56 protein-coding genes and 1 pseudogene (2 of these 57 cut by a window edge) are annotated in these 57256 nt (G+C 48.9%); 32 read left to right on the forward strand and 25 right to left on the reverse strand.

Annotated elements, in window-relative coordinates; all coding sequences use genetic code 11:
* Together ATH33_RS10990 and ATH33_RS10995 are read left to right on the forward strand one after the other, a co-directional pair.
* Positions 1–183 carry the final stretch of a heme o synthase gene (locus ATH33_RS10990; protein ID WP_082240728.1) on the forward strand. Its footprint begins 738 nt before the window's first position, so 183 of the gene's 921 nt are visible here — the last part of the coding sequence; its start codon lies off the left edge, out of view; the stop codon is at positions 181–183.
* Between the two features lie 35 nt (positions 184–218).
* Positions 219–1157, forward strand: a complete 939-nt coding sequence (locus tag ATH33_RS10995; protein ID WP_121874411.1) for a COX15/CtaA family protein — start codon at positions 219–221, stop codon at positions 1155–1157.
* A 58-nt stretch (positions 1158–1215) separates the two neighbouring features.
* Here ATH33_RS10995 and ATH33_RS11000 read toward each other — a convergent pair whose 3' ends face one another.
* Entirely contained in the window at positions 1216–1653 is a 438-nt protein-coding gene (locus tag ATH33_RS11000) for a cupin domain-containing protein (protein WP_049720202.1), read from the reverse strand.
* Positions 1654–2355: 702 nt separating this feature from the next.
* On the opposite strand from ATH33_RS11000, the gene ATH33_RS11010 reads away from it, so the two are divergent.
* Both ATH33_RS11010 and ATH33_RS11015 read left to right on the forward strand, forming a co-directional pair.
* Positions 2356–3126, forward strand: a complete 771-nt coding sequence (locus ATH33_RS11010; protein WP_049720177.1) for a class I SAM-dependent methyltransferase — start codon at positions 2356–2358, stop codon at positions 3124–3126.
* Positions 3127–3242: 116 nt separating this feature from the next.
* On the forward strand, positions 3243–4340 hold the full coding sequence (locus ATH33_RS11015; RefSeq protein ID WP_037996806.1) for a TIGR04053 family radical SAM/SPASM domain-containing protein: 1098 nt from the start codon (positions 3243–3245) through the stop codon (positions 4338–4340).
* A 48-nt stretch (positions 4341–4388) separates the two neighbouring features.
* Here the strand turns inward: ATH33_RS11015 and ATH33_RS11020 are convergent, their stop codons facing one another.
* The 4 genes from ATH33_RS11020 to ATH33_RS11035 form a co-directional block, all read right to left on the reverse strand.
* Complete coding sequence (locus ATH33_RS11020; protein WP_052186817.1) at positions 4389–5339, reverse strand: multicopper oxidase domain-containing protein; 951 nt, start codon at positions 5337–5339, stop codon at positions 4389–4391.
* A 184-nt stretch (positions 5340–5523) separates the two neighbouring features.
* The gene (locus ATH33_RS11025; RefSeq protein WP_037996804.1) at positions 5524–5823 is read right to left on the reverse strand and encodes a metal-sulfur cluster assembly factor; all 300 of its coding nucleotides are present in this window, start codon (positions 5821–5823) and stop codon (positions 5524–5526) included.
* On the reverse strand, positions 5814–7082 hold the full coding sequence (locus tag ATH33_RS11030) for a hypothetical protein (protein ID WP_121874412.1): 1269 nt from the start codon (positions 7080–7082) through the stop codon (positions 5814–5816). Before ATH33_RS11030 ends, ATH33_RS11025 begins: the two co-directional genes overlap by 10 nt.
* A gap of 5 nt (positions 7083–7087) precedes the next feature.
* The gene (locus ATH33_RS11035; RefSeq protein WP_037996802.1) at positions 7088–7618 is read right to left on the reverse strand and encodes a DUF2249 domain-containing protein; all 531 of its coding nucleotides are present in this window, start codon (positions 7616–7618) and stop codon (positions 7088–7090) included.
* Positions 7619–7796: 178 nt separating this feature from the next.
* Here ATH33_RS11035 and ATH33_RS11040 point away from each other — a divergent pair, with 178 nt between their 5' ends.
* Positions 7797–8036, forward strand: a complete 240-nt coding sequence (locus tag ATH33_RS11040; protein ID WP_037996800.1) for a DUF2249 domain-containing protein — start codon at positions 7797–7799, stop codon at positions 8034–8036.
* Between the two features lie 67 nt (positions 8037–8103).
* Here the strand turns inward: ATH33_RS11040 and ATH33_RS11045 are convergent, their stop codons facing one another.
* Positions 8104–9393 carry a hypothetical protein gene (locus ATH33_RS11045; RefSeq protein WP_049720171.1) on the reverse strand — a complete coding sequence of 430 codons (1290 nt, stop codon included), beginning with the start codon at positions 9391–9393 and terminating at the stop codon, positions 8104–8106.
* Positions 9394–9566: 173 nt separating this feature from the next.
* Entirely contained in the window at positions 9567–11849 is a 2283-nt protein-coding gene (locus ATH33_RS11050) for a nitric-oxide reductase large subunit (RefSeq protein ID WP_121874413.1), read from the reverse strand.
* Positions 11850–12187: 338 nt separating this feature from the next.
* Here ATH33_RS11050 and hemE point away from each other — a divergent pair, with 338 nt between their 5' ends.
* From hemE to catA, 5 genes and pseudogenes are all read left to right on the forward strand, one after another.
* Positions 12188–13219: a uroporphyrinogen decarboxylase gene (hemE, locus tag ATH33_RS11060; RefSeq protein ID WP_121874415.1), complete on the forward strand. Its 1032-nt coding sequence runs from the start codon at positions 12188–12190 to the stop codon at positions 13217–13219.
* Complete coding sequence (gene hemH / locus ATH33_RS11065) at positions 13219–14154, forward strand: ferrochelatase (RefSeq protein ID WP_037996081.1); 936 nt, start codon at positions 13219–13221, stop codon at positions 14152–14154. Before hemE ends, hemH begins: the two co-directional genes overlap by 1 nt.
* 14 nt (positions 14155–14168) lie before the next feature.
* A complete protein-coding gene (hemY, locus tag ATH33_RS11070; RefSeq protein WP_037996079.1) occupies positions 14169–15575 on the forward strand; it encodes a protoporphyrinogen oxidase in 1407 nt (468 codons plus the stop codon).
* A gap of 21 nt (positions 15576–15596) precedes the next feature.
* The gene (gene hemQ / locus ATH33_RS11075; protein WP_037996078.1) at positions 15597–16355 is read left to right on the forward strand and encodes a hydrogen peroxide-dependent heme synthase; all 759 of its coding nucleotides are present in this window, start codon (positions 15597–15599) and stop codon (positions 16353–16355) included.
* A 200-nt stretch (positions 16356–16555) separates the two neighbouring features.
* A pseudogene (gene catA / locus ATH33_RS11080) lies at positions 16556–17250 on the forward strand (type A chloramphenicol O-acetyltransferase); the annotation flags it as partial.
* Between the two features lie 26 nt (positions 17251–17276).
* Here the strand turns inward: catA and ATH33_RS11085 are convergent.
* Complete coding sequence (locus ATH33_RS11085) at positions 17277–17780, reverse strand: DinB family protein (protein WP_121874417.1); 504 nt, start codon at positions 17778–17780, stop codon at positions 17277–17279.
* Positions 17781–17890: 110 nt separating this feature from the next.
* Here ATH33_RS11085 and ATH33_RS11090 point away from each other — a divergent pair, with 110 nt between their 5' ends.
* The 9 genes from ATH33_RS11090 (at position 17891) to brnQ (ending at position 28217) form a co-directional block, all read left to right on the forward strand.
* Entirely contained in the window at positions 17891–18841 is a 951-nt protein-coding gene (locus ATH33_RS11090; RefSeq protein WP_121874418.1) for a helix-turn-helix transcriptional regulator, read from the forward strand.
* A gap of 136 nt (positions 18842–18977) precedes the next feature.
* Complete coding sequence (asnS, locus tag ATH33_RS11095; RefSeq protein ID WP_037996111.1) at positions 18978–20285, forward strand: asparagine--tRNA ligase; 1308 nt, start codon at positions 18978–18980, stop codon at positions 20283–20285.
* A 110-nt stretch (positions 20286–20395) separates the two neighbouring features.
* Positions 20396–21121 carry a DnaD domain-containing protein gene (locus ATH33_RS11100; protein WP_037996068.1) on the forward strand — a complete coding sequence of 242 codons (726 nt, stop codon included), beginning with the start codon at positions 20396–20398 and terminating at the stop codon, positions 21119–21121.
* 140 nt (positions 21122–21261) lie between these two features.
* Positions 21262–22176: an N-acetylmuramic acid 6-phosphate etherase gene (gene murQ / locus ATH33_RS11105; RefSeq protein WP_037996066.1), complete on the forward strand. Its 915-nt coding sequence runs from the start codon at positions 21262–21264 to the stop codon at positions 22174–22176.
* A gap of 15 nt (positions 22177–22191) precedes the next feature.
* On the forward strand, positions 22192–23043 hold the full coding sequence (locus ATH33_RS11110) for a MurR/RpiR family transcriptional regulator (protein ID WP_049720165.1): 852 nt from the start codon (positions 22192–22194) through the stop codon (positions 23041–23043).
* Between the two features lie 19 nt (positions 23044–23062).
* On the forward strand, positions 23063–24424 hold the full coding sequence (locus tag ATH33_RS11115) for a PTS transporter subunit EIIC (RefSeq protein ID WP_049720164.1): 1362 nt from the start codon (positions 23063–23065) through the stop codon (positions 24422–24424).
* A gap of 123 nt (positions 24425–24547) precedes the next feature.
* On the forward strand, positions 24548–25417 hold the full coding sequence (locus ATH33_RS11120) for a DUF421 domain-containing protein (RefSeq protein WP_037996062.1): 870 nt from the start codon (positions 24548–24550) through the stop codon (positions 25415–25417).
* 74 nt (positions 25418–25491) lie between these two features.
* A complete protein-coding gene (locus ATH33_RS11125) occupies positions 25492–26655 on the forward strand; it encodes an iron-containing alcohol dehydrogenase (protein ID WP_049720163.1) in 1164 nt (387 codons plus the stop codon).
* 254 nt (positions 26656–26909) lie between these two features.
* Complete coding sequence (gene brnQ, locus ATH33_RS11130; protein ID WP_049720162.1) at positions 26910–28217, forward strand: branched-chain amino acid transport system II carrier protein; 1308 nt, start codon at positions 26910–26912, stop codon at positions 28215–28217.
* A gap of 21 nt (positions 28218–28238) precedes the next feature.
* Here brnQ and ATH33_RS11135 read toward each other — a convergent pair whose 3' ends face one another.
* The 3 genes from ATH33_RS11135 to ATH33_RS11145 all read right to left on the reverse strand — a co-directional run bounded on the left by ATH33_RS11135 (position 28239) and on the right by ATH33_RS11145 (position 31973).
* Positions 28239–29624, reverse strand: a complete 1386-nt coding sequence (locus tag ATH33_RS11135) for a UDP-N-acetylmuramoyl-tripeptide--D-alanyl-D-alanine ligase (RefSeq protein ID WP_049720161.1) — start codon at positions 29622–29624, stop codon at positions 28239–28241.
* 175 nt (positions 29625–29799) lie between these two features.
* Positions 29800–31320, reverse strand: coding sequence for an MDR family MFS transporter (locus ATH33_RS11140; RefSeq protein ID WP_037996057.1), 1521 nt, complete (start codon positions 31318–31320; stop codon positions 29800–29802).
* Positions 31321–31643: 323 nt separating this feature from the next.
* Complete coding sequence (locus ATH33_RS11145) at positions 31644–31973, reverse strand: hypothetical protein (RefSeq protein ID WP_037996056.1); 330 nt, start codon at positions 31971–31973, stop codon at positions 31644–31646.
* A gap of 330 nt (positions 31974–32303) precedes the next feature.
* On the opposite strand from ATH33_RS11145, the gene ATH33_RS11150 reads away from it, so the two are divergent.
* The 4 genes from ATH33_RS11150 (at position 32304) to ATH33_RS11165 (ending at position 37269) form a co-directional block, all read left to right on the forward strand.
* Complete coding sequence (locus ATH33_RS11150; protein WP_037996055.1) at positions 32304–33482, forward strand: glycosyl hydrolase family 18 protein; 1179 nt, start codon at positions 32304–32306, stop codon at positions 33480–33482.
* Positions 33483–33702: 220 nt separating this feature from the next.
* Positions 33703–33903 carry a copper ion binding protein gene (locus tag ATH33_RS11155; RefSeq protein ID WP_062843051.1) on the forward strand — a complete coding sequence of 67 codons (201 nt, stop codon included), beginning with the start codon at positions 33703–33705 and terminating at the stop codon, positions 33901–33903.
* A gap of 27 nt (positions 33904–33930) precedes the next feature.
* Positions 33931–36345 (forward strand): heavy metal translocating P-type ATPase, encoded by a 2415-nt coding sequence (locus ATH33_RS11160; protein WP_255359673.1) that lies wholly within the window; start codon positions 33931–33933, stop codon positions 36343–36345.
* A gap of 129 nt (positions 36346–36474) precedes the next feature.
* Complete coding sequence (locus ATH33_RS11165; protein WP_049720159.1) at positions 36475–37269, forward strand: enoyl-CoA hydratase/isomerase family protein; 795 nt, start codon at positions 36475–36477, stop codon at positions 37267–37269.
* 57 nt (positions 37270–37326) lie between these two features.
* On the opposite strand, the gene ATH33_RS11170 is transcribed toward ATH33_RS11165, so the two are convergent.
* From ATH33_RS11170 to ATH33_RS11180, 3 genes are read right to left on the reverse strand one after another with little or no spacing between them, the layout of a single operon-like run.
* A complete protein-coding gene (locus ATH33_RS11170) occupies positions 37327–38202 on the reverse strand; it encodes a diacylglycerol/lipid kinase family protein (RefSeq protein WP_037996051.1) in 876 nt (291 codons plus the stop codon).
* A 14-nt stretch (positions 38203–38216) separates the two neighbouring features.
* Entirely contained in the window at positions 38217–39023 is an 807-nt protein-coding gene (locus tag ATH33_RS11175) for an SDR family NAD(P)-dependent oxidoreductase (RefSeq protein ID WP_121874419.1), read from the reverse strand.
* Positions 39024–39037: 14 nt separating this feature from the next.
* Complete coding sequence (locus ATH33_RS11180) at positions 39038–40126, reverse strand: class II aldolase/adducin family protein (RefSeq protein WP_037996050.1); 1089 nt, start codon at positions 40124–40126, stop codon at positions 39038–39040.
* Positions 40127–40288: 162 nt separating this feature from the next.
* Between ATH33_RS11180 and ATH33_RS11185 the strand changes: the two genes are divergently transcribed.
* On the forward strand, positions 40289–40915 hold the full coding sequence (locus ATH33_RS11185) for a fumarylacetoacetate hydrolase family protein (RefSeq protein WP_121874420.1): 627 nt from the start codon (positions 40289–40291) through the stop codon (positions 40913–40915).
* 47 nt (positions 40916–40962) lie between these two features.
* Here the strand turns inward: ATH33_RS11185 and ATH33_RS11190 are convergent, their stop codons facing one another.
* Together ATH33_RS11190 and cudC are read right to left on the reverse strand one after the other, a co-directional pair.
* Positions 40963–41847 carry an alpha/beta fold hydrolase gene (locus ATH33_RS11190; protein ID WP_121874421.1) on the reverse strand — a complete coding sequence of 295 codons (885 nt, stop codon included), beginning with the start codon at positions 41845–41847 and terminating at the stop codon, positions 40963–40965.
* A 145-nt stretch (positions 41848–41992) separates the two neighbouring features.
* The gene (gene cudC, locus ATH33_RS11195; protein WP_037996046.1) at positions 41993–42532 is read right to left on the reverse strand and encodes a choline uptake/conversion transcriptional regulator CudC; all 540 of its coding nucleotides are present in this window, start codon (positions 42530–42532) and stop codon (positions 41993–41995) included.
* 203 nt (positions 42533–42735) lie between these two features.
* Between cudC and betB the strand changes: the two genes are divergently transcribed.
* Positions 42736–44205: a betaine-aldehyde dehydrogenase gene (betB, locus tag ATH33_RS11200; RefSeq protein ID WP_049720155.1), complete on the forward strand. Its 1470-nt coding sequence runs from the start codon at positions 42736–42738 to the stop codon at positions 44203–44205.
* Between the two features lie 21 nt (positions 44206–44226).
* Entirely contained in the window at positions 44227–45426 is a 1200-nt protein-coding gene (gbsB, locus tag ATH33_RS11205; RefSeq protein WP_121874422.1) for a choline dehydrogenase, read from the forward strand.
* 46 nt (positions 45427–45472) lie between these two features.
* Here the strand turns inward: gbsB and ATH33_RS11210 are convergent, their stop codons facing one another.
* Both ATH33_RS11210 and deoD read right to left on the reverse strand, forming a co-directional pair.
* Positions 45473–45907, reverse strand: coding sequence for a helix-turn-helix domain-containing protein (locus ATH33_RS11210; protein WP_052186744.1), 435 nt, complete (start codon positions 45905–45907; stop codon positions 45473–45475).
* 473 nt (positions 45908–46380) lie between these two features.
* The gene (deoD, locus tag ATH33_RS11215) at positions 46381–47088 is read right to left on the reverse strand and encodes a purine-nucleoside phosphorylase (protein ID WP_037996043.1); all 708 of its coding nucleotides are present in this window, start codon (positions 47086–47088) and stop codon (positions 46381–46383) included.
* Positions 47089–47376: 288 nt separating this feature from the next.
* Here deoD and nfsA point away from each other — a divergent pair, with 288 nt between their 5' ends.
* Entirely contained in the window at positions 47377–48126 is a 750-nt protein-coding gene (gene nfsA, locus ATH33_RS11220; RefSeq protein WP_037996041.1) for an oxygen-insensitive NADPH nitroreductase, read from the forward strand.
* Between the two features lie 38 nt (positions 48127–48164).
* Here the strand turns inward: nfsA and ATH33_RS11225 are convergent, their stop codons facing one another.
* The 4 genes from ATH33_RS11225 to ATH33_RS11240 form a co-directional block, all read right to left on the reverse strand.
* Positions 48165–48656, reverse strand: coding sequence for a GNAT family N-acetyltransferase (locus ATH33_RS11225; protein WP_037996039.1), 492 nt, complete (start codon positions 48654–48656; stop codon positions 48165–48167).
* A 329-nt stretch (positions 48657–48985) separates the two neighbouring features.
* A complete protein-coding gene (locus tag ATH33_RS11230; protein ID WP_121874423.1) occupies positions 48986–49420 on the reverse strand; it encodes a transglutaminase domain-containing protein in 435 nt (144 codons plus the stop codon).
* A 464-nt stretch (positions 49421–49884) separates the two neighbouring features.
* A complete protein-coding gene (locus tag ATH33_RS11235; RefSeq protein ID WP_121874424.1) occupies positions 49885–50196 on the reverse strand; it encodes a hypothetical protein in 312 nt (103 codons plus the stop codon).
* Positions 50136–51032 carry a CPBP family intramembrane glutamic endopeptidase gene (locus tag ATH33_RS11240; protein ID WP_121874425.1) on the reverse strand — a complete coding sequence of 299 codons (897 nt, stop codon included), beginning with the start codon at positions 51030–51032 and terminating at the stop codon, positions 50136–50138. Before ATH33_RS11240 ends, ATH33_RS11235 begins: the two co-directional genes overlap by 61 nt.
* Before the next feature lie 161 nt (positions 51033–51193).
* Here ATH33_RS11240 and ATH33_RS11245 point away from each other — a divergent pair, with 161 nt between their 5' ends.
* A complete protein-coding gene (locus tag ATH33_RS11245) occupies positions 51194–51805 on the forward strand; it encodes a DUF47 domain-containing protein (protein WP_037996035.1) in 612 nt (203 codons plus the stop codon).
* A 40-nt stretch (positions 51806–51845) separates the two neighbouring features.
* Here ATH33_RS11245 and ATH33_RS11250 read toward each other — a convergent pair whose 3' ends face one another.
* Genes ATH33_RS11250 through ATH33_RS11260 form a run of 3 tightly spaced genes read right to left on the reverse strand, consistent with a single transcriptional unit; the run spans position 51846 to position 54220 of the window.
* A complete protein-coding gene (locus tag ATH33_RS11250; protein WP_037996034.1) occupies positions 51846–53243 on the reverse strand; it encodes a nucleoside recognition domain-containing protein in 1398 nt (465 codons plus the stop codon).
* Between the two features lie 19 nt (positions 53244–53262).
* Positions 53263–53976 carry a FeoB small GTPase domain-containing protein gene (locus ATH33_RS11255; RefSeq protein WP_121874426.1) on the reverse strand — a complete coding sequence of 238 codons (714 nt, stop codon included), beginning with the start codon at positions 53974–53976 and terminating at the stop codon, positions 53263–53265.
* Positions 53969–54220 carry a FeoA family protein gene (locus ATH33_RS11260; RefSeq protein WP_037996031.1) on the reverse strand — a complete coding sequence of 84 codons (252 nt, stop codon included), beginning with the start codon at positions 54218–54220 and terminating at the stop codon, positions 53969–53971. The genes ATH33_RS11255 and ATH33_RS11260 overlap by 8 nt, the downstream gene beginning before the upstream one ends.
* A gap of 318 nt (positions 54221–54538) precedes the next feature.
* On the opposite strand from ATH33_RS11260, the gene ATH33_RS11265 reads away from it, so the two are divergent.
* The 4 genes from ATH33_RS11265 to ATH33_RS11280 form a co-directional block, all read left to right on the forward strand.
* Positions 54539–55411 carry a cytochrome c oxidase assembly protein gene (locus tag ATH33_RS11265; protein ID WP_049720148.1) on the forward strand — a complete coding sequence of 291 codons (873 nt, stop codon included), beginning with the start codon at positions 54539–54541 and terminating at the stop codon, positions 55409–55411.
* A gap of 11 nt (positions 55412–55422) precedes the next feature.
* The gene (locus ATH33_RS11270; RefSeq protein WP_121874427.1) at positions 55423–55740 is read left to right on the forward strand and encodes a c-type cytochrome; all 318 of its coding nucleotides are present in this window, start codon (positions 55423–55425) and stop codon (positions 55738–55740) included.
* A gap of 64 nt (positions 55741–55804) precedes the next feature.
* Positions 55805–56743: a hypothetical protein gene (locus ATH33_RS11275; protein ID WP_131470927.1), complete on the forward strand. Its 939-nt coding sequence runs from the start codon at positions 55805–55807 to the stop codon at positions 56741–56743.
* Positions 56740–57256 carry the 5' portion of a glycosyltransferase family 2 protein gene (locus ATH33_RS11280; protein ID WP_037996024.1) on the forward strand. It continues 245 nt past the right edge of the window, so only the first 517 of its 762 coding nucleotides appear in the window; the start codon lies at positions 56740–56742; its stop codon lies off the right edge, out of view. The genes ATH33_RS11275 and ATH33_RS11280 overlap by 4 nt, the downstream gene beginning before the upstream one ends.

Below are 57256 nucleotides of genomic sequence, written 5' to 3' on the forward strand. Positions count from 1 at the left end.
GGAGCGGTTGGCGGTTTTTATCTGGTCGCGGCCGTCCTGGCCGGATTGGCTTTTTTGGCGGTCCAGATTCGGATGTGGCGGGAAGCGGATGATGAGATCCTGTGGGCAAGACGGGCTTTTCGGGCTTCATTGGCTTATTTGACGGTTTTGTTTGCTGCCATGGCCATGGATGTATTGATATAAAATTTCTCCTTTTTTTCTAAGAAGGGAGGGAGAGGATGCAAACGGCAACCATTTTCCGCCATCGGAAAAAACTTTATTCGTTGGCGCTCATCACGCTGATCGGGTTGTTTTTGGTCAATCTCATTGGTTTTGTCGACACCAAGACAGGGTCCACTTTTGGTTGTGGCGAAGAGTGGCCCCTCTGTAACGGGGAATGGATTCCAAGCAAATGGGATAAACATGTTGCCATTGAATACACCCACCGGGTGAGTGTCCTGGTTGACATGATTCTCTTGATCGTGTTGACCGTCCTCTCCTGGACACGATACCGGGACCGGAAAGCGATGCGAATCATTATCGGCATTTGTTTTTCGGGATTTATCGGGGAGTCGGTATTGGGCGCGTTGACGGTTCTTTTTGACAACCCGCCGTGGGTGTTGGCTTTTCATATGGGGATGGCTCTCACTTCGGTGGTGGGATTGTTTTTGTGGACGGGATGGTTGTACCGAAACGAGGTGGACCCGTCACGCCACCAAAAGGAAGCGGATCCGGCCGGGATGAAAAAGCTGGGACAATGGGCCTGGTTCGCGGTGATATATTTCTTCTTCGTGGTGTACTTCGGGGCGTATGTCTCATTTACCGGTTCCGGTTCTTTCTTTCAAGGATGGCCGGTGCCGACGGAACCTTATGAAATCGCCCGGCATGCGCTGGTGATTGACTGGGTTCACCGCCTTTCAGGTTTTGTCCTTCTTTTGATGATCCTCCGGCTGAGCGTGTTGGCTTACCGGATGCGTCAGGAAAGAAAGGATTTGTGGGGCATCTGCCGGGCCATGTTAATCCTGATCGTCTTGCAGTTTTTAAGCGGCGGTTTGTTGATTTACACCGGACTGAGCCTGGCGGCCTTCCTGCTTCATGTTACCTTTCCCAGCCTGATCATTTGCCTGTTGAGTTGGCTGGCTTTTAAAACCGTGCCACAGAGAAGAAACAGACTATGAAAGATTGACAAGAGTAAGGCCACCTTATCATGGTGGCCTGTTTTTTATTTGGGGAAAATTATCTTTCTCTTTCCATCGCATCCCGCTTGGTCCGGTGAACCGTGCCGAACGGATGCTCCGGCGGGGCGTAAATGCTGTAGAGTTTCAAAGGCTGATATCCCGTATTGATAATGTTGTGCCATGTGCCGGCCGGAACCATGATGGCATCATCTTCAAATACGGCTCTTTGGAAATTTAACCGGTCTCTTTGCGGTCCCATTTGCACCCAGCCCTGGCCTTCTTCAATGCGCAAGAACTGGTCTACATTGCGGTGGACTTCCAGGCCGATATCTTCCCCGGGGTTAATGCTCATCAAAGTCACCTGCAAATGATCTCCCGTCCAGATGGCCGTGCGAAACGTTTGGTTTTGTTCAGCCGCTTGTTCGATATTGATGACAAAAGGTTTTTTTCCCTGATCTTCGAACCGGACCCTGTTGGGGTTGGACGGATCAGGCATTTGAGCATAATAAGGATACGGATAAGGAGGATACATGTAGTGATACACATTGCTCATCCCTTTCAAAGGTATTCATGCTTTTTTCAAAGGTGATTTCACATTATACATATGGGGATCCGTGGGCAGATGTTCCGTGTTTTTGAAATCAAAGAGTGAACACAAAAGAAAAAGACCTCGTGATGTGAGGTCTTTTTTGTCAAAATGTTTCAAATTAAATACAAAATGATTAAAATGATAAGCAAAACACTATCCAGGATACTAGCCAAAATATAGGCCGATTTGGGTTCCCAATTCAACTTTTTTCCAAAAGTGATAGCCCCGAATAGGAAGATCGATGACAGTACGGCGTAGATCAAAATTAAATATAGGATTTCTATCTTTATCCCTCCGTTTCTTTTACAGATTGGATCAGCAATGAAACCAGTTCCCAAAGAGTTATTCGTAAAAGGATCGGATTTTTTTGTCAAAATATTTTCTGTTTGGGAAGAAAACCATTTTGTTCATTTTTTTGGGAGGGACTTTCGGGATGTTTATGGTGCATGGTTTACTGACTTGTTTGTTTTTCTTTTGCTAAACTGAAAGTGGCAGAATTTGCGATTGTTCACGGAACAGGGTTGTATTCATTATTTACAAAAAATACGGAATAGGAAAAATGCGGTTCGGCAATAGTCCGATTTAATCACAGGTTTGGGAGGCGGAAAGATGAAAGTGGATTTTGGCCTGACTGCCGGCGATTACCGAAAGTACCGGGCGGGTTATCCGGATGAATTATATGACCGTCTTAAAAAGTACGGAGTGGGTCTCAAGGGACAATCCGTGCTGGATCTCGGGACCGGAACCGGGTATCTCGCCCGGAAATTTGCCAAGCAAGGGGCCCGGGTAACCGGAATAGACATTTCCAAAGAGCTGATCAAAGAAGCCCGGGAGCTGGATGAACAAGAAGGGGTCCATTCCCGATATGTGATCGCCCGGGCAGAGGCGTTGCCCTTTTCGGATTCCGAATTTGATGTGGTGACCGCCGGGCAGTGCTGGCACTGGTTTCAAGCGGATCAAGTGTTAAAAGAAGTGCGCCGTGTTTTGCGCTCGCACGGAAAACTGGCGATCATCCACCTGGATTGGCTGCCGCTGAAAGGAAATATTGTGGAAAAAACGGAAAAGCTCATCTTGTCGTATAATCCGGATTGGCAAGGGGCCGGGGGAACGGGGGTTTATCCGGCGTGGTTCACGCAAGTGGCGATCGGCGGATTTTCCGGTATCGAGTCTTTCACGTTTGATCTTATGATTCCATACAGCCAAGAGGCGTGGCGGGGGCGGATCCGGGCAAGCGCAGGGGTGGGGGCCAGTCTCCCGCCGGATGCAATCGCCAGGTTTGACCATGAGTTCAAAGAGTTCCTGGAAAAGAATTATGAGGAGACGCTTAAGATACCACATCGCGTTTTTTGTTTGGTTTGCACACCGAAGGAGGAACCATGATGGTTTGCATGGGAAGAAGAGCTTTCCTGTGGGGAAGCTCTTTTTTGTTTTGTGATCTTATTCACAAAGAGAAATCGTTTTTTTGGCTAAGATGAAGCTGGAAGGGATGTGATGGGATGAAGGCATGGGCAAAACCAAGGGATTACAACGTGAATCCGTTTATTGTGATATGGGAAGTCACCCGGGCTTGTGCGTTGAAATGTTTGCATTGCCGCGCGGAGGCCCAGTACCGCCGGGATCCGAGAGAGCTCTCGTTTGAAGAGGGAAAACATTTAATTGATGAGATTGCGATGATGGATTCGCCTTTGTTGGTCTTTACGGGCGGCGATCCATTTATGCGCCCGGATTTGTTTGAATTGGCCATATATGCCATTGAAGAAAAGAACTTACCCGTTTCCATCACCCCCAGCGCCACCCCCAGGGTGACCCGCCGGGCGGTGGAAAAAGCCAAAGAAGCCAAATTGTCCCGCTGGGCCTTCAGCCTGGATGGTTCATGTGCCGAGATCCATGATTTTTTCCGGGGAACCAAAGGATCTTATGATTTGACCATGAGAGGAATTCAATATCTGAAAGAATTGGGGATTCCGCTTCAAATCAATACCACTGTTTCCAAATACAATCTGGAAGATTTGCCGGAGATTGCGGACATAGTCAAAGAGATGGAAGCGGTGTTATGGAGTGTCTTCTTCCTGGTCCCCACCGGGAGGGGATTAAAAAAAGACATGATTTCCCCCGAGGAGCATGAATCGGTGATGAAATGGCTGTACGAGCTCAAAAAAACGATGCCTTGTGATATCAAAGTGACGGAAGCGCCGCACCATCGCCGTGTCTTTTTACAGGAGTCCCGGCGACAGCAGGAAACGGGCGTTTCACAAGCAGGCAAACGAAAAGATGTTTTGGGAAGAGCGCCGAAAGCCGTGAATGACGGAGACGGATTTGTGTTTATCAGTCATATCGGCGAAGTGTATCCCAGCGGTTTTTTGCCGGTGGTTTGCGGAAATGTCCGGTGGGAACCGTTGTGGAAAATTTACCGCGAGTCGCCCGTCATGCAAAACTTGCGGGATAAATCGAAGCTGAAAGGTAAATGCGGGGTTTGTGAATTCAAGGAGATTTGCGGAGGGTCCAGGTCACGGGCTTATGCGTTGACCGGGGATTATCTGGAGAGCGATCCCTCCTGCAGTTACATTCCGGCAGCGTTTCGGCCGGAAACATGAAAAAACCAAAGAAAAAGGGACTTCCAAGGTCGGAAGTTCCTTTCTTTTTTACCGGGTTACCCGGATGATTCCTTTGGCGCCTTTGGAAGCTTGCCGGAGCTGATGGCTGATGAAAGGATAGTTTCCTTCTTCCGTGACGGTTAGTTCGATCACGGCGCCCGCGCTCGGCGAAAGTTGCACGGTTTGCAGACCATGTAGCCGGTTGCGGGGATTTCCGTCCAAATAGACAGTATCCAGGGTGGTGCCGATCACATGGAAGGAAGAAACTTCATTCGGCCCGGCGTTGAGCACATACAACCGGATCCGTTCGCCGGCTTTTGCATGGAGCGGTTGTTCTTTCAAAGCATAATCGTTGCCGTTGAACACATTGTATTCCGGCATTCCGTTGGTCATGGCACCAAGGTCATTTTCTTTATACCATTCGCTTTGGACGATGACATATTCGCGGTCGATCGTTGCATCGGTCGGATAGCCGTTTTTGGGTTCAACGATGATCATGCCGAACATTCCGTTGGCAACGTGTTGCAGGACCGGGTCGGTTCCGCAGTGGTACATGAAGACGCCGGGGGTATCGGCGGAATAGGCGAAGGTGTTTTGCTGACGGGGCATCACGTTTGCAAATTTTTTGTCGGGGGCGGCATGGACGGCATGAAAGTCCATCGAATGCGGCAGGTTCGGATCTTTGTTTTTTAAGGTGAAGAAAAGTGTGTCCCCTTCTTTGACCCGGATCACCGGGCCGGGAACCGTGCCGTTAAAAGTCCAGGCGTTGTAATTCACGCCTTTGGAGATCTCGACGTCCGTCACTTGTGCGGTCATTTCAATACGGACTGTTTTCCCGTCCCGGGTGATTTTCGGCGGGATCGGCGATGCGTTCTCCCGTTGCACGGCAGGTTCGGTTTTCTCCGGGGGTGTTTCCGGTTCTTTTTTTGGCGGAATGGAACAACCGGACAGGACAAGCGATGAAATCACAAGAACAGAGAAAAAGTTTATAGTTTTCATTGATGATCACCACGTATTCTTTGGTCGTGTCAAATTCTGCAAATGTGCATTATTTCACAAATAAGTCGTTGAGACTGCCGGGATTCCCGGATTTTTGGCGGGATGTTTCTTTTGGTGCCCCGGGAGGGGCGGGCGGCGTTTGCCGGAAGACAAATGCTGCAGTGATGTGTTGATGAAGGACGGGTCAAAAGCCAAGCCATTCTCTTCCTTCCGGGGAAATTTTCTCCGGTGTCCACGGGGGATCCCAAACCACGTCCACTTCCACGCTTTCCACGGACGGCAATGAACTTAATGCGGCTTTTACCCCGCTGACGATGGTGTCATGAAGCGGGCATCCGGGGGTGGTCAGGGTCATCTCGATGAAAATATGGCCGTTTTTGATGTCCATTCGGTAAATCAGCCCGAGATCCACCACATTGACGCCCAACTCGGGATCATAAACTTCTTTCAGTCTTTCGATGACGGTTTCACGGGTTAAACACATGCTTTTTCCTCCTTTGACCTGAAAGTGAAGACGTTGCCGATGGTGGAGATGGCATACAGGCTGGAAAGCGAAAACAGAAGGAATCCGGCTTGAAAAAGAAAGGTGGATGATGTGACAATCCCGGGCACCGTTCCCAAAAAGGCAAAGCCCACAACATAAAGTGCCCGTTTCAATTTCTTCTCCTGAATCATTTCAGAAAGAAGCGGGACTTTGTTCTTTCCGACCTGGTTGCCGTATTGAAAGGTCCACCATAAAAAAGGCACGATTTTTGACAAATAACCGATGATCGTCAGGTAGACCCATCCCCATAAACCGATCCAGACGGTCAGGATGAAAAAGGACGGTTGGGAAACGAAAAAGGAACCAACGGCAAACCCAAGAAGACAGAGCGCCGTCAATAAATTGACTCTCAAGGTGAAATGAATGCCGGCTCCCGGATTTTTCTTGATCCCGGCTTGGCGGATCTGGTGCAATGCGTAAACGTAAAGGCAAAAAGCCACGGCCAAGAGCATGATGGAAAACCGGCTCCACGGTCCAATCCCCGTCAGGTTGCTTAAAGCCCCGCCGGCCACGGCCAGATTGAAGAGAATGAATGTCCGGTTTTGCCATTGGACCGGATGGTTGTGAGAGATGGAAAACATCGGCAACAGTTTATAACTGAAACCGATAATCAGATTGCCGAACCACCCGGCAACTCCGAGCCAGATATGGGTGTAAAGAAGCTGGTCATGGCTTACACCCAACTTCCCAAGGGTAAAATCAAAACCCATGAACATGCCGCTTGAAGCGGTCAAGATCAGGCAAACCAGCGCACTTCCCGCATGAAGGGTGACCGGATTCCATTGCCCGGCCCGAAGCAGCGTGATGCCGATGTTGAGAACAAAAAGCAATATGGCCAGAAACAGGAGCGTGCCAAAAACGGCAATCCAGCGGGGGTTAAAAAAGAAAAAGCCGAAGATCAAGCCGGTATGGCCGACCAGATAAAATACATAATGGAGTCCCCCCATTCTTTGGCTGAAGAGTGATTGGTTGAGAACCACCGGAACCAGTTGGTACACCGCTCCCATGGCAATCATGGATGCCCACCCCAGGACGAAGAGATGCGTCAATCCCCATCCGTACGGGGAGCGGGGTGCCGTCACATGAATGTCAGACTGGAACAAAACCGCTGTGATGAAAAACGCGGTCATTTCCAAGATCCCCGTAATGATAAAGCACAGCGGGATTTTCAGTGATGACGAATCGGCATGGATCTTCATCCCTTTCACTTCCTGTCCGTCCGGGGCTTGAAAATGGTAACCTCTGCGGAACCATCCTCTTTTTGTTCCACTTCACAGGTGCAGCCGAGCCGGTCCAACTCTTCCAACAGATACACGGGAACCCGGTCGTTGTGAATGATCACTTGATCACCGGGGGCGGCTTTTTCCAATTGATTCAGGGTCCGGACCATCGGTTCCGGAGGTTGAAGTCCCCGGTTGTCCAAGCGGTAAACCTGAGGTTCAATGTTTTCCCCGGTTTTGAACAGAGGTTCCGCCTTTTCCTCGATCGTTTTCCCGTTTTTCTTATAAAAAAGACAAGTCCAGTGATCCGGGGCCAGCTTGGTGGCATCACACCGAAAACCTTTCATTTTTAACATCCGGATTAATGGAACGGGTTTGAAGGTTGTATGCAAAAGCAACTGTTCTTCCTCTTTCAATGAGGCCACAGCGCCCATGATTTTTTGAAAAGGCTCAGTTTTTTTCCTTAAGTCCTCACGGACATCCAATTCCACGACGGGTTGATTCGGTTGTTTCATCAGTGAATCCCTCCTTTGGTTCCCACTATATAGAAGGACGGTCCGGGAGGTTGTGACCAAAATCACATCAAAATCCGGGTTTTGTTTTTCCGGGGAAAAGTGGGAAATATCACAGAAATTCCGGAAGAAGCGGACTAAAATAAATGCGGAATCCGATCAATAAAAGGAGGGTAAAGCATTGGAACATTCCTTTGCGGCAACCGTCGATGCAAGAGAATATGAACCGAAGGACAAGCACCGGATTATTTTTGAAACCTTTGACGGGTTACAGCCCGGACAAGCGATGTTGTTATACAACGACCACGATCCGAAACCACTCTATTATCAGTTTCAAATGGAAAGGCCGGAGACTTTCGGGTGGGAGTATTTGGAGGAAGGCCCGGAGGTCTGGCGTGTGGCGATCAGCAAAAAAGGTTGACATTTCATATTTCCATCCTTCTTGATGATGTGCCAAAGGGGATCACTGCTTGAAGCGTGATCCCCTTTCAAGCGGATGTCACCCCGCTTTTAAAAATAATCACGGCTCCGGTCGCATAAAGAACGAGGATCAGTGCCGTCAACAGCAGTTGAACCGGTACGAGGTTAAATCCGCTGATTTCCACCAAGTAATTAAAAAAATCATACAAGTCGGGCGTGATTTCGATGAAGGCAATGGTATACAAGGCCAGAGCGGCATTTTTGGCAAATTTCTTTTGCGCTTCCTCTTTGCGCTGTTCAGCCCGGCGCATTTCTTCATTGGAGAGAAGTTCAATCCATGAATCGAGTTTTTCGCTCAACGCTTCCAACAATTGATGGATACGGCTTGTCTCGCTTAATCCGTCGACCATGGGTTTAAACCGCTCGGGCAAACGGGATTCGTCCGTATATTGGATGATCAGAGGGATATCATCGATTTCCACTTTTAAATTGATGCATTGATCGATGGACAAATTCAGTTGTTTGAATTCATCTTTTTCAATAGGCAGCCATTGATCCAGGCAATACAAGTAGAACCAGTAATGTTGCAAATTCAATTCAATCAATTCATAAATCTCTTTGTCTGAATCATCAAATTCTCCAAAGATGATGACGGCGGCCCAACTCATAAAAATCATGAGCTGCTTCCGGTCATCGTAGTCCACGGGTGTCGAGTGGATGTTTTCCAGGTATTCCAACACTTTCTCTTTTTTTGCATTCATTTTTGAAAGTTCATTGGAATCATCATAACCGATTAAATCCGGTTTTAAAATGGCGGGAATCCCTTTTTGCAAAAAGCGGGGCAGACGGTCAAAGCGGGAGGTGTCCACATTGCCTTGAAGCGGGCTGAAAAAAACCATGGTCATGACGTAAGAAAGTCCGTTGTATTCCCAACCCGAGGAAGCGCTGGGTCGAAGCTCTTTCTTGTGTTTTCTTACCAACTCCCTCAACTCTTTGGTAATGACATAGATGACGGGAGAAATGTCATGGGTCCAATTGAGAATTTTTTGGTGGGATTTTTTCCTTTTTTCCAGATACCTCGCGGCAAAGGTCATGTTTCCGATGTAAATTTGCGGTTTGGAATAGTATTTAAACAGCCCGATTCCGGTTTGAAAAATATATAAAAATAATTGATCGGTGATTTTGGTGCAGATACATTTTTCATACAAAATCACTTTTTCCCTTTTCGTCAACGGGGATACTTGAAAATTTTTGGACAGATAAGCGCTGATTTCTTCGAATAATTCCGGGGAAAGCCGGGCGCCGAGATCAAACGGGATGTATCGGACCGGTTCTGACAAAATTTGATAGAAAGTCAAGTCCGCTCCCCCTTTCATTTAGTTATAAAAATAAACAAAAATTGCATAATATTACCTTTGTTTATTAATTATAAATAGAATTATATAAAAGATTCAACGGATGATTTTAAAATAAAACAACATGACACAGAAAAATCCCTGCTGCATGTAGAAACAGCAGGGAGACGGGGTGGTTATACATCTTTTGTTTTCTCAGCATAAGGAAGGCGTTTTCCCGTCAGGGACCATCCGGTTTTCAGCCCCAGGACAAACCAGCCGAGGACAAGTGCACCGATGGCAAAGAGGGTGTCTCCGATGGTCCGGAGCCAGACAAAGGTGTGAATGATCCCCTGCGACATGAATTGGGCGGAACGGGCGTACCAGGTTCCGTGTTCGACGCTGGCCCATGTTTGCATCAGGCCGATGGGGAGCAGGCTTAAAAGAACCATGAGCGCCAGTCCAATGTTGATGGTCCAAAACGAGAACGACAACGCTTTGGTCTTCCAAATCGATGGTTGGGTCAAACCGCGCAAACAGAAGAGCATCAATCCGATCCCGAGCATGCCGTACACACCGAACAAAGCGGTATGCCCGTGTACGGAGGTGGTGTTCAAACCTTGCATGTAATAAAGGGCGATCGGGGGATTGATAAAAAACCCGAACAATCCGGCACCGGTCAGGTTCCAGAAAGCAACGGCAATGAAGTAGTATATGGGCCATCGATAGGCTTGCACCCAGGGGCGGACCCGGGTGAGGGTTAAATTTTGATACGCTTCAAACCCGATCAGCACGAGCGGAACGACCTCAAGGGCACTGAAGGTTGCACCCAACGCCAAAACCCCGATCGGCGTTCCGCTGAAATACAGGTGGTGGAATGTGCCGATAATCCTGCCGAACAAGAAAACAATGGTAGAAAATAAAACGGAAGCGGTTGCGGTGGCTGTTCTCAAAAGTCCCATGCGAGTGAACAGGAAGGCGATGACAACGGTCGCAAACACTTCAAAAAATCCTTCCACCCACAGATGGACCACCCACCAGCGCCAGTATTCGGCGATGGCCAAATGCGTGTGTTGACCCCACATCAGGGCGGGGATGTAAAACAAGGGAATGGCGGTGGATGCAATCATGAACAAAATGAGCAAATGTCTGTCGTTTTGTTTCTTTTTCAGTGCCGGCCAAATTGCCCGCAACATCAAAAACAACCAAAGGAAAAGTCCGATGGTCAAAAATAACTGCCAAAACCTTCCCAGATCGGTATACTCATATCCCTGATGACCGAACCAGAAGTTGGACTTCAGCCCGAACCGTTCTTGAACAGCATACCACTGTCCGGCCATTGAGCCGATGACAATGATCACTAAGCAGACAAATAAAATGTTGACTAACAGACGTTGGTGTTTCGGTTCACGGCCGGAGACCGCCGGGGCCACAAACAAGCCGGTGGCGATCCAAGCCGTGGCAATCCAGAAGATGGCCAGTTGGGTATGCCATGTGCGGGTGATGGAATAGGGAATCCATTCGGCAATGGGAATCCCGTAAAAACCGCTTCCTTCAATCTGGTAATGCGCGGTGACGGCTCCCAACGCCACTTGAATCACCCATAATATACCGACCACCCAGAAATATTTCAGCGTTGCTTTCATGGATGGAGTGGGAGACAAGGCAAGCAAAGGATCTTTCTCGGGAAAATGATCTTCCGATCCAATTTCATCGTGTTGTTGCGTGGCATAATACCAAGCCAGAGCGCCTACGCCGGCCAGCAACAGGACGAAGCTGACCACCGACCAGAGTACCATTTCCCCGGTGGGATGATTGCCGATGAGGGGTTCATGCGGCCAGTTATTGGTGTAAGTAATGTCACTTCCCGGACGGTTCGTCGCACATGCCCAGGTTGACCAGAATAAAAAGGCGTTTAAGGATTTCATCCGCCCGGGATTTTTGACGGTCCCTTCGGGAATGGCATATTTTTCGCGCAAATCATCCAGTTTCGGATCGCTGCCAAACAATGATGAATAGTGCCGGCTGATGTGGGAAACCGCCTCGGCGCGCAAAGGGGAAATGACGAGATTGCCGGTTTCCGGTTGATAGGTGTTGGTTCTGATTTCTTTTTTCAATCGGGCTTGAAGCATGGCTTTTTTCTCATCGTCCAGTTGCTGATACGGTTTTTTGAATTGATCCGCGGCATATCGGTTTAACATCCACACGGCTTCCCGGTGCAGCCAATCCGCATTCCAATCCGGGGCCACATAAGCGCCGTGTCCCCAGATGGTTCCCAATTCCTGGCCGCCGATGGATTGCCAAACGTTTTGCCCTTCTTTGATATCTTTTTCGGTGAATAAAACCTTGCCGGTTGTGGTCACGACCTTTTTGGGAACCGGGGGCATGGTTTGATAAATTCTTCCCCCGTAATATCCCAAAATGGCGAATGAAATCAGAATCACCAGTCCAAGACCGGTCCAAAGCCGGGAATATCGCATGTCAAAATCCTCCTGATCCGTTTTTAAGCTGGTACTATTTTTTGGAACCAAGTATTTTTATTCAAAAACAAAAGAAGAAAAAGAACGGAAGGGAAGACAGAATCTGGACATTTTATGAAGAAAATCGGGAAACGCTTGGCAAAAAAATATATTGTGATATCATTAACAATGTGCAGAGGCAAACACTCTTTCGCTATGTTTTCATCAGGAAAATATTGGGATGGATGTTCAGGGAATATATAATCTGTTATTGCCGTTTTACTTATGTGAAAGAGTTGGTTTGGGTAAAAACTTAGTAAAGAGGTTTGCAGTATTGAACCATAAAGAGGTAGATAAATATGGGTCAAATGAATGATGTCTTTTTGAGAGCTTGTCGGAAAGAGGACACCCCTTATGTTCCTGTCTGGTATATGCGCCAAGCAGGAAGGTATCAGCCGGAGTACCGGGAAATCCGCCGGAAATATTCTTTTTTTGAGATGAGCGAAAATCCCGAGGTTTGTGCGAAAGTAACCTCGCTTCCGGTCGAACAGCTGGGCGTGGATGCCGCCATTTTGTTCGCGGATATTATGACGCCGCTGAAACATATCGGGGTGGAAGTTGCCATTCAACCGGGAACCGGTCCCGTGATTTCCAACCCGGTCCGGGGGGAAGAGGAGATCGGCCGTTTGGGAGAGCTGGATCCGGAGAAACATGTGCCTTACATTTTAGAAGCGGTTCAGATTTTAAATGAGCAGCTTTCCGTTCCTTTGATCGGTTTTGCCGGTGCGCCGTTTACGCTTGCCAGTTACATGGTGGAAGGCGGACCTTCCAAAAATTATCACAAAACGAAAGCATTGATGTATTCGGCACCTTCTGCTTGGGATCAGTTGATGGCGAAACTCGGCGACATGACCGTGAATTACCTGAAAGGACAAATTGAAGCAGGTGCCCATGCCGTACAAGTGTTTGACTCCTGGGTCGGTGCCTTGAACCAACAGGACTACCAAACCTATGTGGCTCCGGTCATGGAGCGGATCTTCCGCAAATTAAAGGAAGAAACTGATGTTCCCGTCATCTATTTCGGAGTCGGAGCCGGTCATCTCCTGGAGGCATGGAATCAACTGCCGGTGGATGTGATCGGTCTGGATTGGCGGACGCCGATCCGTTTTGCGAGGGAACAAGGGGTCGAAAAAGCTTTGCAAGGAAATCTTGACCCGTCGATTCTCATGGGCCCTTGGGAATTGATCGAAGAAAGGACCAAAGAAATTTTAGACCAGGGAATGAAACAGCCGGGCTATATTTTCAATTTGGGCCACGGTGTGTTTCCGGATGTTCGCGTGGAAACGCTTCAAAAATTGACTGAATTTGTCCATCAATATACAAGAAGGTGATGACCATCGCTAAAAAAACCGGTTTGCTCGTCATGGCGTACGGAACTCCGAGAAGTCCTGAGGAAATTGAACCTTATTACACCCACATCCGCCACGGCAGGAAGCCGCCTGCCGAACTGCTGGAAGACCTGAAACAACGTTATGAAATGATTGGCGGGGTGTCCCCGCTGGCACGCATTACGGAAGAACAAATGAAAGCTTTGGAAGAGGAGTTAAATTCCAGGTCTACGGACCGGACTTTTCAAGCGTACTTGGGATTAAAACACACGTACCCGTTCATTGAAGAGGCGGTCCGGAAAATGAAAGAGGATCAGATTGAGGAAGCGGTCAGCATTGTGTTGGCGCCACACTATTCCACCCTCAGCATTCAAACTTACAACGACCGCGCAAACCAGGAAGCCGAAAAACTGGGCGGTCCGAAGATTAAAACGGTGGACAGTTGGCATGACCATCCGGGATTTATCCGTTTATGGGCAAAACGGGTTCAAGAAACTTTGTCGTCCATCCCGGAAGAAGAGCGTGACCAAACGGTGGTGATTTTCACGGCGCACAGCCTGCCGGAGAAGATTCTTAAAACGGGGGATCCCTATCCGGAACAATTGGCGGAAACCGCCAAGCTGATTGCCGAAGAAGCGAAAATTCCACACTATGCGGTGGGCTGGCAAAGCGCGGGCCGGACGCCGGAGCCTTGGCTGGGACCGGATGTGCTGGATTTGACCCGGGAATTGTACGAACAAAAAGGATATCGTTCGTTTGTCTATTGCCCGGTCGGCTTTGTGGCGGATCATTTGGAAGTGCTTTATGACAACGATATTGAGTGCAAACAATTGACGGATGAGTTAAACGCCAACTATTACCGTCCGCCGATGCCCAATGTCGATCCGGAATTTATCCGTTGCCTTGCCGATGTGGTGGAGAAGCGCCTGACCACTTGAGGAGGAGATTTGTCATGAACGTGCAAACACCACATGTCGTCATAGCCGGAGCAGGGATGACCGGTTTGTCCGCGGCTTATTATTTACAAAAAACATTAAAAGAGAAGGGGCAAAAGTGGCAAATCACTTTGTTGGAAGCTTCCGGCCGTCTGGGCGGAAAAGTGAAAACGTTGGTCCGGGACGGCTTTGTCATGGAGCAGGGGCCCGACTCCTTTTTGGAGCGAAAGAAAAGCGCGTTCGAATTGGCCAAAGATTTGGGGCTCGAAGATCAATTGGTCCGGAATCAAACCGGACAAGCATATATCTTGCACAAGGATGAGTTGTTGCCGATTCCGGAAGGGGCAGTGATGGGAGTCCCGACCCGGATCATGCCGTTTGCCCTGACTCCTTTGGTGTCCCCGGCCGGCAAAGTCCGTGCCGCGGCCGACCTGGTTCTTCCCCGTTCCAATGTGGCGGAAGGAGCTGACCGGTCCGTGGGGTCGTTTTTCCGCCACCGCCTGGGAAGCGAAGTGGTGGACCGGATCATCGAACCTCTGCTATCGGGGATTTATGCAGGCGACATTGACCAGATGAGCTTGATGTCCACCTTCCCGCAATATGCTGAGATGGAGAAAAAATACCGCAGCATGATCCTGGGAATGAAATCGATGCGTCCGCCGAAAGCCAAATCCGACAAACCCAAAGGCGCGTTTCTCACGTTGAAAAACGGGCTTCAATCCATGGTCGAAGAATTGGAAGCACAATTGCAGGAAGTCCGGGTGATCAAAGGAGAACAATTGAAGCGGGTGGAAAAACAGGAGCAAAAGTACCGGTTGTATTTGGAGCAAGGAGAGCCCTTGGAAGCGGATGCGGTGATTTTGGCATTGCCGCATGAAGTGAACCGGGAAATGTTGGGGCAAGCCGACTTTTTGAAGCCGCTGAATGACCGGCCCACTTCAGTGGCGACGGTGCTGCTGGCTTTTTCGGAGGAAGAAGCCCCCAAAACCAAAGAAGGAACCGGCTTTTTGATTCCGCGTGTCGAGCCTTACACCATCACCGCCTGCACATGGACGCACAAAAAATGGCCGCACACCACCCCGCCGGGCAAAGCGTTGCTTCGTTGTTATGTGGGGCGTGCCGGCGATGAAGAGATCGTGTACAAGTCGGATGAGGAAATCGTTGAGGTGGTTCTCTCCGATCTGAAACGGATCACCGCCTTTCACGGAGAGCCCGAGTTCACTCATGTGACACGTTGGAAGAAGGCCATGCCGCAATTTGTCGTCGGTTTTCCGGATTGGTTGAAGCAATTAAAGGAACAGATGTCCGTCCATTATCCGGGAGTTTTCATGGCAGGATCCAGTTATGGTGCATCCGGGATTCCCGATTGCATCAGCCACGGAAAAAAAGCCGTTCAAGATGTGATAGAATATTTATCAGCTTGATCAGATGAGGAGTGAAAAAAGATGGCGCAAGCAGTGGAAACGTATGAAGGCTGGTATGCTTTTCATGATTTTCGCTCAATCGACTGGAATCAATGGAGATCACTCAGTGCCGGCGAAAGAGAAGAAGCCGTGCGCGAGCTGAAGGAAATCCTGAAGCAATATGAATCCGTTGAAGAAAATAAACAAGGAAGCTTTGCCTTATTTGCCATTTCCGGTACCAAAGCGGATTTGTTGTTTGTTCATTTCCGTCCCACGTTGGAAGAGTTGACCGAAGTCAAAAATCAATTTAACAAAACGCGTTTTGCGGGAGTCACCACCACCCCTTATTCCTATATTTCCGTTGTGGAACTTGGCGCTTACACCATTCCGCCCCATGTCGATCCGGAAACGGATCCGTCGGTGCAAAGACGCTTAAAACCGATGATGCCCAAATCCGGTTATGTCTGCTTCTATCCGATGAACAAAAAAAGAGACGGGGAAGACAACTGGTACATGCTCTCCATGGAAGACCGGAGAGAAATGATGAAAAGCCACGGCATGATCGGCCGTTCTTATGCCGGGAAAGTGCGGCAAATCATTACCGGTTCGGTCGGTTTCGATGATTGGGAATGGGGCGTCACCTTATTCGGCGAAGACCCGTTGCAATTCAAAAAGCTTGTCTACGAAATGCGTTTTGACGAAGCGAGCGCACGTTTCGGTGAATTTGGCCCGTTTTACGTGGGAAATTACTTGACACAGGAAGATTTGAACGCTTTGCTGTTGGAAGGTTTAAACGGATAAACCCGACCCGCTTGATCTTGTTATAAGGATGATGGACAAAGAGGTCCGTCATCCTTTTTTTGATGATGAAATGACTTCGGCCGCAATGGGTGGTTATGATAGAATAAAAAAGAATTTCTCTAAAAGGTGGTACGGATGAAGAAAGCAGACAAGTCCGCCTCCTGAATTTACACCCGATAAAAATTCAGGAGGCGGATTCAATGAACTTTCATAAAGTGAATTGGAATGAATGGGAAAGAAAAGAAACATTTCATCATTTTTTGAACCAACAAACGACATTCAGCATGACCACGGAAATAGATATCACTGCTTTGTATGCAAGGATCAAACAAAAGGGATTTAAATTTTACCCTGCGTTTCTTTACGTGGTGACCCGCGTGGTCAATTCACATCCTGCTTTCCGAATGGGTTACAACCATAAGCGGGAATTTGGCTGTTGGGATCAATTACATCCGCTGTACACGATTTTCGACCGGGAGTCGGAAATGTTTTCGGGCATTTGGACAATGGCAGAAGGTGATTTCAAAGCATTTTACCGTTTATACCTGACTGATGTGGAGCGATATGGCGGTTCGGGAAAATTGTTTCCCAAAACACCGATCCCGGAAAACGCTTTTTCTGTTTCGATGATTCCATGGACTTCCTTTACAGGGTTTAACTTGAATATCCATAATCAGCGGGATTATCTTCTGCCGATTGTCACGGCGGGAAAATGGATTCGTCACGGCCGTTCCATCCGCTTGCCGGTGGCATTGCAAGTTCATCATGTGGTATGTGATGGATATCATGCGGGGATGTTTATGAACGCCGTTCAGGAATGGGCGGATCACCCGGAGGAATGGCTTTGATCTTTTCCAAAAAACCGGCTGTACTTTTCACAGCCGGTTTTTTTCTCCTGAATCCCGGGCACACAGAAGAGTTTTACAGAGGGGGATTTTCCACGCCCAAACGGATCCAATCTTCTTTGGGCGGACCATAAACGCCAAAAGGTTTTAATCCGGCTTGCCGGATCAGAACCGTCAATTGGCCGCGATGATGGATTGTGTGTTTGATGAGTCCCATTAAAATTTGGGCATTGGTCTCTTCTCTTCCGAAAGCGATTTGCACTTCTTTTAATGTCTCGTCATTCCACTGCTGCAAAATGGCTTTGGCGGCATTGGCGCTTACGTTTTTAAAGGTTTCGGCGATTTCTTTGGCCGATGGCGGAACTTGATCGGCATTTTCCACTGGATCGATTTTCAAGCCGAATTCAGACAAATATTCCGGGATGCAGGTGGTTAAATGCCACGCGATTCTCCCCAGTGTGCGGCCTCCGGGATAAACTTGTTGTTTCAAGGAGGCATCGGTCAGCCCGTCCAACACGTTTTGTGTCAAGACGGCTTCTCTGTTCCATTCTTTGATGAAGTCTGAAACGGTTACGTACATCCAATCATTCCTCCATTGTTGATTGACTGCTGTTATTATTTATCTGCCAACCATGATATATTATGATGGTGACAACCCTTGTCACCGTTCCACAGAATTTGGAGGTTTTCATGTCCAAGGCGAGAAGATTGAATGAAATGATCATGATGGTGAACCGGAAAAAAAGATTTACCGTCCGGGAACTGGCACAGGAATTCGGGGTTTCCAAACGGACCATTTTGCGGGATTTGCAAGAGTTGAGTGCGATGGGGGTGCCGTTGTACTCCGAGACCGGGCCGAACGGAGGGTATCGGGTCTTAAAGGAGAGAGTGCTTCCTCCCATTGCTTTTACCGGGGAAGAAGTGATGGCCGTCTTTTTTGCCATTCACGCATTGAGGCATTATCTCTCACTTCCTTTTGATGTGGAGTATGAATCCGTCATCAAGAAGTTTTATTTAAATCTCTCCGGAGACCTGCGGGACACCATTGACAATCTGAAAGACCGGATGGACTTTGTCACTGTCCATCAACAAGAAGAGATCCCTTTTTTGAAACCACTGCTGAAAGCCGCGGTTCAACAGGAAGTGTTAAACATCCGGTATCAAACGGGTGAAAAAACCAGCTGTCGGAAAATTCAACCGATCGGGGTTTATGCAAGAGACGGAAAATGGTATTGCCCGGCTTATTGCTTTTTGAGAAAAGATTACCGGGTTTTCCGGTGTGACCGGATTCAATCGGTGGAACATGACGAAAACACAAAGCCGGTCGATTTATCGGGGATCCGTTTGAAAAATCGTTTTTCGCTGATGAACCGGAAGCGGGAAATGATGGAAATGGTTGTGGAGCTCACCCAAGACGGAACAGAAAAATTTCAACCGGTTCAGTGGCCGGATCTGTCGTTGGAAAAACGGGAAGATGGCTCAGGTTTGATCACCGGGAGAATCGCCAAAGACGATCTCCCTTTTTTCGCAGACTATTTTCTTAAATACGGCGAGCATGCCCTGGTCAAGAAGCCGCTTGCCTTAAAAAAGCTTCTGAAAGAAAGATTGGCAAAAACGCTTGAACAATACCGCCCGCTTTAGGTTCTTGCGGGCGTTGACGCCTGAGAGGACGGATGCAGCGAAGGGCACGTTGTGTGGAAAGAAGGGGTTGCTTGCTCTCACATTGACTCCTTAAAATAAGCGGATGTATAATAAAATTCAATGTGATTCTTATCGGATGGAGGGTACACAGGTGTTGACGACAATTAAAGAAATAGCCGGCCATGTGGGAAAAGAAGTCAAATTGGGCGGATGGCTTTACAATAAACGTTCGAGCGGAAAAATCCAATTTTTGCAGCTTCGGGACGGAACCGGATTCATTCAGGGGGTTCTGGTCAAAAGTCAAGTGGCTCCGGAAGTGTGGGACGCTGCCAAACAATTGACACAAGAAAGCTCATTGTACATATGGGGAACCGTACGGGAAGATGAACGGGCACCCGGCGGTTTTGAGTTGGATGTGACCAACCTCGAAGTGATTCAGGTGGCGGAAGAATACCCGATTGCGAAAAAGGAACACGGGGTGGATTTTTTGTTGGACCACCGCCATTTATGGATCCGTTCCCCCCGGCAACGTGCCATTTTGACCATTCGGGCTGAAATTATCAAAGCCTTGCAACAATACTTGAATGATGAAGGCTTTACATTGGTGGATCCACCGGTTTTGACGCCGTCTTCCTGCGAAGGAACCACCAACCTGTTTCACACCAAGTATTTCGATGAAGACGCCTACTTGACGCAAAGCGGCCAGTTGTACATGGAAGCCGCCGCGATGACGTTGCGAAAAGTTTATTCATTCGGCCCGACGTTCCGTGCGGAAAAATCCAAAACCAGACGCCATCTGATTGAATTTTGGATGATCGAGCCGGAAATGGCCTTTGTGGAACATGAAGAAAGCCTGAAAATCCAAGAGAATATGGTTGCCCATGTTGTCCGGCATGTGTTGGACAACTGCGAAGCGGAATTAAAAACATTGGGCCGGGATATCAGCCGCCTGGAAAAAGTGACGGCTCCGTTCCCGCGCATCACTTATGATGAAGCCGTGGAACTTCTTCACAAAGAAGGATTTTCCGATTTTGAATGGGGGGAAGACTTCGGGGCGCCCCATGAAACCAAAATCGCCGAAAGCTTTGAGAAACCGGTCTTTATCACACATTATCCGACAGAGATCAAGGCTTTCTATATGAAGCCCGATCCGAACCGGCCGGAAGTGGTTTTGTGTGCGGATTTGATTGCTCCCGAAGGCTATGGGGAAATCATTGGCGGAAGCCAGCGGATTGATGATCCGGAACTGATGCGCCAACGCTACGAAGAACATAATTTGCCGAAAGAAGCTTATCAGTGGTATATGGATTTGAGAAAATACGGTAGCGTCCCCCATTCCGGATTCGGCTTGGGATTGGAAAGAACGGTGGCCTGGATTTGCGGATTGGATCATGTCCGGGAAACCATCCCGTTCCCGCGGATGCTCAATCGGTTATATCCATAGAAAAGGATAAAGCATCGGTTTTTTCTGACCGGTGCTTTTATCCATTTTTCAAGTCTGTTTCACCAAAGTGGATCATGGTATAGTGGAGGATAAGAGAGGTGTGAAAGAGCATGGACCGGAAGGAAACGGTGCAAGCGGCAATGGTTCATCTCCTGAAACAAGGATTCGTGTCTTTGCCCGTTCTTTTGTTTACGGAGTATAAACGGCTCGGATTGACGGAAACCGAAGCCATGTTGCTGATTCATCTTTATATTTTTCAAGAAAAAGAAAACAAGACGTTCCCGACCGTGGCGGAATTGGAAGAGCGCATGAGCCTCAGCCAACATCAAATCGTGGACTTGATTCAGCGCCTGTTACATGGCGGATTTATAAGGATTGAAGAAGGTCACGAACACGGGATCCGGAGTGAAAGTTACGAGTTGACCCCGCTTTTTCAACAATTGGTCTCATCGTATCTGGATCATAAACAGAAGAAACCGGAATCGGACGGTGAAACATATCAGCAAATATTCCGCGTGTTTGAACTGGAATTCGGACGGGCCCTGTCTCCGATGGAATGCCAGATGTTGTCCCAATGGATTGATGAGGACGGCTATTCAAAGGAGATCATCGAAGCCGCTCTCCGGGAAGCCGTTTTTTGCGGGAAAGTGAATTTTCGTTATATTGACCGGATTTTGCTGGAATGGCATAAAAACAATGTGCGCACGGCGGATGAGGCGGCCGAGTATTCTCGCAAATTCAGGCAAAAAGGAAGCTTATACCAGACCAATGTGAAGGAAAAACCGGTTCTGAGCGAAAATGGTTTTTCTTTTTACAACTGGGTGAATCAAGAGTAGCGGAAGAAACCTTCTTCCGTTCTTTTTTTGCCCGGATGGCGAAATGGAATTTTATATGTAATTAATTTATATTGAAATAATATTTCACATCAGATATAATGAAAGCGCATTCAAGGAAGTCTTGATTTGGAGGGTATAACATGGAAGAAGAGCTGAGTCGTCTGACGACCGAGTCCCGAAATGAACGAAGCAAACAGATTGACAAAATGGATACGATAGAGATTTTAAGACTGATCAATGCTGAAGATCAAAAAGTTGCTCAAGCCGTCAAGGAGGTGATTCCGGACATTCAGGTGGCGGTGGAGTATGTTTGCAATTCTTTTTCCCGCGGAGGGCGTCTGATTTACATGGGAGCCGGAACCAGCGGACGGTTGGGGGTTCTCGATGCCGTTGAGTGCCCGCCCACCTTCAGCACGTCTCCGGAACAGGTTGTCGGTTTGATGGCGGGGGGCGAAAAAGCCTTTGTGAAAGCCGTTGAAGGGGCGGAAGATAACGAAAAACTGGGGGAAGAAGATTTAAAGGCGATTGGCTTGACGGAAAAGGACACAGTCATCGGCATCGCCGCCAGCGGAAGAACCCCGTATGTGATTGGAGCGCTCCGGTATGCGCGAAGCATCGGAGCCCACACGGTGGCCCTTTCCAGCAATTCCGGTGCACGTATCAGCCAGGTAGCTGGTCATGCCATTGAAGTCATTGTGGGTCCCGAGGTGTTGACGGGTTCGACCCGGATGAAAGCAGGAACGGCCCACAAAATGATTTTAAACATGATTTCCACCACTGCGATGATACGCATGGGAAAAGTGTACGAAAATCTGATGGTGGATGTCAAAATCAGCAATTACAAATTGCAGAAACGGGCCGTCAACATCATCCGCACCATTACCGGCTTGTCTGACCGGGAAGCGGAAGACTTGCTCCGGCGTGCCCAAAATGAAGTGAAAACGGCCATTGTGATGGATTTGTCTGAAACCGGCTACGAAGAAGCCAAAAGATTGCTTGAAAAGTCCAGAGGGCATGTCCGCAAAGCGATTGCGCTCGGGATTCGGTCCCGTTAACAGGAGGGGAGGAGGGTGTCTGCAGGAGGACTTCATCGTTTGCGTTTGATGTTGGATCAATTGACGGTTGCCGAGCGGAAAATCGCCGAATATATTTTGGCTCATCCACAGGAAGCGGTTCACGAGACAGCGGCCGGATTGGGGAAACGGACGGGCACAAGCGGAGCGACGGTGGTCCGTTTATGCAAGTCCCTGCAATTAAACGGATTTCAAGATTTAAAAATGCGAATCGCCGGCGATCTGGCCAAGCCCGAAGAGAGCGGCTACCGGGATATCAGGCCCGAAGAGCCGGCCGGGTTGATTTTGCAAAAGATGACCAGTAACAGTGTGCAAAGTTTGCGCGACACGGCCGAGGTTCTTGACTTGAAAGAGTTGGAAAGAGCGGTGGATGCTTTATTAAAGGCAAACCAAGTCCACTTTTTCGGAGTGGGGGCTTCCCACATCATCGCTTTGGATGCCAGGCAAAAGTGGCTTCGAATCAACAAAGGGGTGACTGCTTTCTCCGACTTGCATCTGGTTGCCACCCAAATTGCCAATGCCCGGCCCGAGGATGTGGTGTTTGCCATTTCATATTCGGGGGAGACCCCGGAAGTTGTGAGGATTTTGCGCTTGGCCAAAGAGTATGGAGTCAAAACCATCAGCTTGACCAAATATGGTTCGTCCACTGTGGCCGATCTTTCAGAAATCCGCTTGCATATCGCTCCTTCCGGTGAAGCCGTTTTTCGCAGCGGGGCGACTTCCTCCCGGATTGCGCAACTTCATGTGATTGATATTTTGTTTTTGGCGATGGCCGGAAAAGAGTATGATCAAACGGTTCGTTTGTTGGATAAAACCCGGAAAGCCACCCGGCGGCTGAAGGAAATTTAACCCAGGAAGGAGAATTGGGATGGGAAAAGACAACAGCGTGCTTGCGCAAGAGATTTTGCAGCATTTGGGGGGAGCCTCCAATATCGCTTCTTACACCCACTGCATGACGCGGCTTCGCGTCAAACCCAAAAATGAAAGCCTTGTCAATAAAGAGGCATTGAAGGAAATCGAAGGCGTCATCGGTGTGGTGGAGGAAGAAACGCTGCAAATTATATTGGGGCCCGGCAAAGTGGCCAAGGTATACGAGGAATTCAAAATATTAATGAAAAACACGGGCGAATGGGATTTAAACGAACAAGCGAAGCAAAAAAGGGAAGAAATCAAGGAGAAAAACAAAACGCCGTTTAAGCTGTTTTTAAGAAGAATCGCCAACATTTTCATCCCCTTGATTCCGGCTCTGGTGGCTTCAGGGCTCATTACGGGGGTTACGAAAAGTGTGGTGCAGGCCGGTTGGATTGCGGAAACTTCCATGATCGCAACCGTCTTGACCGTGATGGGATCCGGCCTGTTTTCATTCCTGGGGATTTTGGTCGGGTTAAATGCCGCCAAAGAGTTCGGAGGTTCCCCGGCTTTGGGCGCGTTAGCCGGCATTTTGGTGATCAACCCCGAAATTGCAAACATCAGTTTGTTCGGAGAAGAATTGGTGCCGGGGCGCGGCGGTCTGATCGGTGTCATGTTTGCGGCCATTTTTATCGCTTTTTTGGAACAACGGATCCGCCGCCTCGTCCCGCAAGCGCTGGATATCATTGTTACACCGACACTGGCCTTGCTGATTACCGGAATCATCACCTATGTGGTCTTTATGCCGATTGGCGGTATGATTTCCGACGGAATTACCAAAGGCTTGCTGGCCATCTTGGATACCGGCGGAGTGATTGCCGGATTTGTGTTGGGAGCCACCTTCCTCCCGTTGGTGGTTACCGGTTTACACCAAGGCTTGACACCGGTTCATCTGGAACTGATCCAATCCATCGGCAACGACCCGTTGCTCCCCATTCTGGCCATGGGAGGCGCGGGGCAAGTCGGGGCGGCCTTTGCCATCTATGTGAAAACAAAGAAGAAAAGGTTGAAAAGGGCAATTGGCGGGGCTCTTCCGGCCGGCTTGCTCGGCATCGGGGAACCGCTTATTTTCGGGGTGACCTTGCCTTTGGGAAGGCCCTTTTTGACAGCATGTCTGGGAGCAGGCGTGGGCGGAGCTTTTCAAGCCGTGTTTAAAGTGGCCACCATTGCCATCGGGGTTTCCGGCCTGCCGCTCACCTTTTTGGTGCTGCCCGGCCAAATCCTTTTGTATATAACCGGATTGGTATTATCTTATGCGGCAGGGTTTTTGTTCACCTATTGGTTTGGTTTCCGCGATGAAATGGCCGGCGGATTTGAATGATCCCGTCAAAAATACAGCTCCGAAGCGGGCTGTATTTTTTCTTGCCATCGGTTGCTGTATAGATTGCATCTTCCTTTCGGATACTAAACAGGACAATCAAGAATTTGCGGAGGAAGATTTCAAATGAGCTGGTATTTGGTTGTGGTCAAAACTTTTTTTACGGTTGTGGTCCTTTTGGTGCTTACGAGATTGATCGGAAAAAGACAAGTTTCCCAACTTTCCCTGTTTGAATACATCACGGGTATCACCTTGGGAAGCATCGCGGCATATATTCCGTTGGAATCGGAACCGAACTCATGGTATTTGGGGGCGCTTTCCCTGTTGGTGTGGTTGATCATGGCACTCGGCATCGAATATTTGGGGATCAAAAGCCAAAAAATAAGAAAGTGGATTGTCGGGACGGAAACGGTGTTGATCAAACAGGGAAAGGTGTTGGAGGAAAATTTAAAGAAAGAGCGGATGACGGCGATTGAATTGATGAGCAAATTGCGGGCGAAAAATATTTTCAACTTGTCGGAAGTGGAGTTTGCCATCATTGAGCCGGACGGATCGGTCAATGTGATGCTGAAAAAAGAGCATCAACCGCTTACGGCCAACATGCTTCATCTTCCTGTGGATCATGAACGGGAACCCGAAATGGTCGTTATCGACGGCCGGATTGAAAAAGAAGTGTTGTCGAGCATCGGGAAAAACGAAAAATGGTTATTGAAAGAACTGGAAAAACAAGGGTTGAAACTGGAAGATGTGTTTTTGGCCCAGGTGGATTCGTCCGGGAAATTGTGGACCGACCTTTATCAAGACCGGTCTTCTTCCCGTCCCCGGCCCCACTGGCGGGCAAACCTCATACAGGCATTGGAAAAATGTGAAGCCGAGTTAAAAAAGTCGGGACAATTGGCCGGGGATCCGGATGAAAAACAAATGTACCTGAACACCGCCCGCAATCTCAAGGAGATCACCAAAGACATCCAGTCCCGTTTCTTATCGCCATCATGAGAATCATTGCATTTTCTGTTGGATTTCTATTATTATTTTTACAGGCCCATTTATAAAAAAAGAGGTGCAAACCATTGGAACAATTTACATTTTATAACCCAACCCAAGTGTTCTTTGGCAAAGGCACTTTGTCAGCGATCAAAGAACAAATCCCCCGTTACGGCAAAAAAGTATTGTTGGTTTACGGGGGCGGAAGCATTAAAAGAAACGGGATCTATGATCAGATCATGAAATATTTGCAAGAGATCGGGGCAGAAGTCCTGGAATTGTCCGGGGTAGAACCCAATCCGCGCCTGTCCACGGTACATAAAGGCGTGGAAATGTGCAAGAAAGAAAAGGTGGACTTTTTATTGGCGGCCGGTGGCGGCAGTGTGATTGACGCCACCAAAGCCATTTCTGCCGGAGCCAAATTTGACGGGGATGTGTGGGACATCATCACCAAAAAAGCCGTTCCCAAAGATGCCCTGCCGTTTGGAACGGTTTTGACCTTGTCGGCGACCGGTTCGGAAATGAACAGCGGTTCGGTGATCACCAATTGGGAAACCCAGGAAAAGCTCGGCTGGGGACATCCGTTGGTCTTTCCGAAGTTTTCGGTTCTCGATCCGGTTCATACCTTTACGGTTCCCAAAGATCAAACCGTTTACGGAATTGTGGACATGATGTCCCATGCGCTGGAACATTATTTCAGTCCTGCCCCCAACGTTCCTTACAACGAACGAATGGTGGAAGGATTGCTGTCAACGGTTATCGAGACGGCACCCAAGCTGCTTGAGGACCTGGAAAATTATGAAGCCAGAGAGACGATCATGTTTTGTGGAATGATGGCATTAAACGGAGTCGTAAACCAGGGGATGCGAGGCGATTGGGGAACGCATGGAATCGAGCATGCTGTTTCCGCCGTTTATGATATCCCGCATGGCGGAGGTTTGGCAATTTTATTCCCCAACTGGATCCGGTATAATCTGGATGTGACCGAAGCCAAAATGAAGCAATTGGCGATTCGTGTGTTCGGTGTGGATCCCGAAGGAAAATCGGACCGTGAAATCGCTGAAGAAGGAATTGACCGGCTGCGGGAATTCTGGAGTTCCATCGGAGCCCCCAGCCGTCTGGCTGATTACGGAATCGATGATTCCAAACTGGAACTGATGGCAGAAAAAGCGGTGGCTCACGGTTCGTTGGGGCGGATGAAAAAATTAACCAAAGAAGATGTTTATGAGATTTATAAAATGTCATTATAAGGGCAAAGGCCGGACAAAACCGGCCTTTGTCAAAGCATGTTTTGTAAGCGCTTTAGCACAGGGAGTGTGATTTTAAGTTTTGCTAAAAAATGGTTTGTTGACAGCTGGGAATAAAAGTTTTTATAATGCATTGTACTGTTAAATTATAATCTATAAATAATAAATATACTGAAAATGCACAGAAGAAAAAAAGTTTGCCTGTGCATTTCAAAATACGGCAATGGTTGCAACAGAACAAAAAGGAGACATCTTCAATGCTTAAGAACACCAAATTACTCACAATCGGTTTGATGTTGTTTTCATTATTTTTTGGCGCCGGAAATTTAATTTTTCCGCCGTTGTTGGGACAAGGGGCTGGAGACCAGTTCTTCACGGCGATGCTTGGTTTTGCGGTCACAGGAATCGGCCTTCCATTGTTGGCCGTGATCGCAGTCGGTTTGTCTGACGGCGGTCTGCAAGCGATCGGAAGCCGCGTCCATCCGGTTTTTGGCCTGATTTTAAGTTTGGTTGTATATTTGTCCATTGGTCCTTTCTTTGGAATTCCCCGGACCGGAACGGTTTCTTTTGAAATGGGCTTGTCTTTCCTGCCGGATGCCATCCGGGAAGCGGTATGGGCTTTGCCTGTTTTTACAATTATTTATTTTCTGATTACATTGTTGATCAGTTTGAACCCTTCCAAAGTCATTGATCGTGTCGGAAAGATCCTGACCCCGGTCTTGTTGACATTGATTGTCGTGCTCTTTCTCCAAAGCTTGTTTCACCCGGTTGGAGATTTGGGAACCCCGACGGATGTTTATGCGCAATTTCCTTTTTTCCAGGGGTTTCTTGACGGCTATTTAACCTTGGATGCGCTGAGTGCATTGGTGTTTGGGGGAATGGTGGTGGCAGCCATTCGCGATGACGGAATCCGTGACCGGAAGAAGGTGGCCGCCACGACATTGAAAGCCGGTTTGATAGCGGTTACTTGTCTGGCTTTTGTGTATTTTTCACTGGCTTATATGGGAGCCACCAGCCAGCAGTTGGGAATGATGGATAACGGTGGTGAAATTTTAACGGCGATTGCTTTTGAACTTTTTGGCCCATACGGTTCCGTCCTCCTGGGGGTCGTTGTTTTGCTCGCTTGTTTGACGACTTCGGTCGGGCTTTCGACATCCTGTGCGCAATTTTTAAACCGGGTTTTCCCGAAACTGTCCTATAAAAAATGGTTGTTGGTTGTAACCGTATTCAGTGCCTTTGTTGCCAATGTCGGATTAACCCAGTTGATTGCGATTTCCGTGCCGGTTCTCAGCATGATTTATCCGGCGGTGATTGTCTTGATCTTGTTGTCTTTCCTGCACTCATTCTTTCATGGTTATCGTGCGGTGTATGCCGGAGGAATTGCAGGCGCCTTTATCATCAGTGTTTTGGATACGCTTACCGGTACATTCGGATTCGATTTTTCATGGCTTGTGGTTTTGCCGCTTTATGACCAGGGAATCGGCTGGCTGGTGCCGGCTGTGATCGGAAGCTTGCTGGGATATGTCATTGGAAAAGCATCCGAAAAAAAAGCTGCCCTTACGTAAGGAAAGGGCGGCTTTTTGCCGTTACAGCCTTTTTAATTGCTTGACGAGCTTTTCGAAATGGAGGGAACGGGAGGCTTTAAAATAGATGACTGCATTTTTCGGGGTTTTTGCCAAGTGGTGCAATGCTTGCCGGAAATCTTTACAAATCAGTACCCTTTTGCGGCTCATTCCATTGGCGATGGCAGATTGGGCAATGATTGCCCCGCGTTTGCCCAAGGTGATGAGTTGCGTCAACCCCAAGCGCGCCGCATATTTCCCTGATTGCATGTGAGCTTGATGCGAATATTCCCCGAGCTCCAGCATGTCGCCTAATACGGCAATCTTGGGGCGGGATCCGCTGACATTTTTCAGGACGTCCAATCCGGCTTTCAGTGCTGTGGGATTGGCGTTCCAAGCATCATTGATCAGGATGCGCCCGGATTTTGTGCGAATGAATTCCAAGCGCATTTTCGGCGCTTTAAAGGTGGCGAGCCCTTTTTGAATTTCCGGAATCGTGGCTCCATAAGCCCAGGCAACCCCGATGGCGGTCAGGGCGTTATAAACATTGTGTGTGCCGAAGACAGGGATCCGGACGGGGAACTGGCGTCCCTGAAGCACGGCGTCAAAGACCATCCCGTTTCGGGTGTAACGGATGTTTTTCCCCCGGATGTGGGCCGGATTGCGGATGCCGAAGGTAAGGATTTTTCCCTGGAATCGGTTGGTTTTCAGTTTTCTTGACCGCGGGTCGTCCGCATTTAAGATCAAGGTTCCGTTTTTGCGGACACCATCCACCATTTCCTGTTTGGCTTTTACGATGAGATGAAGTCCGCCCAAGCTGCCCGCATGCGCTTCTCCGACATTGGTGACGGCACCGATCTCGGGCCGGACGATTTGGCATTGTTTGCGGATGTTATTGAGCGATTTCATTCCCATTTCCAAGAGGAGCAATTTTTCTTTGCCGGTTAACCGGGTCAGATATGTTGGCAAAAAAGAAAAAGTGTTCAGGTTGCGATGGGTTTTCACCATCGGTGCACGATATTTCAAAATGGAAGCCACCATTTCGGTCGTGGTCGTTTTGCCCGCACTTCCCGTGATGCCGATCACTCTGGCCGGGCATTGTTTCCAGTTCCAAAGACCGGCTTTAAAAAAAGCCTGATAAGCATCTTTCACCCGGATGATCGAAGTGCCCGGCGGGATTCCCCGGGCAAAAAGGTGAGCGGGGAGCACGACGGCGAGCGGGCGGATCCGTTGAATGGCCGGCAGTTGCTTTTCGTGCCACCGAATTTTGCGGGTGTAAAAGTAGACTTGGTGCGGTTTCAATTGTTTTGGATTTCCGAAATTGAGGGACTGGACGATTTTGGACGGGGAACCTGCAGTCAATCTTCCGCCCATGATTTGGGCCAGTTTGTTTAATTGGATTGCTTTCATGTATATATCCTCCCATGGCGAGACGATCTCATGGATCCATGTGTGATTATCCTATTCAGGAGGCAATAAACCGGCTTGGATGAAAGCCCATAAAAAGAAACCGGTCATTTTTGCCGCATATTTTGAGGACAAAAAAAGCAGTGCCTTTTTCACGGCACTGCTTTTTGAAGATAAGTTATTCATTGGTGGAGACGACAGGCTTTTTGCTCATCTTCACCCGGGTGTCGCCCATGAACAGAATGGCTATGGCTGCCAGCACGATTGGGATCAAAGCCAGGGCAAAGATATGGGTGATCGATGAAGACATGGCGTCCACGATTTTATCCAGAATGAAATCGGGAATCGCGGCGCGGGCACCAGGCTCAAAGAGCCCTTGCGGGTCGTTGAGGTCAAAGGATGGCCCGTGTCCTCCCTGCATCCCGCCAAAATCCAATTGATCGGTAAAAAAGCGGTTTTGCAGGGAGCCGAATAAGGTGATCCCGATGGTCATGCCAAGAGAGCGGAAGAATGAATTGGTTGAATTTGCCGAACCGCGGTGTTTGGCATCCATGTTGTGCACTGATGCAATGGGCAACAACGAAAAAGAAAATCCGACCCCAAATCCGGCGATGACCATGTAGATGGTGACCAGCCAACGTGCCGTTTCGGGCGTCATGGTACTGAGCAAGGTCATTCCGGCGGCATAAGCAATGATCGAGAGGATCATCAAATTACGATAACTGGTCTTGGTTTGGAAGATGCCGCCGATCGCGCTTCCGACAACCGACCCGAGCATCATCGGGGTCAGGATCAGTCCCGCATTGGTGGCGGACCCGCCGTACACCGCTTGCACAAAGATCGGGATATATACGGTCAACACGACAAAAGTGGCGCCATATAAGAAAACGGCGATTTGGCTGGCGGCAAATAACCGGCGCTTAAACATCCAGAAGGAAATAATCGGTTCTTTTGCTTTGGTTTCAACGTACAAGAACGCAAGAAAAAAGACCGCAAAGATGACAAATAAACTGATGATGGGAAGTGAATTCCAAGCATACTCTTTGCCTCCCAGTTCGAGGGCAAACATGAGGCTGACGACGGCAGTCACCAGGGTGACGGCTCCCCACCAGTCGATTGCTTGTTTTTCATGCTTATTCGACTCTTTGTAAGCCGTGAGAATCAGAACAAGGGAAATGATCCCGATGGGTAAATTGACATAAAAAATCCAATGCCAGCTGATGTAATCGGTAATATAAGCACCGAGCAGGGGACCGGCGACACTGGATGAACCAAAAACCGCCCCGAGCAATCCGGTCATTTTCCCTCTTTGTTCCGGTGGAAAGATGTCAAAAACAATGGTAAAGGCAATGGGCATCAAGGCTCCGCCGCCGATTCCCTGGATGGCCCGGTAAATGCTTAACTGGACAATGCTTTGTGCGGTTCCGCAAAGTGCCGAACCGATCAAGAAGATGGTAAGACCGAAGATAAAGAAACGTTTTCGCCCGTACATGTCCGACAGTTTTCCGAAGATGGGCATTCCGGCCATATATGTGACCATGTAGGCGGAGGTGACCCAAACGAATTGGTCCAATCCCCCCAATTCCCCGACGATCGTCCCCATGGCTGTCGCAACAATGGTATTGTCCATGGCCGACATGAAGATCGCCAGCAATAAAGATGCGACGACAAGTTGAAAGTTGCTTTTTTTTGAGTCCATGATGTTCCTCCTTTGTTGTGGATCACAACAACATTATAATCCCAACCGGTTATTTAATATAAGTAATATTTAACATACGAAATAATGATGAAAATTTCTGTCAAAAACAAAGGTTTTGCGTCGGACAGATTGGTTTTATTAAAAATAAAAAGGTTACCAACTATTTTTAACAGATGGTAACCTTTTTATAATAATTATGACAATTCTAAATTATGTATTTAAACAGCAGGGGGCTCGCCGCAACAAAGTTTGTGGGACCGCATATTTTCACCTCACTTGATCTTTTTCTATTACTTTATTTGCGATGTATATTTAAAATCCTGCTAATCTGATAAATTTTTTAAGCTGATTTCTCCGCGGATTCGCAAAATCGCTTCAGTCAGACCGTGGTAGGATGCGGATTTTTCGTTGAGCAATTCCGATAACCCGCACTTTTCCGCGCATTTTTTGCAGACTTTGACCCCGTCTTCAAAAAGCCCCTCGGGATCTTCAACGATGCGTATATGTAAACGGTGTGTTTTTTTGTAACAAAGAGAGCAGTTGTCCATCACTTCAGTCAGATGGGGTTGAGGAGCATAATTTAATAATTTTTGCAAAATCTTTTCTTCTTTATCCGCAATGGATTGGATTTTTGCTTTCCATTGTGAATTCACGGTCCATCTCCCTTCTTGAATCAGAAATCTTCATTCAAAATTCTATCGCTTTCGTCACTATTATACAACCGATTTTAACCAAATTTTTTAAAAAAACCGGGTTCTTTACCCGGCGAGATATTTGGTGTTTTTAAATTTATTTTTGAGATGTTTTTTCTTTAATATTTTTGGCAGGGTCCGCTTTCAAAAAAATCTCTTCATCGGCCGGCGCCGGTGGCATCGGATGTTCATTCATGATGACAATGACATCATGTCGGAGAATGTTTTTATGAAGGCGAAAGAATGCATGAGAAAAGAAAACGGAGGGATATTATAGACAGGGTGATTCAAATGAAAAAAATTTTTATTGTGATGTTTTCTGCACTGATTGCGTTGACGGGATGTGCCAAAAACCAAGGAAGTCCGGAGCATGATGCCACTCCCCGGCAAGTGGTGGACCAAAACGGTCAGCCCGGGAATGAGCCCATTTCAAGCCGGGGAAGGGTCTTGCCGGATGAAAGAGGAGAAAATGAGCTGAATCTGAAAGGAAAAACCAAACGCATCGAAAGTATTGGCTTTTTGGAAGCCACTTCCCCGGATCAGGCGGTGGAGGATGCATTGGAAGCGGTCCGCGATTTAACCTACGTAGCCTTTTTCAGCTACCAGGTTCGACCGGATGGGAGTTTAATCCCCCTGAAGGATGAAAAACCGCTTCGGGCCATTCAAAACAAGGCCGTTCCGATGCTGGTGCTGACCAATTTTGCTGACGGAAATTTCCAACCCGATTTGGCTCATCAAATTTTTACAAACCGGCAATCCCTCAACCGGTTGATGAATCAAGTCGAACAGGTGATGAAGGAAAAAGGGTACAAGGCGATCAACATCGATTTTGAACACATTTACGAAAAAGATCGTGAGCTGTACCACGGTTTTTTGGAAACCTTTATACCCCGGATGAAAAAACACGGATATGTGGTATCGACTGCCTTGGCTCCCAAAAGCAGTGACGAACAGGCCGGAGCTTGGCATGGGGCGCATGATTATGCGTTTCACGGGAAGATTGCCGACTTTGTGATCTTAATGACGTATGAGTGGGGATGGACCGGCGGACCTCCGATGGCTGTGGCTCCACTTCCCCAGGTTCGGAAAGTGGTGGATTATGCTGTCCAAAAAATTCCCCCGGAAAAAATTGTGATGGGAGCACCGCTCTACGGTTATGACTGGACGCTCCCCTATAAAAAAGGAGGCCCCCCGGCGAAACGGATTGCTCCGCATGAAGCCGAAACATTTGCCAAAAAACGAGGGTTGAAGGTGGAGTATAACAACCGGGATGAAGCTCCTTACTTTTACTACCGGGATGAACAAGGGAAAAAGCATGTGATTTGGTATGAAAATGAACAAAGCATGCAGGCGAAGTATAATCTGATTAAAGAATACGGTCTCCGGGGTGTCAGCTATTGGGTGTTGGGTGAAGATTTCCCGGAGAACTGGAAGCTTCTGCGCCAAAATTTCAAGATCAACAAATACTGATGTGAACGCTCCGTGAAAGCAGCCTGGATGGGAAATCCGGGCTGCTTGTTGCTTCCCGGGAGTTTGAAAATTTGTCAAAGGGATGGTTCCTTGACAAGAATCAGATCTGACAAAATGGAAGGAAAATGGAGCTACCGGTTGCATACGGTGGGGGGGTATCCTATAATAAAGATGTAAGAAGATGTAAAAAAACTTCGTTACAGCAGGAGGAAAAGATAAAATGAAGGAACAAATTCGCGTTGCCGGAATGTCCTGTGAGCATTGCGTCAAATCGATCGAGGAAGCATTAAAACAAATCGGGGTTGCAGCCAAAGTTGATTTGTCCAAAGGAATGGTCGATGTGGATTTTGATGAACAGACGGCCGATTTGGACAAAATCAAACAAACCATTGAAGATCAGGGATATGATGTCCTTTCATAAATTGCATCACAGCAGGAGGCGTTTTCGTTGTCCAGTGAACTCAGCTCGATTCGGTTGCCGGTGGAAGGGATGTCTTGTGCGGCTTGTGCCAACCGGATCGAAAAACGTCTTTCAAAGTTAAATGGTGTTGAATCGGTCCATGTACACTTGGGCATGGACGAAGCCCATATCGTTTATGACCCGAAGCAAGTCCGGTTGCCGGAGATGGAGAAGATCATCCAAGATCTTGGCTACCGCGTTCCCAAAGAAGAAGTGGATATGGAGATTACCGGGATGACCTGTGCGGCTTGTGCCAGCCGGATTGAAAAAGTGTTGAACCGGATCCCGGAAGTTGCCAATGCTTCCGTCAACCTGGCAACTGAATCGGCGCGGGTCGCTTATTACCCGGGGACCTTGGCCGTATCCGACGTGGTGCAACGGGTGGAGCGGCTGGGGTACGGGGCAAAGCCGAAAAGTGCGGAGTCAGGGAAACGGAAAGAGGAAGAATGGGAGAAAAAAAGAGTCCGGTTTTTTGCGGCTTTGGCATTTTCCCTTCCGCTTCTGTGGACCATGGCCGCCCATTTCTCTTTTTTTCATTGGATCCCGGTTCCGTCTGTTCTCATGAACCCTTGGGTCCAATGGATTTTGGCCACACCGGTGCAATTTGTGATCGGGGCTCCGTTTTACCGCGGGGCATGGAAGGCACTGCGCAACCGCAGCGCCAATATGGATGTGCTGGTGGCACTCGGCACCTCGGCGGCCTATTTTTACAGTTTGTATGTAATGTTGACCCAACCGGCTTCCCGCATTCATGAGCAGGGATTGTACTTTGAAACCAGTGCCGTTTTAATCACACTCATTTTGCTTGGCAAATTGCTGGAATCCCGGGCCAAAGGAAAAGCCTCGGATGCCATATCCAAGTTGATGCGGTTGAAAGCCAAAAAAGCATTGGTCTTGAAAGACGGCAAGGAGGTAGCCGTCCCGGTGGAAGAAGTCAAGCCGGGGGATCTGATTCTTGTGAAGCCGGGCGAGCAGATCCCGGTGGACGGAGAGGTGGTCAAGGGCCGGTCATCCGTCGATGAATCCATGTTGACCGGTGAAAGCATCCCGGTGGAAAAACAGTCGGGTGACCCGGTGATCGGCGCCACCATCAACGGGCAAGGACGGCTTCTTTTCCGGGCAACCAAAGTCGGGGAAGAGACGGCGCTGGCACAAATTATCCGGGTGGTTCAGGAAGCGCAAGGCTCCAAGGCGCCGATCCAACGGATTGCAGACCGGATTTCGGGGGTTTTTGTTCCCGTTGTTTTGGGAATCAGCGTGCTTACGTTTATGCTTTGGTTTTTCGGTCTGGAGCCGGGGCAATTTCAAGGCGCCTTGGAGAAAGCGATGGCCGTGTTGGTGATAGCCTGTCCTTGTGCCTTGGGGCTGGCCACGCCCGTTTCGATTATGGCCGGTTCCGGCCGGGCTGCGGAATGGGGCATTTTGTTTAAAGGCGGCGAACATTTGGAAAAGGCGCAGCAAATCACGATGGTTTTGTTTGATAAAACCGGAACGATCACCCACGGGAAACCCGAATTGACCGATACCATCATCTTTCATCCGGAAGAGAGAGAAAACGTTTTGCGCCGGGCCGGTTCGGCGGAAAAAAATTCCGAGCACCCGTTGGCGCAGGCCATTGTGAACGGGATTGCGAAAGAAGGAGTGACATTGCAAGATCCCGACTCCTTTGAAGCATTACCCGGCCACGGGGTCAAAGCCGTGCTGGACGGACAGGAAGTTTTGCTGGGAACCCGCCGGTTGATGGCACAAAACGGAATTCAAACGGATTCAATTGAGGAGGAATTGGTCCGGCTCGAAAAACAAGGGAAAACAGCCGTGATCATCGCAATAGACCAAGAATGCGCCGGGATTTTGGCCGTTGCCGACACGGTGAAAGAAACTTCCCGCACAGCGATCCAAAAGTTGAAACAAATGGGGCTAAAAGTGGGGATGATCACGGGAGATAATGAACGGACGGCCCGTGCCATCGCCAAACAGGTCGGCATTGAGGATGTTTCGGCCGAAGTGTTGCCGGAAGGAAAGGCCGAAGTGGTTTATCAGTGGCAGAGACAAGGGGAAAAAGTGGCGATGGTCGGGGACGGAATCAATGATGCGCCGGCTCTCGCGGCGGCCGATCTGGGCATTGCAATGGGAAACGGAACCGATGTCGCGATGGAAACCGCAGATGTCACCTTGATGCGCGGGAATCTTGAGCAGGTGGCCGATGCGCTTTGGATGAGCCGGAAAACCATGGCCAATATCAAACAAAATCTGTTCTGGGCTTTGGCGTACAACAGCTTGGGAATTCCCGTCGCCGCGGCCGGATTTCTGGCTCCCTGGCTTGCAGGGGCGGCGATGGCTTTCAGTTCGGTCTCCGTGGTGTTGAATGCCCTCCGGTTGCAACGGGTCAAATCTTTGTCATAAGTTGTCCAGTCCATCGGAAAGATGGGCTGTTTTTTATGAATTAATTTGGTGAATTTTCATTTTTTATATTATGATTGAAATAGATTCTATTAACAAAAAATAATAATGCAGCTGTTTGGAGGGGTTTAAATGGAAGAAAAAACCGTTGTCCTGACCATACAAGACGGCGTCGGCCTGATCCGGCTGAACCGTCCCCAAGTGTATAATGCCATCAACCGACAATTGGCCGAAGAATTGACAGCAACTTTGCAAAAGGTAAACGAAGATCCGAAAGTACGGGCCGTGGTTTTGACCGGGGAAGGAAAAGCGTTTTGCTCGGGACAAGATTTGAATGACCGGTCAGCCATTGTCACCAAGGGGGATGAAATTTCACTGGGCGAGAGTGTGCGTTCCCGTTATAATCCTTTGATTCAAGCCATCATGGATCTGAAAAAACCCGTTATTGCCGCGGTAAATGGCGTGGCGGCCGGGGCCGGTTGCAGTTTGGCGCTGGCTTGCGACCTGCGTGTGATCACTCCCCGTACCCGTTTTGTCGAAGCATTTGTCAGGATTGGATTGGCACCCGACAGCGGTTCCAGCTACTTTTTGCCCCGGTTGGTCGGGCTGGGAAGGGCATTGGAGATCGCGATGACCGGACGGGATGTGGAAGCGGAAGAAGCCGTCCGGATCGGGTTGGCCAACCAATTGGCGGAGGAAGACAAATTGCTGGATGAGGCGATGGCACTGGCCAAGCAGTTGGCGCAAGGCCCCACGGTGGCCATCGGATTAACGAAAAAAGCGATTTACCGCGGGATGGAAACGACGATCGAAGAAGCGCTGGAATATGAAGCTGTGGTTCAGGAACAAGCCGGGAAAACCAAAGACTTCCTGGAAGGCATACAAGCTTTCGCCGAAAAAAGAAAACCGAATTATCGCGGAGAATAGCATCCTTTTCAAACAAAAGCCGGTTTTGTTGATAAATCGGCTTTTTGTGTTTACCATCTAAAGAACGGTTAAAGACTTTGGCACCACTTTGACCGTGATGGGGGTTTCATCCAGAATTTCGCCATCCACATGGGCCAGACAAGAGCCTTGCGGCGTGATGGTGAATTCTTTGCCGCGGTGAAAAATCACGGATTTGTGCCGGGTGTGTTTGCCGGAATAAGCCGTCGGGAACAGGCGGAGAAACTCAAAGGAGCTGAGGTTTTGAATGCAACAGAGATCCAGCAGGCCATCATTTTTTTCCGCTTGGGGGCATATTTTGATTCCGCCGGCAAAGTTCGGGATGTTTGATACCGCAATCAGCCAGACATGTTCGTAATCATAGCGCACACCATCCACGGTCAGGGTGACGGGCTGCGGGGTGTACGAACGGAAGACTTTCAAAGCCTCCAGGCCGTAAGTCAAGCGCCCGAACCACTGCTTTTCCCATCTTTTCAGGCGAACCGCATTGGCCACTTTGGCATCAAATCCCGCGCCGCCGAAGCTGATCAGGCAACGGTTGTTCATTTTGGCGGTGTCCACCTGGTAGGTTTGGTGCCGCAAAATTCGTTTTAATGCAAATTCCGGATCCAGGGGGATCTGATGCCCCAAGGCAAAATCATTTCCGGTTCCTGCCGGGATATAACCCATGGGGATATGGGTCCCGATGAGCCCGCTTCCCACTTCATTTACGGTGCCGTCCCCACCGACGGCGACAACGGCTTTGACCGGGTGATGTTGTTTGATGTCATTGACAATCCGGGTGGCATCTCCCGCTTCTTGTGTGAAGACTGCCTGGTACTCCACCCCCAGTTCATTTAATCTGCGATGGATATAAGACCATACTGTTTTCCCCCGTCCATTGCCGGCCAGTTGATTGACCACGAAAAAATACATGGTGGCACTCCCCCTTAAAATTCAGATATGGAATGAGATGGTCTTTTGTGCGGGTTTTGGTCCAGTTTGCGGTAAATCCGCCGGGTGGCCCAAAAATAAAGGGAGGGAAACCATTTGCGCAATTGAAGCGCCCATTTTAACTTTCCGGGAATCACCACGGTTTTGGGACGCTTCATTATTTTTAAGGCACAACGGGCGACTTCCTCAGCCTCCAACATTTGGCCGGCGATCAGGGGAGGAAAATGGCGGCGGGGATTTTCTCCCCTGAAAAAAGGCGTCATGACCGGTCCAGGGCAAAGAACCCCCACCTGAATCACCGGTGCGTACTCCAATTTCAGAGCTTCGGAAAAGCCGATCAAGGCAAATTTGCTTGCACAATATCCGGCGAGGTTTGGAATGCCGGTCAATCCGGCCAGAGAAGCGATGTTGATGATTCGTCCGTGTCCGGCGCGCAGCATGTGCGGCAAGACGTGACGAACCATGCGGACGGCGCCCAAATAATTGGTTTCCATCATCCCCCGGTAGTCATCCGGCGAAACATCCAAAAATCCGCCAAAACACCCATAGCCGGCGTTATTGATCAACACGTCAATGCGGCCGTAAGTTTGGATGATTTCCTCCACGACCTGTTTGACTTCCGCTTCTTTAGTGATGTCACAGGAATAATAAGATCCCCGGTTGAGTTCGCGATGGATTTCTTTTAGACGGGAGGATCTCCTTCCGAGCAGAATCGGGACATATCCCTGGTCCGGCAACTTTCGGGCAATGGCTTCTCCGATTCCGCTGGTTGCGCCGGTCACCAGAACAACGGGGTTTTTCATTCCATTTCCTCCTTTTAACTCATCGGAACCTGCGGAATGATTTTGCCTTCAATCCGTTCAAAAATATCGTCAATGTCTCTTCCGGTAATGGTCAAGCCGTGGTTTTTCAACCCGATCACGGCCCGGGAAGGATCTTCTGCTTCCCGGATCAAGCCGGCAACCGCTTCGGCCAGCTGTACGGTTCCGCATGGATAATTGATTTCCGTGGAAGGGACTCCTTCCATCCAGGCGTGAATATGCACAATGGCTCCGACTTCAGGGTGCTCGTTATAAATCATCCAATGCTCGATGGCATCGACCGAAACGCGGTTGGGCTTGATATTGGAAGGAACGCTCAATTCCATGGCCGACTGGTCTTCATCATACCCTTTCACCAGCAAAATATCCTTTCCGATCCGGCTCAGGTTTCCTTTGTTGACGCCGCTGGCGCTCATCCAGAATTCATTTTTGTCCCGCCGGGCACTCAAGTTGCCGTAACTGAGCCCGCCGATGCCGTATAAACGCTTGATATGGCGGAATTCTCTGGGAGGCAATAATTCCTGGATCGGAAACGGCGCGGGAAGCAGATTCATTTCATCCAGTTTTTTGCCCGCACGGGAGATGCTTTCGCTGGTTTCATCCCCTTCCCACAGGTCTTCGGGAAGATCGGGGTGAAAAATATTGTTGATGACCAGACGGGAAGTGGCCAAAGGACGCAAGCGTTCGAAAACTTCTTGGAAATATTGGTCATCCTCTTCGGGACGGGAGACGGCATAACATCCCTGTTCCAGGGTGATGAAATGCGTGGACGACACGGGACGGGAACGATCAATGAAAATCATCAGGTTTCCCAGTGAACGGATCAAGATCGGATAACCGGTTTTCAGGATATTGGACACGGGCTCATCAACCTCGGTGATGGACACGACAAACGTTCCGTTTCCTTTGCGGCGAAAAGGTTTCGGACGGTTTGGATCCACGAAATTCAACACCAGTTGAAGTTGCGGAAAATCGGTCGGCACCCGTTGAAAACCGTGTTTTTCCATCTCTTGTTGGATGCCTTCGGCAAAGCGTTTTAAATCCGGTGTTCTTTCATAATCTCCAAACAATGCAAAGTGAATCATTGTGCTAAAACCCTCCTTTGATACAAGACCTAGTTTCCCGAAGGATTTGGAAAAATATACATCTTGGCGCCGGGTCTTTCCGGGGATTCAGAAAGTTGAACCGCAGGACCGGAAAAAATGGTATGTTAAATTTCGAGGATTCCTTACTGGGGAGGATTGTTTATGTATACCATCCGAAATATTTATTGCATCGGCAGAAACTACCGGTTGCACGCGAAAGAGTTGGGCAATGAAGTGCCGGAGGCCCCGTTGGTTTTTTTAAAGCCGACCCATTCACTGGCCAAAGCGGACGGAAGGGTTCTTTCGCTTCCGGGAACCAAAGGGGAAGTGCATTATGAAGCGGAGTGGGTTTTAAGGATTTCCCGCCCGGTTGCGTCAGGGACACCCGTGGATGAAGTGGTGAGTCACATGGGGCTCGGCATCGATTTTACCTTGCGGGATGTACAGAGTGGGTTAAAGAAAAAAGGACATCCCTGGCTTCCAGCGAAAGGGTTTCCTAATGCAGCGGTGTTAACGGATTTGAAACCGTTCCCGGGGCTTGCAGCATGCGCATCGAAATCGTTTTCGTTGTTTAAAAATCAAGAAAGAGTGCAAAAGGGAACCATTGATGACATGGTTTTTTCCCCGCAACAATTGGTGGATTACTGCGCGGCACACTTTGGGCTGGGCGAAGGAGACATTATTTTTACCGGTACGCCGGCCGGTGTGGGAAAAGTGGAGGACAACGATCATTTCAGGCTGTATTGGGAAAACGAACCATGGGGAGAATGCCGAATCCGGTTGAAATAAAAAGGAAACCGCCTTGGAGCAAGGCGGTTTTTCAGTGTGAAAACAAGTCAGTTTCCGTTTTTTTGTAACCACTTTTGTTCAGCCCGTGCAAAGTTGGCGGGGCCGTCATGCTCCAAGGCATCATAAACGAATTCATATGCATGGGAATCAAAGGCGATACCGAGGTGAGCGGCCAGATCGGCCGGCACTTGATCCTGAATCGTAATATTGGACACCTGTTCTTCGGGGCCATCCAAAAAGGCGGAGGTGTAGGGAACGACAATTTCATCGTATTTGGTGCTGATCACGGTGTATGAAACATCTCCCGGGGTTTCATCGCCGGCGTTTAAATCATTCAGGAAGTCAGAGCCGGCTTTTTGTTGATCGCATGCCGTGCATCCCAAAAGACCCGGAAGAATCATAATGGGTTCAATGCCGAGAACCCCGATGGTCCCGTGGTTGGATGGAGCCAGTCCAATCAGGTCTTCGACTTTTTCCGCACCGCCAAGGTATTTGATGTAGTAGCGCGGCATCATGCCTCCCTGGCTGTGCCCGACAATGGAAACTTTCTCCGCGCCGGTTTGCTCCAACACCTGATCGACAAACGCTTTCAATTCTTCAGCAGATTTTTCAATCGGTCCGGTACTGAAGCCGAGATGGGTGATGCCGTAGTTTAAAGCATACACGCAATAACCTTTCTTCGCCAAAAGGGGTGACAGTTTGCTCCAGTTAAATGCCATGCTTTCAAAAGTGCCCGGCACCAGGATGACCGGATAAGGATGTTCCTCGCTCGGCTTGCAATCGGGAAGATTGGCGCCGGGAGGTGACAAAGCGGCTTCGCGCAGGATGTCTTCATCCGTTTGGGCATGGGCGGATGAGATCCCAAAGAGACAAGGAGCCAACGCTAACACTGAAATAATGAATATTCTGAAAATAAATCGGAAGGCAGACATCGTCTCTCCCCCTTCTGTGGATTGTTAATACTTATCTATATTAAATTTTATCTTACTGAAACAAATCAGGGAAGGGGAGAGAGATAAAAAATCAGATTATTCAATCATTTTTTGCGACATGGTTCCTTGGAAGATTGGAACCATTTCATTTTCGGGGCGATTCACCGGGAACGGGGACAAAGTCGAAGATTTCTCCGCTTTTAAAGGTGTTTGCCAACTGGCGGAGCCAGGCATAATACCGTTTGGCATTGGACAGTTTTTCAAGGTCTTGTTCCGCTTGTTTTTTCTCTTCATCTTTGACCCCGGAATCATGAAGCAGTTTTGTCAGCTTTTCTTCACTGGCACGAAGCGCTTTCTCATTCAGCTCAATTTCTGTTTCCCACAGGTGGACGAAAAACTCGATAAAAGACCGGAACTGGTCTTGTTCGGCCTGGTACAAATCTTTCCGGACGCCTTTGATCCATTTTTTTTGCACCAGTTTTAAACGGGATAATTCCCGTACCCCCGTACTCATGCTTGTTTTGCTCATGCCGGTGCGCTGGCGCATTTCATCCAGTGTCATCGGTTCCTGATGGAAAAACATGATGCCGAACAGCCGGCCCATGGAGGGACTGAGTCCGTACATCCGCATCGTTTCAGCCAATGATTCGATGTAATCGCTTCTTGCCTCTTCCAATTGATCCATCGCACATTCCTCCAATCGCTTGCGTGTCCTTTTGTTTAATCCAATCATCCGAAGCAGGTGCCCACATCTTAAACATAAGGAATGATTTTGTCAAACAAAAGGGAAGGTTGCGGAAGAAAAAAATTCATGTTAACGTAATTTATATACAGTTTGTACAGAAAAAACTGTACAAAAGGAAATTGATGGTTAAAGGGGGAGGGGAAATGTTCAAGCGCATGTTCATCGGCGGAAAGTGGACCGAAGCCGTCACGGGGGGAGTGCGGTCCATTTTCAATCCGTTTAACCAGGAAGTGATCGGAGAAGTGCCGGAAGGCGGGCGCGAAGATGCGAAAAGAGCCATCCAAGCCGCCCGTCAGGCGTTTGATAAAGGAAGCTGGCCGGATACGCCGGCTGCTGAACGGGGAGAGAAGTTGTTCCGGCTGGCGGAGGAGATACAAAGGAACAAACCGGAACTGGCCCGGTTGGAAACGTTGAATACCGGAAAGACACTGACGGAAAGTGAGGCAGATATGGACGATATCGCCAACGTGTTCCGGTATTACGCGGGGCTGGCGGATAAGGACGGGGGAGAAATGCTGTTTCCTCCGGCCAAGCATGCCGAAAGCAAAGTGGTTCGTGAACCGGTCGGCGTTTGCGGAATGATCACCCCTTGGAATTATCCGTTGCTACAGGCGGCTTGGAAGCTGGCTCCGGCTTTGGCTGCCGGTTGCACGATGGTGTTGAAACCGAGTGAACTGACTCCGCTGACCACGTTGAAGTTGGCGGAATTGATCGAAAAGGCGGGCATTCCTGAAGGTGTGGTAAACATCGTGACCGGACCGGGGGAAACCGTGGGGGCCGAACTGTCCGAATCGCCGGACGTGGACCTGATTTCGTTTACCGGCGGAATCGAAACCGGCAGAGCCATCATGCAAGCTGCCGCAAGCAATATGAAGAAAATCACTTTGGAATTGGGAGGAAAAAACCCGAACATCGTTTTTGCCGACAGCGACTTTGAGGCGGCGGTGGATTATGCGCTGAACGCGGTCTTTTTCCATGCCGGACAGGTGTGCTCGGCCGGGGCCCGGCTGCTGATCGAAGAAACGTGGCATGATGCCTTTGTCGGGGAACTGGTGAAAAGAGCCAAGCAAATCCGGTTGGGCAACGGGTTGGATCCAAAAACACAAATGGGACCGCTCATTTCAGCCGAACACCGGGCCAAAGTGGAGAAATATATCGGGATCGGGCAAAAGGAAGGAGCCGTTTTGTTAACAGGTGGAAAACGGCCTGCATCAAAGGAACTGGCCGGCGGCTTTTTTGTGGAACCGACGGTGTTTGACCATTGCACAAGTTCCATGCGCATTGTACAGGATGAAGTCTTCGGCCCGGTTTTGACGGTGGAAACTTTCCGTACGGAAGAAGAGGCGGTGGCTTTGGCCAATGACACCCGTTACGGGTTGGCCGGGGCGGTGTGGACCGGCGATATGAACCGGGCGGAAAGAGTGAGCCGGGCATTAAGGATGGGAACGGTTTGGATCAATGATTTTCATCCGTACTTCCCGCAAGCGCCCTGGGGTGGATATAAACAGTCGGGAATCGGAAGGGAACTGGGGAAAACGGGATTGGAGGAATATACGGAACAAAAGCATATTTACAAAAATTTGCAACCTGCCCCCATGCGTTGGTTCGGATAAAAAAGACAGGAGGGAAGCACCATGCTGCGAACGGAACAAATGTTGGAGAAGAAAGAGTTTGTCATGCCCACCAAAGTGATTTCGGGCATCGGCGTCTTAAAGCACGTGGGAGAGGAAGCGAAGGCGTTGGGCATCCGGAAAGCGATGATCGTCACCGACCAAGGTCTTTACCGGAATGGACTGATCCAACCAGTTGCCGAACGGTTCAAACAAGCCGGCATTGATGTTCATGTGTTTCATGAAATCGCGGGTGAACCGGACACCTGTTTAATCGAATTGGGAGCGAAAACGTTTCAGGAGCAAAAATGTGACGGATTGGTTGCGGTGGGCGGCGGAAGTTCCATGGATACCGCCAAAGCGATCGGAGTGGAAGCCGTTCACGGAGAACCGGTGATCCGGTTTGAAGCTTCGGAACGGGGCAAGCCACTGGAAAAACGGATCCCGCCGCTGGTGACCATCCCGACCACGGCCGGCACCGGAAGTGAGGTCACGCAATGGGCCGTGATCAAAGACCCCGAACGGCAAATTAAATTTAATGTGGGAGGACCTTTGATCCCTGCCCATCTTGCGGTGATTGATCCGGAACTGCACCTGACGATGCCCAAAACGATTACGGCGGTCACCGGGATTGATGCCTTATCCCATGCCATCGAGTGTTACACCATGAATCAATCGCAACCGTTGACGGACGCAGTGGCATTGATGGCCATTGAGTATGTGGCCAAATACATTCGCCGGGCATATGCCAACGGTCACGACATCGAGGCGCGTTATCACATGGCCCAAGCGGCGATGTTGGCGGGCCTTTCGTATGGAAGTGATTCAGCGGGAGCGGCCCACGCGATGGCCCAAACATTGGGAGGCATGGTGCCGGTCATGCATGGACAATGTGTTTCGGCCATCCTTCCGGCCGTGATGGAATATAACTGGATGGGAGCTCCGCAGAAATTTGCCCGGATCGCCCAAGCGATGGGGGTTGATATCCGGGGCATGAGCACCGGGGAGGCGGCAAAGGCCGCGGTGAAAGAAGTGGATCGTCTTGTCCGTGATTTAAACATTCCGTCTCTTCAAGAACAAGGGGCAGATCCCGGACAAATCGACCGCTATGCCGAAGCGGCACTGGAAGACCCGCAAACCTTCGGCAACCCGCGTGATTTGGATCTGGATGCTTACCGCTGGATTTACCGTCGCGCGTTCGGGTTGGAAAAATCTGTTTTATAAATCAAATACACCCCTGGTGATTCGTTACCAGGGGTGTTTGTTATTTTTAAATCGATCTGGAGAGGACATATTCCACGACGGAGATAATCTCCTTTTTTTGCTGTTCGTCCAACACCCTCCCTTTCCACAGAGCTGTTTCGTTTTCGGAGGACAAGATTTGCCAGATGTCGCATGGGTTGCTGTCCCCGTTTGTGTTTTTCTGTAACAAGTCTTCATACCCGCTGGCCCGCATCAAATCTTCAAAGGGGTATTGGTATGCATCGGCCAATTTTTTCAATACATGGGCCGAAGGTTTGATCGGTTTGCCTGTGGCGCGGCGGATGCCAAGTTCCAAATCCCGGATGTAGGTGTGGGAAAGTCCGGTTTTTTCCGAAACATCACGCAATGTTCTTTTGCCGCGGAGTTTTTTCAGTAAAATCCCCAATTCGCTGCGCATGGTTGAATTCGTTTCCTTTCTGAACAGGGAATATTCCACTTTCATTATAAGGGAAACCGGGCTTGAAAATAAAAACTGATGGCCGCTGAAACCGTGAAGAAGGGATCAGATTGGGGAGTGGGAGAGGGAAAGGGCATGATCCTGAAGTGCAGAATGAAAAAAAGGGGCTTAAAGGGCGGTAAATCCCTTGCCGGACACCCAAGGTTACAAAAGTTTGGTTTTGTAACGGTATAAATCAGAAGCAAAAAACGCGAAAACCCTTGATTTATCTATGGTTTTGGCGTTTTTTCATTTACGCAGGGCATGGGAGGGGGTCTTTTGTAAACTCGGTACAACAAAACATCGCCTGAAAAAACGGCCTTCTTATTTTGGTTTTAAGGGTGGTTTATTTTCACATCCATCCAATGAGTCGAAAAAGGGGGATGAGCGCTGTATGACCCCTTGGAGTCCGTCTCATGTGTTTGCCAATGATTTCCACGAAAAAACCGGACAAATGCGTCCGGTTTTTTCAGAAAATATTATTCTTTGCTCACGGTTTCCAACGCCATGATGATCATGTCGTTAAAAGTGGTTTGCCGTTCTTCGGCGGTGGTTTCCTCTCCGGTGAAGATGTGGTCGCTGACCGTTAAAATCGAGAGGGCTTGCGCCTGGTGTTTGGCAGCCAGGGTGTAAAGGGCGGTGGTTTCCATCTCGACGGCCAGAACGCCGTGTTCTCCCAGTTTTTTCACCATATCCATGTTGTCCCGGTAGAAGACATCGGACGTCAAAATATTTCCGACGCGAACGGATAACCCTCTTTCCACCCCGGTGTCATACGCTTTTTTGAGCAATTCAAAATCGGCGCACGGGGCGAAATCAAAACCAGGGAAAGTTTGCCGGTTCATGTTGGAATCCGTGCAGGATGTCATGGCGATAATCACATCACGGACCCGGATGTCTTTTTGTATTCCGCCGCAGGTTCCGACGCGGATCAATTGCTTGACGCCGTATTCCCGGATCAGCTCATTGACATAAATGGAAATGGAAGGCACCCCCATGCCGGTTCCTTGTACCGAGACGCGGGTTCCTTTGTATGTACCGGTAAAGCCGAGCATGCCGCGAACCTCGTTGTAACAGGTGACATCTTCCAGGAACGTTTCCGCAATATATTTGGCACGAAGGGGATCGCCGGGCAAAAGGATTTTTTCGGCAATCTCTCCTTGTTTGGCTCCAATGTGAACACTCATGTTGACACCGTTTCCGTCAATTCCGGACCGGTGTTCACCTCCTTTATTCTCGATCTAAATATAACTATAACAGGAGAAAGAGGCATTTGAAAGAAAAAGGACTTGTGAATTGCATACAGATTTAATATATAAACAAGTTTGCTTTGCAAACAAAATAAAACCACAAAAGCGATCCGTGCCCCAGACGAAATCTTTTTTCAATCAAAGGATGGCATCCGGCCGGTTGATATAAAATGATAATATGGGAATGAACCTTTTTTTAGCGATGCAGTTTTTGGAGGGGTACAGATGAACGAAGTGATCAAAACGATAATGAACCATCGCTCCATTCGTCGATATGAAGACCGTCCTTTGACGGAAGAACAAATCCGGACCATTGTGGAAGCGGCCCAATCTGCTTCGACGTCCAGTTATATCCAAGCATACACGATCATTGGCGTTAAAGATCCGGCCAAAAAGAAAAAGCTGGCGGAGTTGGCGGGAAACCAACCTTATGTGGAGAAAAACGGCCATTTGCTGATTTTCTGCGCGGATTTGCACCGGCATGATTTAATCGCGGAGATGGAAGAGGCCGATTTGACCACCAGTCTGGAAAGCACCGAAAAATTCATGGTGGCCGTGGTCGATGCGGCACTGGCGGCCCAAAACGCAGCCATCGCCGCGGAGTCGATGGGCTTGGGCATTTGTTACATCGGAGGGCTTCGCAACAACCTGGAAGAGGTGACGAAGCTGCTCAACACCCCCCGGCGGGTTTTGCCGCTTTTTGGCATGACGATTGGTTATCCTTTGCACGAATCATCGAAAAAACCCCGTTTGCCCTTGGAACACGTTTATCATGAAGAAGAATATGAGCAGGATGAACAGCGCTTGAAAGAACAACTGAAAGAATACAACGAAACGGTCCAATCCTACTATATCGAGCGCACCGGAGGAAAACGGGAGGACACTTGGACGGGACAAATGGCGCAAATGCTCTCCCACCCGCGAAGAATGTACATGAAAGAATTTGTGGAGAAAAAAGGCTTTAACAAACAATAACGGTGAAGACCAAAATGGCTTGAGTGCATGGAGGGTGCTCAAGTCATTTTGGTTTCATCGCTGAACAACAACCGGGCCATGTAATATTCATCCGCATACCGGTCCTGGATAAACAAGGATTTTTTTCGCATCCCCTCGATTTGGAACCCCATTTTTTTATAAAAGTAGACGGCTTTCAGATTGGGACGCAGGATGGAGATTTCCAACCGCTTAATATCTTGTTCCCGGGCCCACTGAATGGCTTTTTCCAGCAACCGGGTGCCCACCCGTTGGTTTTGGTACTTTTTCAAAACCCCTGTCTCCGGACGCGCGGTATGCCGGTTGTGCGGATCATCTCCACGCCGGATGGCAACATGGCCCGTCAACTTTCCGTCCGTTTCCGCTACGAAAACGTGCCGGTTGCCGTCGCTGATCTTGCCCGGGTCCGCATCGCCGCAAGGAAACAAAAGGTACGGACTTTCCTCATTCAATTGGTTCAACAGCCGAAGGTAAGCCTCATGATCCTCCGGGCAAATTTCGCGTATCTGCAAGCGCCTCCCCCCCTCTTAAGCACAGATCCTTGTCTCCCAACCATCATATGATCGTCTTACCCGGTTAATTCGAGTCTGTGGTGAAACCTATTTCCATTTTGAGTTGGTGACTGGTTGGACGATGATCCTTTGTGGCCGGCAGGGGAGCTGTTGCAGGAAAACCAGCCGGAATTGAGTTAATAACGGTTTGAAATTTTTCAGGTGGGTTAAGGCTGATTATCAGGTGGAGGTTTATTCCGATTGTGTCAATGCAGCAATGCATGCTTCCCGTATTTCCCACACTTTTCTCCAGTCCTTAATGGGTACACTCGGGGATGTCACCCAGTGTTTCAAATAATCTTGATGAAACCGGTTTTTTCCTCCCCGATTCCTTCGGGTGTAATCTCTTTTTCAACCAAAAATGATAGGGGGGTCCCATTTGTTTGACCGGTCAGACGCGTGAAATCCAAATACTGTCCCTCAAACCGCAAATAACAATTTGCTTCCGGGAGCTCCTTAAGGCCGTAACGTTCCAACACCTTGCCGACACCGGGGGTGTTGTCCTCATTCATCAAATAAATGCCGATCATCAACCGGACGGGCATGTTGTTTTCCTCCGCCAAGATGGCCAACAGCGCGTGCTTCATACTACAGGTCCCTTTCCCCTCGCGCAAGACCGATCGCGCATCTGCCCGGTTGGCATTTCGCCCGTAAGGCAACGCCTGCAAATAACAGGCGGCTTTTTGGAACGTTTGAACACCCAAAGAGTGAAACGCTTGGGACATTTCTCCTGCCGGTTGCAGACAAAAATCCAAACGTTGTTTAGCTATTCATTTCCTCACCCTCACAAATAAGATCCATTTGATTTAATCATACTTTTTCGATATTCATTCTAAAAAGTTCCTTGAATAAAAATATTCTCGTTAACCTGATAGGGATAAATTGGAACGAAGTGATCTAAATCATCGCTTGATCCGGAAATGCGAGGATTGTCCGTTTTCCGTTTGTTGATTTTCTGTGCAGGGGCATTGTCATGAATTGATCAGGGAGATGAGAGGGGGAAGAGATTTGACCGCCAGTCTGGAAAGCACCGGGGAATTTTTGGCAACCGTAGCAAAGAATCCTGAACGTGGTTTTGAATTTAACATACCGTCCGATCTTTAGTCTCTGAGATGGGTCAGTTTCTCTTAAGGTGCAACAATGAGTAAAGCAAATGGACATTAAAAAAGGAGCCGTTTGCGGCTCTTTTTTAGTTAAGAGGTTCCACAATGGATGCAATTAAACAGATTCGTTCGTTCCCGTTCCTAAAAGGGGACGTGGGTTTCAATTCCACAATGGATACAATCAAACCCCTTGCGTAAACACCAGTTATATCAAGCACTTTAAGTGTATCAAAAATCAAGATTTGCAGCAAACCACCGGTTGTGTCCGGCAAAGTTTCATGCGGAGGGCGATTGATGTTTAAAGAAGCTGCCAGACGAACGGGCAGCTTCTTTAAAATCAAAGGTTTGATATGTTCTGCTGTCTCAGCCGGATAAAAACTTTCCGCCACACCACCCATGAAGCAGCTCCCAGGATCACTGAGGTGAGAATGCTTCCTTCAATCCCGAAAGGGCCGCCGTGGAACCATTCGGGGCCGTGTGTCGTCGCGTGAAGAAGCGGGAAGGACAGGCTTTGTCCGCTCACAGCCAATCCGAAAACCGAGCCTTGTGCCCAGTTCCAAACAGAGTGAATGGCGCAAATTCCCCACAGGCTTCCTTCGTTTAAAACGTGACCGACGGCAAACAAGCCGAACAGACTGATGTTCAAGAAAGAAATCACGTTGATCCCGTCATTTAACAAATGCATGGCGGCAAAGAACAGAAAGGAGGTGCCCACCGCAATCCAGAATGGTGTGCGCATGGCCATGACAGGGAACAACCAACCGCGGACCACGATTTCTTCCGTTGCGCCCTGGATGATGAAGGTGATCATGGAAAGCAGTAAAATGAGAAGCGCGGGGAGATGGATTTTCGTGATCTCAAAGGTCAGAGAGCCGGTGATCCAAAGGAGGAACACAGGGGCGGAAATGAGCAAAAAACCCCACATCCACCCGGTTATGTACTTTTTAAAAGCCCTCTCTTTCGTAAAGCCGATGCTGGAGACCGGCCGTTTCTCCACCAACCGGACCCAGGCGAAAGTGAACAGTGCGGTTCCGCTGAAGGAAACGATCAGTTCCAAATGAAACCAAACACTTTGCATCAGCGGGGAAACAGGGGGCGGAAACAAAATGAGAAAGAAGATCCCGAGCCCACCGAAAAAAAGGAAAGAAAAGGCGATGACCGGGGCCAAAACCGGATGAATTTTTCTTTCGCCGGTTGCGGCCAGTTTTAACAGGGTAAACGTTTGGAAGTTCATAATCGGTCCTTTCGAAAAGTAAAGTTTTCAATATAATCTATCATATATGAAAACGACAACAAAAACCATCGGTGATCCTTTTTCTGTCTAATCGGTCAAAAAAAGTGTATACTAGTAGGGGATAGAAGAGAAGATTTTTTCTGACAACTGGGGGACTATCAGTGTTTAAAAAACAAAAGACGAGTTTGTATTCCAAAACGTTGATGGATATTACATCCTTGATCGTGGAGGCGGCTGAGCTGTTTCGCGAAAATGTGGAAAACCTTGAACAACGGGAGCAATATGGAGAGAGAATCAAACGCCTCGAGTCCAAAGGGGATGAATTTGTCCAGCTTTTGATTTCCCAATTGAACAAAGAATACTTCCCGCCGATGGACCGGGAAGATATTTTCCAATTGGTGGCCAAATTGGATGACATTTTGGATGGCATTGAGGCTTGTGCCGAACGTTCGTTGTATATCGAGAAGACGACACCGCAGCTGATCCGGTTTGCGGATATTTTGGTGCAAACGGCCAAAATTTTGCAGGAAGCATTCACCTCATTAAACGACCGCCGGTTCGAAGCGCTTCATAAGGCGACCATTGAAGTCAATTCCTTGGAAAGTGAAGCGGATCAATTGTTGCGGGACAGTCTGAGCGAATTGTTTTTTGATCCGAAAGATGTGGTCTTGCTGATCAAAATGAAGGATATCTATGAGCGGCTGGAAAAAACAACCGATGACGCCGAAGACATTGCGGATGTTTTTGAAAGCATGATCATTAAATACGCATAAGGAACGGATAAAAAAACACCGGCTTTACGGCCGGTGTTTTTTATATAAACAGGCGGACAATTTGGGTGATGGTGAAGGTGACGGCAACCGCGATGGCGGTGGGAATCAGTGCGGCCAGGAGAGACCATTTGACGCTTTTGGTTTCTTTATAAATGGTGAACAAAGTGGTCCCGCACGGATAATGAAGCAGGGAAAAAAGCATCATATTGAGTGCCGTCAGCCATGTCCATCCGTGGTCGAGCAGGATTTGTTTCAGATCGGCCAACTGATCAACTTCCACCATGGAGCCGGTTGCTAAATAACCCATAAGCAGGATGGGAAGAACCACTTCATTTGCCGGCAATCCGAGGATAAAGGCGAGCAAAATGAAACCATCCAGTCCCAGCGCATGTGCAAACGGGTCCAAAAAGCGGGCGGCATGTTCCAGAATGCTGGCCGAACCCATATCGATATTGGCCAGGATCCAGGTGATCAAGCTGGCCGGTGCGGCGATGATGACGGCCCGTTTTAACACAAACAAGGATTTATCCATGGTGGCCCGGTAAATGGTGTTCCAAAATTTCGGCCGCCTGAACGGCGGGAGTTCCAACGTGTAATGTGTGGGAACCCCGCGAAGTGCGGTTTTGGACAAGGTCCATGACACAAAGAGCGTGACGACAATGCCGAACAAAACCAGTCCCATCACCACGGCGGCGGTGACCATGGTGCCGATGCCGGAGCTGAAACCGGCTGCCATGAATAGTGATGCCAAAAGGATCAGAAGGGGCCACCGGCCATTGCAGGGAACAAAATTGTTGGTCAAAATGGCCAGCAAACGTTCCCTCGGGGATTCAATGATCCGGGTGGAAACGATGGCCGCTGCATTGCATCCAAATCCCATGGCCATGGTGAGGGCTTGCTTGCCGTGGCCGCCGGATTTTTGGAAGACCCGGTCCATATTGAAAGCCACTCTGGGCAGAAATCCGAAGTTCTCCAACAGTGCAAACACAGGAAAGAAGATGGCCATCGGCGGCAACATGACGCTCACCACCCAAGTGGTTCCCCGATAAAGCCCGAACACCAAAAGATCATGAAGCCAAACGGGGGAGCCCAAAGCCTGAAGGACTTGGGAAAGAACCGGTTCCCCCGCGCCGAACAGACGGGCCAGGGCTTGGGAGGGAAGATTCGCTCCCCAGATGGTCATATAAATAATCAAGCCCAGGATGGCCAGCATGATCGGAAATCCCCAAGTCCGGGAAGTCAAAATCCGGTCCAGTCTGGCGTGGGAGGGGGGGATCCGGTGTTGCCGGGTGTAGCGAACGCTTTCCTCGCACAGTTGATGTGAGTTTTGATAAATCCGGCTGACAATCTCGTCGCGGATATTTTCGCTTCGTAAGGATTTGCTCTGTTCCATCAAATGATCCAATTCGCCCAGAGGAAATGCGGATGAATTTGCCATGATCCTTTCCTCCTTTTGTTTAGCCGTGAGCACGGGTGGCGCGGGCAGGTGGCTGTTTTCGGGCAAATTTTTGTTTTAACACCCGAAGCAAAGACTCATCGCCCTCCAACAAGCGCAAAGCGAGCCAGCGGGCGGGGAGGGAGTCGCCGAATATTTCTTTGATTTTCGGTTCGATGCGTTGGATATGTCTTTCAATATTCTCGCTGTACTCAATCCGGTAAGGTCGGGTGATGATTTGTCCGCTTACCATCTTGTGCAAGGTGTCAAGCAACCGGGTGATGCCTTCACCGTTGCGGGCGGACATTTTGACCACCGGAATGCCCAGTTTGGACGCGATTTTTTGGTCATCGATGACAATGCCCTGCTTGGAAGCCTCGTCGATCAGGTTAATGCACAAAATGACCCGTTCGGTCATCTCCAAAACTTGCAAGGCCAAATTCATGTTCCGCTCTAATGAAGTGGCATCGACGACGACCATGGTCACATCGGGTTGTTCGAAAAAGATATAATCGCGGGCCACTTCTTCATCGGCGGAGTTTGAGAACAGGGAATATGTTCCGGGCAAATCGATCAAGCGATAGTCGTTTCCTTTATGGTGAAAGGTTCCTTCGGCAAGTGACACGGTTTTTCCCGGCCAATTTCCGGTATGCTGGTTGAGTCCGGTCAGGGCATTAAAAAGAGTGCTTTTTCCCGTGTTTGGATTTCCGGCCAGTGCAATCCGGTATTCACTCATTGGTTTCATCTCCCAATTTTTCACCCCATATTTTTTGGCTCTCTTCTTTTCGGAGTGCGATGGTGGATTGGCTCACCCGATAGGCGACCGGATCGCCCAAAGGACTTTGATACAACACTTCGACCAACGCCCCCGGAATGAAGCCGAGATCCAGCAGTCTGCGCCGGAGGACGCCTTCCACACGGATTTCCCGGATGCGGAAACGATCCCCCGGCTTTGTATCAAAAAGAGTATGATGATTCATTTTTTCACACCTGCTCTTTTTTTCTATTGAGACAAATTTGTTGGTTTAGGGCAACATTTAATTTAAAGAAAAACAATTATACTATATAAAGTATATATAACTGTAGATATAAAATCAATATGGTTTTGCAAGATATGTATCGTCTTTCACGCCGTTTGTCAGGAGGTTTGCGTTTGGTGCGATTCGAGTGATACCATTTTATGTGGTATGATGACAATGTGTGTCACATCCCTTTCACTTTTGTGAAGATTATCCATAAGGGATTTCATGGTAAGATAAAATACGGAAACAGGCTCTTGTTCAGAATGGAGGGATTCCGTGTCTGCGTCACAAATTTTATTCCAAATCTTTTCGTATCCCAGCAATTGGAACTATCAATTGAATCTGCTTTTCATCCTGATTGCGGTGGTTTATTTGTTGATCACCGGTCCCTTGCGGCATCGGTTCAAAGATGCAACTGAGGTGAAAGGATCGAAGAAAGCGGTGTTTCTGACCGGCTTGATTGTTTATTATTTTGCCGTGGGAAGCCCGCTGGCCCTTTTGACGCATGAGTTGTTTACCATGCATATGCTGCAAATGGCTTTGATGTTTTTTGTGGTTTCACCTCTTTTGTTGATCGGGATTCCGGTTTATTTATATCGTGCTGTTTTTCGCATCAAGCCGTTGAAAGCGGTGTTTTCGTTTTTGTCCCGTCCGTTGTTGACGGTGTTCCTTTTTAACGGTTTGTTGTCGTTGTACCATGTGCCGGCGGTTTTTGATACGATCATGAACAGCGAGGCGTTGCACGTGATCTCGCACACGCTCCTGATGGTTGCGTCCCTTTTCATGTGGTGGTCGATTGTATCGCCGGTCCCGGAAATGGATACCTTAAGAGACAGGCATTTAATCAAAATTGCGTTGATTCTCGGGGGGACGGTCTTGATCACTCCGGCTTGTGCACTGATTATTTTCACGGATACGGTTTTATTTGAAAGATTTCAAGAGACCTCCCAAATGCTGCCGCTGTTTGCTCCGCTGATCGACCAGCAATTGGGCGGGGTCATCATGAAAATCATCCAGGAGATTTCCTTTATGGCGGCCATCGGCACCGTTTTGGCCGGCTGGTTTAAAAGCGAACGGAAAAAAGACCAGGAAGATTTGATGCAAATTGAAAAGGAGCGGCAACTCAGATTCTCCGAAAATCAAGTGTGAAGGTGTGAAACATGAAGAAGATCCGAATCGCAGGTTTGATCGCGGGAAGTGCCATCTTGCTGGCTGCCTGCGGATCAAACGGAAATGGGCCCAATCAAAGCGGACAAGTGACGGAAGGGCCGGAAAAAGTGTATATGCAGCACTGCGCCAATTGTCACGGTGAACAATTGCAAGGAGGGTACGGCCCGGCACTCAAAGAAGCGGGAAAAAAATATTCTGAAGCTGAAATCTTGACCATTATTCAAAAGGGAAAAGGAAGCATGCCTTCGCAAGGTTTTATCAATGAAGAAGACCAAAAACAGCTGGCCAAGTGGCTGTCGGAGCAATAGGGACAACGTGTCTTTCATCAACCTGTTAGGGGTTGATGTTTTTTTATGCGCAGATGGAAGCCGGATGAATATAATGGTACGGAATGACAAGAAAGAGCAAAGGTCGATCGCAATGGAAGAAAAAAAGAATTCCTTGTTGATCCGGTTTCCCTCTTCGATTCCTTCCGCATACATGGCGCAGTTTCCGGCCGGACAAGGGATCCCGGCAGCCGACAGTCGGGAAGCATGGTCCTTGATCAGCCGGGAGCCGGAGTGGACGAAGGTGGAATTGGTGAATCCCCCGGCGGCGGTGTTAAAGCGGTTGCTGGAGGAAGGCCGGAATCCTCAAAACATCGTCTTGTATTATGATCATTTGCCCCAAGCGGAAGAGGGAACGTTTCTCCGTTCTTTCCATGTCCGGGTTCCGTCGCTTTGTTTTTATTATTTCTTCCGGCAACGGGAGGTGGACGTGGAGCTGATTCATCCACAGCCGGTTGAACCGCTGAAAGGCTCCGGGGACGGGGAAGAGGCCCCAAAAGACTTGAAGATGAAAAACAAAGTATGCTTGTGGATCGATGACCGGTTGGTTGCCCCGCGTTATCGCAAAGGATTGGCGCTGACGGTTTTGAAAGTGCTCAAGCAGTCGGATGATCTTGAAGTGATTTGGGCCGGGCCGCACCGGGAGGATTTTGATCAGCGGATCCGGGTGGTTCCTCCGGAAGAAGCAGACCGGAAACATCTTTGGCTGGCGGCAGATATCGTGGTGACATTGAGCCCGGTTGCCCAGTCGATGGCCCCGCTTCATGTCCGGTGTTTGGCGAATCAAAAAGCGGTGATCACGGATGACCGGGGGGATCATGGGGAGTGGGTGAATCATGCATTGACCGGCTTCTTATTGAGTCAAAAAGGAATGTTTCCGGAGTTGCGCAGGTATTTGCTGCGGTTGTTGCATCAGCGGGATATGCTGATGCGCTTTCAGCAAAACGGACCGCTTATGGTTGAAAAGGTGCTGAAGAAAAGATGAAACCCGAAGTCAGTTTGATCATTCCCCACCAAAACGATTGGAAACGCATGCGGGTTTGTCTGGAAGGGATTTTGGCGTATACCCATGCGGAATATGAAGTGATCATCGTGGATCATTGCCCGGGGAAGATCCCGGAAAAATTCCTGCAACGCCCTCCGTTTACGGTCATTCAACATCAACCGGATTTGGGGCGGGCCGCTTCACTCAACTTGGGAATGGAAAGGGCGAGGGGAGAGTACATTGTCTGGCTGAGCCCTTATGCCGTTCCTTCACACCGTTGGTTGGCACAGCTGCTTGCCGTTTTCAAAGCGAGGGAGTGGACGGGGATGGCGGGGCCGGTTACCAATCGCGGAAATGCCAAGCAAAAATTAAGCATTCCCTTTAAAACCATCTCCAAAATTCACCGGTTTTCCAACCAATTTAACCACAGCAATCCCACGAGGTGGAAAGAGACCGAGGTGTTGTCGGGATTTTGTGTGTTGTTCCCGCGAAGGCTGGTGGATGAAATCGGAT

This window comes from Thermoactinomyces vulgaris (assembly GCF_003688725.1).
GTDB classification, from domain to species: domain Bacteria; phylum Bacillota; class Bacilli; order Thermoactinomycetales; family Thermoactinomycetaceae; genus Thermoactinomyces; species Thermoactinomyces vulgaris.

Bases quoted from the DNA above. Each gene is read 5' to 3' on its own strand.
- ATH33_RS10995 (WP_121874411.1), top strand. From the start codon at position 219: ATGCAAACGGCAACCATTTTCCGCCATCGGAAAAAACTTTATTCGTTG.
- ATH33_RS11000 (WP_049720202.1), bottom strand. From the start codon at position 1,653: ATGCCTGATCCGTCCAACCCCAACAGGGTCCGGTTCGAAGATCAGGGA.
- ATH33_RS11010 (WP_049720177.1), top strand. From the start codon at position 2,356: ATGAAAGTGGATTTTGGCCTGACTGCCGGCGATTACCGAAAGTACCGG.
- ATH33_RS11015 (WP_037996806.1), top strand. From the start codon at position 3,243: ATGAAGGCATGGGCAAAACCAAGGGATTACAACGTGAATCCGTTTATT.
- ATH33_RS11020 (WP_052186817.1), bottom strand. From the start codon at position 5,339: ATGAAAACTATAAACTTTTTCTCTGTTCTTGTGATTTCATCGCTTGTC.
- ATH33_RS11025 (WP_037996804.1), bottom strand. From the start codon at position 5,823: ATGTGTTTAACCCGTGAAACCGTCATCGAAAGACTGAAAGAAGTTTAT.
- ATH33_RS11030 (WP_121874412.1), bottom strand. From the start codon at position 7,082: ATGAAGATCCATGCCGATTCGTCATCACTGAAAATCCCGCTGTGCTTT.
- ATH33_RS11035 (WP_037996802.1), bottom strand. From the start codon at position 7,618: ATGAAACAACCGAATCAACCCGTCGTGGAATTGGATGTCCGTGAGGAC.
- ATH33_RS11050 (WP_121874413.1), bottom strand. From the start codon at position 11,849: ATGCGATATTCCCGGCTTTGGACCGGTCTTGGACTGGTGATTCTGATT.
- hemE (WP_121874415.1), top strand. From the start codon at position 12,188: ATGGGTCAAATGAATGATGTCTTTTTGAGAGCTTGTCGGAAAGAGGAC.
- hemH (WP_037996081.1), top strand. From the start codon at position 13,219: ATGACCATCGCTAAAAAAACCGGTTTGCTCGTCATGGCGTACGGAACT.
- hemY (WP_037996079.1), top strand. From the start codon at position 14,169: ATGAACGTGCAAACACCACATGTCGTCATAGCCGGAGCAGGGATGACC.
- hemQ (WP_037996078.1), top strand. From the start codon at position 15,597: ATGGCGCAAGCAGTGGAAACGTATGAAGGCTGGTATGCTTTTCATGAT.
- ATH33_RS11085 (WP_121874417.1), bottom strand. From the start codon at position 17,780: ATGTACGTAACCGTTTCAGACTTCATCAAAGAATGGAACAGAGAAGCC.
- ATH33_RS11090 (WP_121874418.1), top strand. From the start codon at position 17,891: ATGTCCAAGGCGAGAAGATTGAATGAAATGATCATGATGGTGAACCGG.
- asnS (WP_037996111.1), top strand. From the start codon at position 18,978: ATGGAGGGTACACAGGTGTTGACGACAATTAAAGAAATAGCCGGCCAT.
- ATH33_RS11100 (WP_037996068.1), top strand. From the start codon at position 20,396: ATGGACCGGAAGGAAACGGTGCAAGCGGCAATGGTTCATCTCCTGAAA.
- murQ (WP_037996066.1), top strand. From the start codon at position 21,262: ATGGAAGAAGAGCTGAGTCGTCTGACGACCGAGTCCCGAAATGAACGA.
- ATH33_RS11115 (WP_049720164.1), top strand. From the start codon at position 23,063: ATGGGAAAAGACAACAGCGTGCTTGCGCAAGAGATTTTGCAGCATTTG.
- ATH33_RS11120 (WP_037996062.1), top strand. From the start codon at position 24,548: ATGAGCTGGTATTTGGTTGTGGTCAAAACTTTTTTTACGGTTGTGGTC.
- brnQ (WP_049720162.1), top strand. From the start codon at position 26,910: ATGCTTAAGAACACCAAATTACTCACAATCGGTTTGATGTTGTTTTCA.
- ATH33_RS11135 (WP_049720161.1), bottom strand. From the start codon at position 29,624: ATGAAAGCAATCCAATTAAACAAACTGGCCCAAATCATGGGCGGAAGA.
- ATH33_RS11140 (WP_037996057.1), bottom strand. From the start codon at position 31,320: ATGGACTCAAAAAAAAGCAACTTTCAACTTGTCGTCGCATCTTTATTG.
- ATH33_RS11150 (WP_037996055.1), top strand. From the start codon at position 32,304: ATGAAAAAAATTTTTATTGTGATGTTTTCTGCACTGATTGCGTTGACG.
- ATH33_RS11155 (WP_062843051.1), top strand. From the start codon at position 33,703: ATGAAGGAACAAATTCGCGTTGCCGGAATGTCCTGTGAGCATTGCGTC.
- ATH33_RS11165 (WP_049720159.1), top strand. From the start codon at position 36,475: ATGGAAGAAAAAACCGTTGTCCTGACCATACAAGACGGCGTCGGCCTG.
- ATH33_RS11170 (WP_037996051.1), bottom strand. From the start codon at position 38,202: ATGTATTTTTTCGTGGTCAATCAACTGGCCGGCAATGGACGGGGGAAA.
- ATH33_RS11175 (WP_121874419.1), bottom strand. From the start codon at position 39,023: ATGAAAAACCCCGTTGTTCTGGTGACCGGCGCAACCAGCGGAATCGGA.
- ATH33_RS11180 (WP_037996050.1), bottom strand. From the start codon at position 40,126: ATGATTCACTTTGCATTGTTTGGAGATTATGAAAGAACACCGGATTTA.
- ATH33_RS11185 (WP_121874420.1), top strand. From the start codon at position 40,289: ATGTATACCATCCGAAATATTTATTGCATCGGCAGAAACTACCGGTTG.
- ATH33_RS11190 (WP_121874421.1), bottom strand. From the start codon at position 41,847: ATGTCTGCCTTCCGATTTATTTTCAGAATATTCATTATTTCAGTGTTA.
- cudC (WP_037996046.1), bottom strand. From the start codon at position 42,532: ATGGATCAATTGGAAGAGGCAAGAAGCGATTACATCGAATCATTGGCT.
- betB (WP_049720155.1), top strand. From the start codon at position 42,736: ATGTTCAAGCGCATGTTCATCGGCGGAAAGTGGACCGAAGCCGTCACG.
- gbsB (WP_121874422.1), top strand. From the start codon at position 44,227: ATGCTGCGAACGGAACAAATGTTGGAGAAGAAAGAGTTTGTCATGCCC.
- ATH33_RS11210 (WP_052186744.1), bottom strand. From the start codon at position 45,907: ATGAAAGTGGAATATTCCCTGTTCAGAAAGGAAACGAATTCAACCATG.
- deoD (WP_037996043.1), bottom strand. From the start codon at position 47,088: ATGAGTGTTCACATTGGAGCCAAACAAGGAGAGATTGCCGAAAAAATC.
- nfsA (WP_037996041.1), top strand. From the start codon at position 47,377: ATGAACGAAGTGATCAAAACGATAATGAACCATCGCTCCATTCGTCGA.
- ATH33_RS11230 (WP_121874423.1), bottom strand. From the start codon at position 49,420: ATGTCCCAAGCGTTTCACTCTTTGGGTGTTCAAACGTTCCAAAAAGCC.
- ATH33_RS11235 (WP_121874424.1), bottom strand. From the start codon at position 50,196: ATGGGTGGTGTGGCGGAAAGTTTTTATCCGGCTGAGACAGCAGAACAT.
- ATH33_RS11240 (WP_121874425.1), bottom strand. From the start codon at position 51,032: ATGAACTTCCAAACGTTTACCCTGTTAAAACTGGCCGCAACCGGCGAA.
- ATH33_RS11250 (WP_037996034.1), bottom strand. From the start codon at position 53,243: ATGGCAAATTCATCCGCATTTCCTCTGGGCGAATTGGATCATTTGATG.
- ATH33_RS11255 (WP_121874426.1), bottom strand. From the start codon at position 53,976: ATGAGTGAATACCGGATTGCACTGGCCGGAAATCCAAACACGGGAAAA.
- ATH33_RS11260 (WP_037996031.1), bottom strand. From the start codon at position 54,220: ATGAATCATCATACTCTTTTTGATACAAAGCCGGGGGATCGTTTCCGC.
- ATH33_RS11270 (WP_121874427.1), top strand. From the start codon at position 55,423: ATGAAGAAGATCCGAATCGCAGGTTTGATCGCGGGAAGTGCCATCTTG.
- ATH33_RS11275 (WP_131470927.1), top strand. From the start codon at position 55,805: ATGAATATAATGGTACGGAATGACAAGAAAGAGCAAAGGTCGATCGCA.